53 protein-coding genes and 1 riboswitch (1 of these 54 cut by a window edge) are annotated in these 55,702 nt (G+C 72.4%); of the genes, 31 read left to right on the top strand and 22 right to left on the bottom strand.

Annotated elements, in window-relative coordinates; translation table 11 throughout:
* Window positions 1-89: 89 nt before the first annotated feature.
* The gene (locus ABZ192_RS35345; RefSeq protein ID WP_356928570.1) at window positions 90-563 is read right to left on the bottom strand and encodes a hypothetical protein; all 474 of its coding nucleotides are present in this window, start codon (window positions 561-563) and stop codon (window positions 90-92) included.
* A 312-nt stretch (window positions 564-875) separates the two neighbouring features.
* Between ABZ192_RS35345 and ABZ192_RS35350 the strand changes: the two genes are divergently transcribed.
* Complete coding sequence (locus tag ABZ192_RS35350) at window positions 876-2,072, top strand: MFS transporter (RefSeq protein ID WP_356928571.1); 1,197 nt, start codon at window positions 876-878, stop codon at window positions 2,070-2,072.
* Here ABZ192_RS35350 and ABZ192_RS35355 read toward each other — a convergent pair.
* Complete coding sequence (locus ABZ192_RS35355) at window positions 2,041-2,619, bottom strand: Repetin (RefSeq protein WP_356928572.1); 579 nt, start codon at window positions 2,617-2,619, stop codon at window positions 2,041-2,043. The genes ABZ192_RS35350 and ABZ192_RS35355 overlap by 32 nt on opposite strands.
* A gap of 298 nt (window positions 2,620-2,917) precedes the next feature.
* Here ABZ192_RS35355 and ABZ192_RS35360 point away from each other — a divergent pair, with 298 nt between their 5' ends.
* Together ABZ192_RS35360 and ABZ192_RS35365 are read left to right on the top strand one after the other, a co-directional pair.
* Window positions 2,918-3,706, top strand: a complete 789-nt coding sequence (locus tag ABZ192_RS35360; RefSeq protein ID WP_356928573.1) for a carbon-nitrogen hydrolase family protein — start codon at window positions 2,918-2,920, stop codon at window positions 3,704-3,706.
* 46 nt (window positions 3,707-3,752) lie between these two features.
* Complete coding sequence (locus ABZ192_RS35365; protein WP_356928574.1) at window positions 3,753-5,450, top strand: NAD(P)/FAD-dependent oxidoreductase; 1,698 nt, start codon at window positions 3,753-3,755, stop codon at window positions 5,448-5,450.
* Here the strand turns inward: ABZ192_RS35365 and ABZ192_RS35370 are convergent.
* Window positions 5,447-6,172 (bottom strand): DUF5995 family protein, encoded by a 726-nt coding sequence (locus tag ABZ192_RS35370; RefSeq protein WP_356928575.1) that lies wholly within the window; start codon window positions 6,170-6,172, stop codon window positions 5,447-5,449. The two genes, ABZ192_RS35365 and ABZ192_RS35370, sit on opposite strands and share 4 nt — an antisense overlap.
* 175 nt (window positions 6,173-6,347) lie before the next feature.
* Between ABZ192_RS35370 and ABZ192_RS35375 the strand changes: the two genes are divergently transcribed.
* Window positions 6,348-7,481: a glycoside hydrolase family 6 protein gene (locus tag ABZ192_RS35375; protein ID WP_356928627.1), complete on the top strand. Its 1,134-nt coding sequence runs from the start codon at window positions 6,348-6,350 to the stop codon at window positions 7,479-7,481.
* Here ABZ192_RS35375 and ABZ192_RS35380 read toward each other — a convergent pair.
* Together ABZ192_RS35380 and ABZ192_RS35385 are read right to left on the bottom strand one after the other, a co-directional pair.
* Window positions 7,460-8,842: a solute carrier family 23 protein gene (locus ABZ192_RS35380; RefSeq protein WP_356928576.1), complete on the bottom strand. Its 1,383-nt coding sequence runs from the start codon at window positions 8,840-8,842 to the stop codon at window positions 7,460-7,462. The two genes, ABZ192_RS35375 and ABZ192_RS35380, sit on opposite strands and share 22 nt — an antisense overlap.
* Before the next feature lie 93 nt (window positions 8,843-8,935).
* A complete protein-coding gene (locus ABZ192_RS35385; RefSeq protein WP_356928577.1) occupies window positions 8,936-10,141 on the bottom strand; it encodes an MFS transporter in 1,206 nt (401 codons plus the stop codon).
* A 159-nt stretch (window positions 10,142-10,300) separates the two neighbouring features.
* Between ABZ192_RS35385 and ABZ192_RS35390 the strand changes: the two genes are divergently transcribed.
* Complete coding sequence (locus tag ABZ192_RS35390; protein WP_356928578.1) at window positions 10,301-11,563, top strand: ROK family transcriptional regulator; 1,263 nt, start codon at window positions 10,301-10,303, stop codon at window positions 11,561-11,563.
* 14 nt (window positions 11,564-11,577) lie between these two features.
* On the opposite strand, the gene ABZ192_RS35395 is transcribed toward ABZ192_RS35390, so the two are convergent.
* Window positions 11,578-12,354: an NAD(P)H-binding protein gene (locus ABZ192_RS35395; protein ID WP_356928579.1), complete on the bottom strand. Its 777-nt coding sequence runs from the start codon at window positions 12,352-12,354 to the stop codon at window positions 11,578-11,580.
* Window positions 12,355-12,885: 531 nt separating this feature from the next.
* Complete coding sequence (locus ABZ192_RS35400) at window positions 12,886-13,773, bottom strand: RNA polymerase sigma-70 factor (protein ID WP_356928580.1); 888 nt, start codon at window positions 13,771-13,773, stop codon at window positions 12,886-12,888.
* A 299-nt stretch (window positions 13,774-14,072) separates the two neighbouring features.
* Window positions 14,073-14,203, top strand: a riboswitch (FMN riboswitch).
* 144 nt (window positions 14,204-14,347) lie between these two features.
* Here ABZ192_RS35400 and ABZ192_RS35405 point away from each other — a divergent pair.
* The 9 genes from ABZ192_RS35405 (at window position 14,348) to ABZ192_RS35445 (ending at window position 21,702) form a co-directional block, all read left to right on the top strand.
* Entirely contained in the window at window positions 14,348-14,956 is a 609-nt protein-coding gene (locus tag ABZ192_RS35405; protein ID WP_356928581.1) for a riboflavin synthase, read from the top strand.
* On the top strand, window positions 14,953-15,597 hold the full coding sequence (locus ABZ192_RS35410; RefSeq protein WP_356928582.1) for a nicotinamide mononucleotide transporter family protein: 645 nt from the start codon (window positions 14,953-14,955) through the stop codon (window positions 15,595-15,597). Before ABZ192_RS35405 ends, ABZ192_RS35410 begins: the two co-directional genes overlap by 4 nt.
* Window positions 15,594-16,883 carry a bifunctional 3,4-dihydroxy-2-butanone-4-phosphate synthase/GTP cyclohydrolase II gene (locus tag ABZ192_RS35415; RefSeq protein ID WP_356928583.1) on the top strand — a complete coding sequence of 430 codons (1,290 nt, stop codon included), beginning with the start codon at window positions 15,594-15,596 and terminating at the stop codon, window positions 16,881-16,883. Before ABZ192_RS35410 ends, ABZ192_RS35415 begins: the two co-directional genes overlap by 4 nt.
* A 20-nt stretch (window positions 16,884-16,903) precedes the next feature.
* Window positions 16,904-17,389 (top strand): 6,7-dimethyl-8-ribityllumazine synthase, encoded by a 486-nt coding sequence (gene ribH, locus ABZ192_RS35420; protein WP_356928584.1) that lies wholly within the window; start codon window positions 16,904-16,906, stop codon window positions 17,387-17,389.
* A gap of 34 nt (window positions 17,390-17,423) precedes the next feature.
* Window positions 17,424-17,696 carry a phosphoribosyl-ATP diphosphatase gene (locus ABZ192_RS35425; protein ID WP_003988914.1) on the top strand — a complete coding sequence of 91 codons (273 nt, stop codon included), beginning with the start codon at window positions 17,424-17,426 and terminating at the stop codon, window positions 17,694-17,696.
* A gap of 45 nt (window positions 17,697-17,741) precedes the next feature.
* A complete protein-coding gene (gene hisG, locus ABZ192_RS35430) occupies window positions 17,742-18,590 on the top strand; it encodes an ATP phosphoribosyltransferase (RefSeq protein WP_020273518.1) in 849 nt (282 codons plus the stop codon).
* A 13-nt stretch (window positions 18,591-18,603) separates the two neighbouring features.
* Window positions 18,604-19,059 carry a PH domain-containing protein gene (locus ABZ192_RS35435; protein WP_356928585.1) on the top strand — a complete coding sequence of 152 codons (456 nt, stop codon included), beginning with the start codon at window positions 18,604-18,606 and terminating at the stop codon, window positions 19,057-19,059.
* Window positions 19,060-19,297: 238 nt separating this feature from the next.
* Window positions 19,298-20,629, top strand: coding sequence for a hemolysin family protein (locus tag ABZ192_RS35440; RefSeq protein ID WP_356928586.1), 1,332 nt, complete (start codon window positions 19,298-19,300; stop codon window positions 20,627-20,629).
* Window positions 20,626-21,702: a hemolysin family protein gene (locus tag ABZ192_RS35445; RefSeq protein ID WP_356928587.1), complete on the top strand. Its 1,077-nt coding sequence runs from the start codon at window positions 20,626-20,628 to the stop codon at window positions 21,700-21,702. The genes ABZ192_RS35440 and ABZ192_RS35445 overlap by 4 nt, the downstream gene beginning before the upstream one ends.
* 106 nt (window positions 21,703-21,808) lie before the next feature.
* On the opposite strand, the gene ABZ192_RS35450 is transcribed toward ABZ192_RS35445, so the two are convergent.
* Complete coding sequence (locus ABZ192_RS35450) at window positions 21,809-23,671, bottom strand: AAA family ATPase (protein WP_356928628.1); 1,863 nt, start codon at window positions 23,669-23,671, stop codon at window positions 21,809-21,811.
* Window positions 23,672-24,104: 433 nt separating this feature from the next.
* Window positions 24,105-24,761: a hypothetical protein gene (locus ABZ192_RS35455; protein ID WP_356928629.1), complete on the bottom strand. Its 657-nt coding sequence runs from the start codon at window positions 24,759-24,761 to the stop codon at window positions 24,105-24,107.
* Window positions 24,762-24,985: 224 nt separating this feature from the next.
* Between ABZ192_RS35455 and ABZ192_RS35460 the strand changes: the two genes are divergently transcribed.
* The 3 genes from ABZ192_RS35460 (at window position 24,986) to ABZ192_RS35470 (ending at window position 27,387) form a co-directional block, all read left to right on the top strand.
* Window positions 24,986-26,365 (top strand): peptidase C39 family protein, encoded by a 1,380-nt coding sequence (locus tag ABZ192_RS35460; protein ID WP_356928588.1) that lies wholly within the window; start codon window positions 24,986-24,988, stop codon window positions 26,363-26,365.
* Between the two features lie 108 nt (window positions 26,366-26,473).
* Entirely contained in the window at window positions 26,474-26,614 is a 141-nt protein-coding gene (locus ABZ192_RS35465) for an SCO1431 family membrane protein (RefSeq protein WP_356928589.1), read from the top strand.
* 116 nt (window positions 26,615-26,730) lie between these two features.
* Complete coding sequence (locus ABZ192_RS35470; RefSeq protein WP_356928590.1) at window positions 26,731-27,387, top strand: TetR/AcrR family transcriptional regulator; 657 nt, start codon at window positions 26,731-26,733, stop codon at window positions 27,385-27,387.
* Window positions 27,388-27,433: 46 nt separating this feature from the next.
* On the opposite strand, the gene ABZ192_RS35475 is transcribed toward ABZ192_RS35470, so the two are convergent.
* On the bottom strand, window positions 27,434-28,699 hold the full coding sequence (locus ABZ192_RS35475) for a glycoside hydrolase family 18 protein (RefSeq protein WP_356928591.1): 1,266 nt from the start codon (window positions 28,697-28,699) through the stop codon (window positions 27,434-27,436).
* Between the two features lie 331 nt (window positions 28,700-29,030).
* Between ABZ192_RS35475 and ABZ192_RS35480 the strand changes: the two genes are divergently transcribed.
* On the top strand, window positions 29,031-30,203 hold the full coding sequence (locus ABZ192_RS35480; protein ID WP_356928592.1) for an acyl-CoA dehydrogenase family protein: 1,173 nt from the start codon (window positions 29,031-29,033) through the stop codon (window positions 30,201-30,203).
* 380 nt (window positions 30,204-30,583) lie between these two features.
* Here the strand turns inward: ABZ192_RS35480 and ABZ192_RS35485 are convergent, their stop codons facing one another.
* Entirely contained in the window at window positions 30,584-31,018 is a 435-nt protein-coding gene (locus ABZ192_RS35485; RefSeq protein ID WP_356928593.1) for a hypothetical protein, read from the bottom strand.
* Window positions 31,019-31,286: 268 nt separating this feature from the next.
* Here ABZ192_RS35485 and ABZ192_RS35490 point away from each other — a divergent pair, with 268 nt between their 5' ends.
* From ABZ192_RS35490 to fxsA, 4 genes are all read left to right on the top strand, one after another.
* Window positions 31,287-31,727, top strand: a complete 441-nt coding sequence (locus ABZ192_RS35490; RefSeq protein WP_010046337.1) for an Lrp/AsnC family transcriptional regulator — start codon at window positions 31,287-31,289, stop codon at window positions 31,725-31,727.
* A gap of 149 nt (window positions 31,728-31,876) precedes the next feature.
* Window positions 31,877-33,478: an amidohydrolase gene (locus ABZ192_RS35495; protein ID WP_356928594.1), complete on the top strand. Its 1,602-nt coding sequence runs from the start codon at window positions 31,877-31,879 to the stop codon at window positions 33,476-33,478.
* Between the two features lie 535 nt (window positions 33,479-34,013).
* Window positions 34,014-34,817 (top strand): polyprenol monophosphomannose synthase, encoded by an 804-nt coding sequence (locus ABZ192_RS35500; protein WP_356928595.1) that lies wholly within the window; start codon window positions 34,014-34,016, stop codon window positions 34,815-34,817.
* 94 nt (window positions 34,818-34,911) lie between these two features.
* On the top strand, window positions 34,912-35,490 hold the full coding sequence (fxsA, locus tag ABZ192_RS35505) for an FxsA family membrane protein (protein ID WP_356928596.1): 579 nt from the start codon (window positions 34,912-34,914) through the stop codon (window positions 35,488-35,490).
* A 182-nt stretch (window positions 35,491-35,672) separates the two neighbouring features.
* Here the strand turns inward: fxsA and ABZ192_RS35510 are convergent, their stop codons facing one another.
* From ABZ192_RS35510 to ABZ192_RS35525, 4 genes are all read right to left on the bottom strand, one after another.
* Window positions 35,673-36,047 carry an RNA polymerase-binding protein RbpA gene (locus tag ABZ192_RS35510; RefSeq protein WP_003977404.1) on the bottom strand — a complete coding sequence of 125 codons (375 nt, stop codon included), beginning with the start codon at window positions 36,045-36,047 and terminating at the stop codon, window positions 35,673-35,675.
* Between the two features lie 266 nt (window positions 36,048-36,313).
* Window positions 36,314-37,660 carry an MFS transporter gene (locus ABZ192_RS35515; protein ID WP_356928597.1) on the bottom strand — a complete coding sequence of 449 codons (1,347 nt, stop codon included), beginning with the start codon at window positions 37,658-37,660 and terminating at the stop codon, window positions 36,314-36,316.
* A 50-nt stretch (window positions 37,661-37,710) separates the two neighbouring features.
* Window positions 37,711-38,478 carry a glycerophosphodiester phosphodiesterase gene (locus ABZ192_RS35520; protein WP_356928598.1) on the bottom strand — a complete coding sequence of 256 codons (768 nt, stop codon included), beginning with the start codon at window positions 38,476-38,478 and terminating at the stop codon, window positions 37,711-37,713.
* Entirely contained in the window at window positions 38,475-39,128 is a 654-nt protein-coding gene (locus ABZ192_RS35525; RefSeq protein WP_356928599.1) for a hypothetical protein, read from the bottom strand. The genes ABZ192_RS35520 and ABZ192_RS35525 overlap by 4 nt, the downstream gene beginning before the upstream one ends.
* A gap of 98 nt (window positions 39,129-39,226) precedes the next feature.
* On the opposite strand from ABZ192_RS35525, the gene ABZ192_RS35530 reads away from it, so the two are divergent.
* A complete protein-coding gene (locus ABZ192_RS35530) occupies window positions 39,227-40,726 on the top strand; it encodes a PLP-dependent aminotransferase family protein (RefSeq protein WP_356928600.1) in 1,500 nt (499 codons plus the stop codon).
* A gap of 42 nt (window positions 40,727-40,768) precedes the next feature.
* Here ABZ192_RS35530 and ABZ192_RS35535 read toward each other — a convergent pair whose 3' ends face one another.
* On the bottom strand, window positions 40,769-42,499 hold the full coding sequence (locus ABZ192_RS35535) for a hypothetical protein (RefSeq protein ID WP_356928601.1): 1,731 nt from the start codon (window positions 42,497-42,499) through the stop codon (window positions 40,769-40,771).
* A 49-nt stretch (window positions 42,500-42,548) separates the two neighbouring features.
* Window positions 42,549-42,743, bottom strand: coding sequence for a hypothetical protein (locus tag ABZ192_RS35540; protein WP_030843336.1), 195 nt, complete (start codon window positions 42,741-42,743; stop codon window positions 42,549-42,551).
* Between the two features lie 298 nt (window positions 42,744-43,041).
* On the opposite strand from ABZ192_RS35540, the gene ABZ192_RS35545 reads away from it, so the two are divergent.
* From ABZ192_RS35545 to ABZ192_RS35565, 5 genes are all read left to right on the top strand, one after another.
* The gene (locus ABZ192_RS35545) at window positions 43,042-43,434 is read left to right on the top strand and encodes an ankyrin repeat domain-containing protein (RefSeq protein ID WP_356928602.1); all 393 of its coding nucleotides are present in this window, start codon (window positions 43,042-43,044) and stop codon (window positions 43,432-43,434) included.
* Window positions 43,435-43,734: 300 nt separating this feature from the next.
* Window positions 43,735-45,153: a HEAT repeat domain-containing protein gene (locus ABZ192_RS35550; RefSeq protein WP_356928603.1), complete on the top strand. Its 1,419-nt coding sequence runs from the start codon at window positions 43,735-43,737 to the stop codon at window positions 45,151-45,153.
* A 208-nt stretch (window positions 45,154-45,361) separates the two neighbouring features.
* Window positions 45,362-46,489, top strand: coding sequence for a glycosyltransferase family 1 protein (locus tag ABZ192_RS35555; RefSeq protein ID WP_356928604.1), 1,128 nt, complete (start codon window positions 45,362-45,364; stop codon window positions 46,487-46,489).
* Window positions 46,486-47,682 (top strand): glycosyltransferase, encoded by a 1,197-nt coding sequence (locus ABZ192_RS35560; protein ID WP_356928605.1) that lies wholly within the window; start codon window positions 46,486-46,488, stop codon window positions 47,680-47,682. Before ABZ192_RS35555 ends, ABZ192_RS35560 begins: the two co-directional genes overlap by 4 nt.
* On the top strand, window positions 47,679-48,611 hold the full coding sequence (locus ABZ192_RS35565; RefSeq protein ID WP_356928606.1) for an SGNH/GDSL hydrolase family protein: 933 nt from the start codon (window positions 47,679-47,681) through the stop codon (window positions 48,609-48,611). The genes ABZ192_RS35560 and ABZ192_RS35565 overlap by 4 nt, the downstream gene beginning before the upstream one ends.
* A 61-nt stretch (window positions 48,612-48,672) precedes the next feature.
* Here ABZ192_RS35565 and ABZ192_RS35570 read toward each other — a convergent pair whose 3' ends face one another.
* From ABZ192_RS35570 to ABZ192_RS35590, 5 genes are read right to left on the bottom strand one after another with little or no spacing between them, the layout of a single operon-like run.
* Window positions 48,673-49,542: a biotin-dependent carboxyltransferase family protein gene (locus tag ABZ192_RS35570; RefSeq protein ID WP_356928607.1), complete on the bottom strand. Its 870-nt coding sequence runs from the start codon at window positions 49,540-49,542 to the stop codon at window positions 48,673-48,675.
* Window positions 49,539-50,165: an allophanate hydrolase subunit 1 gene (locus ABZ192_RS35575; protein WP_356928608.1), complete on the bottom strand. Its 627-nt coding sequence runs from the start codon at window positions 50,163-50,165 to the stop codon at window positions 49,539-49,541. The genes ABZ192_RS35570 and ABZ192_RS35575 overlap by 4 nt, the downstream gene beginning before the upstream one ends.
* Entirely contained in the window at window positions 50,162-50,920 is a 759-nt protein-coding gene (locus ABZ192_RS35580) for a 5-oxoprolinase subunit PxpA (RefSeq protein WP_356928609.1), read from the bottom strand. Before ABZ192_RS35580 ends, ABZ192_RS35575 begins: the two co-directional genes overlap by 4 nt.
* 33 nt (window positions 50,921-50,953) lie before the next feature.
* Window positions 50,954-51,787, bottom strand: a complete 834-nt coding sequence (locus tag ABZ192_RS35585) for a putative hydro-lyase (protein ID WP_356928610.1) — start codon at window positions 51,785-51,787, stop codon at window positions 50,954-50,956.
* Window positions 51,784-53,085, bottom strand: coding sequence for an MFS transporter (locus ABZ192_RS35590; RefSeq protein WP_356928611.1), 1,302 nt, complete (start codon window positions 53,083-53,085; stop codon window positions 51,784-51,786). Before ABZ192_RS35590 ends, ABZ192_RS35585 begins: the two co-directional genes overlap by 4 nt.
* Window positions 53,086-53,256: 171 nt before the next feature.
* Here ABZ192_RS35590 and ABZ192_RS35595 point away from each other — a divergent pair, with 171 nt between their 5' ends.
* The 3 genes in view from ABZ192_RS35595 to ABZ192_RS35605 are tightly spaced (at most 57 nt apart) and all read left to right on the top strand, a layout consistent with a single transcriptional unit that may run on beyond the window.
* A complete protein-coding gene (locus ABZ192_RS35595; RefSeq protein ID WP_356928612.1) occupies window positions 53,257-53,952 on the top strand; it encodes a GntR family transcriptional regulator in 696 nt (231 codons plus the stop codon).
* 57 nt (window positions 53,953-54,009) lie between these two features.
* Window positions 54,010-55,536 (top strand): hypothetical protein, encoded by a 1,527-nt coding sequence (locus ABZ192_RS35600; RefSeq protein ID WP_356928613.1) that lies wholly within the window; start codon window positions 54,010-54,012, stop codon window positions 55,534-55,536.
* A 31-nt stretch (window positions 55,537-55,567) separates the two neighbouring features.
* On the top strand, window positions 55,568-55,702 hold the 5' end (the start) of the coding sequence (locus tag ABZ192_RS35605; RefSeq protein WP_356928614.1) for a hypothetical protein. 747 nt of this gene lie beyond the right edge of the window; 135 of the gene's 882 nt are visible here — the first part of the coding sequence; its start codon is at window positions 55,568-55,570; its stop codon lies off the right edge, out of view.

The following is a 55,702-nucleotide window of genomic DNA, read 5'->3' on the forward strand; positions in this document are numbered from 1 at the left end:
GCGTCGATGCGGAGCATCGGCAACCGACGACAACGCCGCAGATGCGCGTGCCAGACCCCGCGTCTGCGGCGTGATCCAAACGACAGGCCCTAGGGGGTGCCGGCGGTGCCGCCGGCCCTGCGCACCGCCGTCAGCAGGCGCCGAACGCCGAGTGCGTGTGCGCCCGTGGTCATGAGGAGACGACCGTAGAGGGCGCCGGCCGGGCCGGGGAACCTCGCCCGGGTCTCGGCACGCAGCCGGGTGCGTCCCGGGCCGGCCTCGTCCAGGTGGAAGAGCAGGGCGTACGTCGAGAAGTGATGACGTCCGATCAGGACCAGCTCCGCCCTCGGAACCGCGGAGGCCACCCGGAAACCGGGAATGGTCGAGCCCTCCCCCAGGGGACGGGGCCCGGAGGCCGTGCGGTCGGCGCAACCGACCAGGCGTGCGTACGCGACCGCTCGGCCACCCCCGAAAGAGCGGTCCAGAACCTCACCGAGCGCGCCCCACACGACCTCGGCGTCCGCCGCGACGACCGTCGTGTGCTCGTCGACGTACGGCAGACAGAGCAGTGCGGCGGCGTCCATGGAGACCCCCTTCGCCGGCCGGTCGGATTCGGCCTGCCCGGCCAGTCTCGCGCGGCCGTCCGTGCGGGGGCCTCCTCCGGCGGGCGGACATCCGTCGCCGTGCGGGGGAGACGGGCCGCGCCCGCCCTCCTTCCGGCGGAGGACGCCCCTGCCTCCCGGCGGACTCCCCTGGGAATTCTCACTGTGCTCCGGACCCCGACCCGCCTACCATCGGTGTCATGACCTGGCGACATTGATCCACCAGCCGCGCCTCCCGAGGACCGCCTCGGCCGCCGTACTCCGGCGTCCGTTCGGTCCTTACGGGAAGGCCTCATGACACTTTCACCCGCACGCGTGCCCGCCACCGGCGTCCGGCGGCTGACGACCACGCTGTACGGCTACGCGTTCCTCGACGACTTCGTCCTGCTCTACCCGGTGTACGCGCTGTTGTTCGCCGACACCGGCATGTCGCTCTGGCAGATCTCCTCCCTGTTCGCCCTGTGGTCGATCACCTCGGTGGTGCTGGAAGTGCCCTCCGGCGCCTGGGCCGACGCCGTGTCCCGCCGGAGGCTGCTGTGGATCGGCCCGCTGCTCACCGCCGCCGGCTTCGCGCTGTGGGTGGTCGTCCCGTCGTACTGGGCCTTCGCGGTCGGCTTCGTCCTGTGGGGCGCGGGCGGGGCGCTCGGCTCCGGCGCCTTGGAGGCGCTGGTGTACGACGAGCTGGACCACCTCGGCGCCGCCGGCCGGTACGCGCGGGTCATGGGCCGGGCCCGGGCCGCGCGACTGGTGGGCACCGTGGCCTCCCTAGGCCTCGCGGGGCCCGTCTTCGCCCAGGGCGGCTACGCGGCGGTCGGTGCCGCGAGCTTCCTGGCCTGTGTGCTGACCGCCCTGACTGCGACCCGGTTCACCGAGCACCGGGTGCGGCCGGACGACGCCGCCGACAGCTGGGCGACGACCCTGCGGACCGGGCTCGCCGAGGTCCGCCGGGACCGTTCCGTGCGCGGCGCCCTGCTGCTGGTCCCGGCCGTTGCCGCGGTGTGGGGCGCGCTCGACGAGTACACCCCGCTGCTGGTCCGGGACATCGGCGTCGCCGAAGCGACCGTGCCCTACCTGATCATGCTGATCTGGGCGGGCGTCACCGTCGGCAGCCTCCTGGCCGGACCGGCCGAGCGCCTCGGCCCGGCCGGTCTCGCCATGCTGCTCGCCGGCGCCGCACTCGCCCTGGCCGTGGGCGCCGGATCCCGCTCACTGGCTGGTATCGCCCTCGTGAGCCTCGCCTTCGCCGGGTTCCAGCTGGCGGAGGTGCTGGCCGACGTCCGCCTCCAGCACCGTATCGACGAGTCACGCCGGGCCACGCTCACCTCCGTGGCGAGCCTGGGCACCGAGCTGGCGACGGTCGTCACGTTCGGCGTGTACGCGCTGCTCGGTACGGACATGGCGCACAGCAGCGTCTTCGCGGTGCTGGCGATCCCTTATGTGGTGACGGCGCTGGCGCTGGCTAGAGCGCGGGCCGCCACGGTACGACCGTGAAGTCGCCCGTCCCCTTCCTGACCTTCTCGAAGGGGGCGGATCCCACGCACTTGGGCAGCTCCTTCGTCTCGACGGGGCTGCCCGTGGACGCCCAGCTGTAGCCGAGCCGGTCGTGCCGGCCGGCGTCGTGGACGGTGATGCCGACCCGCTTGCCCTCGGCCCCCGGCAGGTCGGAGTCGGTGATCACACCGGAGACGACGGCCACCTTCCCGCCGGTCACAAGGCAGTCGACCTTCGCCTTGGCCCAGGCCCCCTCGCCGTTCTGGTAGTGGCTCCACTCGAACGTGCCGGTGGCCCTCATCGGGTCGGCCGTGTCCTTCGCGGCCAGGTGCGCGTCGAAGGAGAAGGTGATGTCGTCCCCGGCCGACCGGTACAGCTTGGCCTTGCCGGTGAGCGCGGCGGCCTCACGCCCGCTCTCGTCGGGGGCGGAGGCTGCAGTGCTCTCGCGCTTCCCGTCGGGGGCGGCGGCTCCGGCCGAGCCGGCCGCGGCGGCGACGGTGAGCAGCAGGGCGGAGCCGAGTAAGACGGTCCTCGTACGGCGGTTCATGGCGGTCCTTTCCGCAGGTGACGCACGTCGACTGGACGCTCACCACTGTCCCGGCGCGGCGCCCTCGCCACATCGCACCCGGGACGGGACCCGGCCTCCGCCGCCCGGCGGAGAAGTGCCGTTCGGGCATGCACCCGGGGAAGGACCGTCAGGGCCCGCAACGAATCGCCGCCGACCCGCCGGCGAACGCAATGATCCGCTCACGGACGCGCAACGGCTGCTCCTTGTCCGGCCGGAGCCGCCGACCGTACCGTCTATCAGGCCCCCCGAAACCCCCGCGTACCGGTGAGGAACACGCATGCGCACCGCCCTGCTCCAGAGCTCCGGCCGACCCGGCTCCACCGTCGAGAACCTCAAGGTCCTCGACGAGGCCGCGGGCCGGGCCGCCGCCGCGGGCGCCGGGCTGCTGGTCGCACCGGAGATGTTCCTGACCGGGTACGCGATCGGCGACGACATCGCCCGGCTCGCCGAGCCCGCCGACGGCGACTGCGCCGACGCCGTCGCCGAATCCGCGACCAGGCACGGACTGGCGATCGCCTACGGCTACCCCGAGCGGGCCGGCGAGACCGTGTTCAACTCCGCCCAGCTGATCTCCGCGGACGGCACCCGTCTCGCCAACTACCGCAAGACCCACCTCTTCGGCTGCTTCGAGCGGGACCACTTCACGCCCGGGGACCAGCCGGTCGTCCAGGCGGAGCTCGACGGTCTGCGCGTCGGGATCCTGATCTGCTACGACGTCGAGTTCCCGGAGAACGTCCGTGCCCACGCCCTCGCCGGCACCGACCTGCTGATCGTCCCGACGGCGCAGATGCACCCGTTCCAGTTCGTCGCCGAGTCGATGATCCCGGTGCGCGCCTTCGAGAACCAGATGTACGTCGCGTACGTCAACCGGGCCGGACGAGAGGGCGAGTTCGAGTTCGTGGGGCTGTCCACGCTCGCCGGGCCCGACGGGGTCGCCCGGACCCGGGCCGGGCGCGCCGAGGAACTCGTCCTCGCCGACGTCGACCCCGTCCTCCTCGCCGCCTCGCGCGAGGCCAACCCGTATCTGCGGGACCGGCGCCCCGGCCTGTACGGGCCGCTCGTCTGACCTCCCCCTGCACCTGCCTGTTTCTTCCGCAAGGAGTCCGTACCCCATGACGTCCACCGTGCCCAACGCCGTCGAGCACGCAGACGCGCAGCAGCCGCCGATCACCATGTTCGGCCCGGACTTCCCGTACGCCTACGACGACTTCCTGGCCCACCCGGCGGGTCTCGGGCAGATACCCGCGACCGAGCACGGCACGGAGGTCGCGGTCATCGGCGGCGGCCTGTCCGGCATCGTCGCCGCGTACGAGCTGATGAAGATGGGCCTCAAGCCGGTCGTGTACGAGGCCGACCAGATCGGCGGGCGGCTGCGGACGGTGGGCTTCGACGGGTGCGACGACTCCCTCACCGCCGAGATGGGCGCGATGCGCTTCCCGCCGTCCTCCACCGCCCTCCAGCACTACATCGACCTCGTCGGCCTCCAGACGCGGCCCTTCCCCAACCCCCTGGCGGAGACGACCCCGTCGACCGTCGTCGACCTCAAGGGCGAGTCGCACTACGCCGAGACGATCGCCGACCTGCCCCAGGTGTACCGGGACGTCGCCGAGGCCTGGAACCGGTGCCTGGAGGAGGGCGCCGACTTCTCCGACATGAACCGGGCCCTGCGCGAGCGGGATGTCCCGCGCATCCGCGAGATCTGGTCCCGGCTCGTCGAGAAGCTCGACAACCAGACCTTCTACGGCTTCCTCTGCGACTCCGAGGCGTTCAAGTCCTTCCGGCACCGCGAGATCTTCGGCCAGGTCGGTTTCGGCACGGGCGGCTGGGACACCGACTTCCCCAACTCCATCCTGGAGATCCTGCGCGTCGTCTACACCGAGGCCGACGACCACCACCGCGGCATCGTCGGCGGCTCCCAGCAACTGCCGCTGCGCCTGTGGGAACGCGAGCCGGAGAAGATCGTCCACTGGGCCTACGGGACCTCGCTCGCGAGCCTCCACGACAACCGTGAGCCCCGCCCGGCCGTCACCCGCCTGCACCGCACCGCCGGCAACCGCATCACGGTGACCGACGCGCGCGGCGACATCCGGACCTACCCGGCGGCGATCTTCACCGCACAGTCCTGGATGCTGCTGTCGAAGATCGACTGCGACGACTCGCTCTTCCCGATCGACCACTGGACGGCCATCGAGCGCACGCACTACATGGAGAGCTCCAAGCTCTTCGTGCCGGTCGACCGGCCGTTCTGGCTCGACAAGGACGAGGAGACCGGGAGGGACGTCATGTCGATGACGCTCACCGACCGGATGACGCGCGGGACCTACCTCCTCGACAACGGGCCCGACCAGCCCGCCGTCATCTGCCTCTCCTACACCTGGTGCGACGACAGCCTCAAGTGGCTGCCGCTGTCCGCGAACGAGCGGATGGAGGTCATGCTCAAGTCGCTCGGCGAGATCTATCCGAAGGTCGACATCCGCAAGCACATCATCGGCAACCCCGTGACCGTGTCCTGGGAGAACGAGCCGTACTTCATGGGCGCGTTCAAGGCCAACCTGCCCGGCCACTACCGCTACCAGCGGCGCCTGTTCACGCACTTCATGCAGGACCGGCTGCCCGAGGACAAGCGCGGCATCTTCCTCGCCGGCGACGACATCTCCTGGACGGCCGGTTGGGCCGAGGGCGCCGTCCAGACCGCCCTCAACGCGGTCTGGGGCGTCATGCACCACTTCGGCGGCACGACCGACCCGGCCAACCCGGGCCCCGGCGACGTGTACGACGAGATCGCGCCGGTCGAGCTTCCGGAGGACTAGGAGGACCAGGGGGACGGGAGCCGCGGTTCGGGCAGGGGCGTGAGCAGCATGCGCCCCGCGAAACCCACCGCCGTGTCCAGGCGCTCGGTGAACTCCTCGGCGACGTCGGGGAGTCCGCGCAGCGCCCACAGCGCCCGGGCCGCCGTCCACGCGGCGTCGCGGGCGCGCTCCAGGCTCCATGAGCCGAGCAGATGGGTCAGCGGGTCCGCGATCTGGAGGAGGTCGGGTCCCGGCATCAGCTCTTCGCGGATGCGCTCCTCCAGCGAGACGAGGAGATCGCCCACCGCGTCGAACTCGTCCTCCAGCTCGACGGGTGCGCGGCCGAGCGTACGGCAGGTGTCCACGACGGCCAGCGCGAGATCGTGCCCGATGTGCGCGTTGATGCCCGCGAGCGCGAACTGCAGCGGACGTACTCCGGGGTGGCGCCGGAACTGGAACAGGGGCCGCCAACAGGCCGGCGGGCGCCGCTCGCCGGCCACCGCCTCGACGGCCTCCAGGTACCGCTGCGCGAACCGAACGTCCAGCGTGATCGCGGCGTACGGGTCCACGAACCGCCCGGTGTCGACGTACCGGTCCACCGCTTCTGTCACGGCGAGGTAGACGCGGTTGAAGACGGCCACCCCGTCCCGGGGGTGCAGGGTCGCGTCGAGGGCGCGCATACGGGAGATGACTCCGTCGACCGGAGTGTCCAGGGCTGGGGGGACTTGTTCGCATCGCGGCATGCGGGCAGAGTCCCAGCTCTAGGCTGGCGGGAGTACCGGCAGGCCCGGCGCTTCCCCGGAACGGGGGAACGCCGCCCGCCGCAGGGGGAGGGGGACCGGCACCGTGTCAGGCTCGCGTGCCCAGCGCCTGGCTGCCCGCAGGGCCGAGCGCAGGCGTGCCGTACGGCGTGGCGCGATGGTCGCGGCGGCCTCCGTCGTGGTCGCGGCCGGCTCGGTCGCCGGGGTGCTGTCCGCGTTCGACGACCGGCGCGGCCCGGACCGGGCCCAGCGCCCCGTGGTGTCCGCGTCGCCCCGGCTGGCGCCCTTGCCCGCGGCGCCGTCGGTGTCCCCGTCGGTCACCGGGTCGGCTTCCCCCACGCCCGCCACCTCCGCGCCGGTGGCGCCGAGCCCTACCCCGTCGCCGTCGCGACCCCGGAAGAAGCAGGAGCGGACCAGCCGCGTGAGCGCCCGGCTCTACCGCCACCCCGACTCCCAGGTGCTCGACTGGGTCCGGGACAACTCCGGCGATCCTCGCCACGCGGTCATCGCCTCTCGCATCGCCGACCAGCCGGCCGCCGTCTGGTTCGCCGACTACTCCCCGGACACGCTCACCGCGCGGGTCGCCGCCGTGACGTCGGGCGGTGCCGCCCTGGGCCGGGTGCCCGTCCTCGTGCCGTACGCGATCCCCGGCCGGGACTGCGGCGGGTACTCCCAGGGCGGGGCGCCCGACCTCGACGCCTACGACGCGTGGATCGACCGGTTCGCCGACGGGCTGGGCTCCGGCGAGGTCATCGTCGTCCTGGAGCCGGACTCGGTCGCCCAGGCCGCGTGCCTGTCCGCCGGTGAGCGCGCGGACCGCTTCGCCTCGCTGGCCCGGGCCGGACGCGTGCTGAAGGCCGCCAACCCCCGGGCCCGCGTGTACTTCGACGCGGGGCACTCGGGCTGGAACGCGCCCGGCCAGCAGGCCGCGTGGCTGCGGCAGGCCGGTGCCGCCTCGCCCGCCTCCTCCGACGGGATCTTCAGCAACGTCTCCAACTTCCACACCACGGCCGACGAGGTGGCCTACGACCGGCGGGTCCTGGACGCGCTCGGCGGCCCGGCGGGCCTGGGCGCCGTCATCGACACCAGCCGCAACGGCAACGGCGCCCCGCCCGGCGGCACCTGGTGCGACCCGGCGGGCCGCAAGCTCGGCCGGACACCGACCCTCAGCACAGGCGAGGACCGGATCGACGCCTATCTCTGGGTCAAGCTGCCGGGGGAGTCGGACGGCTGCAAGGGCAAGCCGGGGACGTTCACGGCGTCGTACGCCTACGACTTGGCCTCGTCGTAGGAGCTGGTGCCCTCGTCCAGCAGTGGCTGCTGCGTCTTCAGGTGCGGCGGGGCGAAGGCCCGCAGCGCGTGGTAGCCGGTGATGACGACGAGCGTGCCGAGCGCGATGCCGCTCAGCGAGAAGGTGTCCGTGATCTTCATGGAGACGTTGCCGACGCCGATGATGATGCCGGCCGCCGCCGGGACCAGATTCAGCGGATTGCGCAGGTCCACCCCGGCGTTGAGCCAGATCTGGGCGCCGAGCAGGCCGATCATGCCGTACAGGATCACGGTGATGCCGCCGAGGACACCGCCCGGGATCGCGGCGACGACCGCGCCGAACTTCGGGCAGACGCCGAAGAGCAGGGCGAAGCCGGCGGCGGCCCAGTAGGCGGCCGTGGAGTAGACGCGGGTCGCGGCCATCACGCCGATGTTCTCGGAGTACGTGGTGTTGGGCGGGCCGCCGACCGCGGTGGACAGCATCGAGCCGACGCCGTCGGCCGCGATCGCCGTGCCGAGCTTGTCGTCCAGCGGGTCGCCGGTCATCTCGCCGACCGCCTTGACGTGCCCGGCGTTCTCCGCGACCAGCGCGATGACGACCGGCAGGGCGACCAGGATCGCCGACCACTCGAACGACGGGGCGTGCAGGGTCGGCAGCCCGATCCAGTCGGCCTGACCCACGCCGGAGAGGTCCAGCCGCCAGTGGTCGGTGAGCTTGCCGCTCGCGTCCACCGAGTGGATCCTGCCGAAGACCAGGTCGAAGACCCAGGAGATGCCGTACCCGAAGACCAGCCCGAGGAAGATCGCGATCCGGGACCAGAAACCGCGCAGACAGACGACCGCCAGCCCGGTGAACAGCATCACCAGCAGCGCCGTCCACTGATCCTGCGGCCAGTACGTCGAGGCCGTCACCGGCGCCAGGTTGAAGCCGATCAGCATCACCACCGCGCCGGTCACGACCGGGGGCATCGCGGCGTGGATGATCCGCGCACCGAACCGCCGCACGGCGAGCCCCACGAGGAACAGCGCGACGCCGACGACGAACACCGCGCCGGTGACGGTGGCACTGCTGCCGCCCTGCGCCCGGATGACCGCCGCCACGCCGACGAAGGACAGCGAGCAGCCCAGATAGCTGGGCACGCGGCCGCGGGTGGCGAGCAGGAACACGACGGTCGCGACGCCCGACATCATGATCGCGAGGTTGGGGTCCAGGCCCATCAAGACCGGGGCCACGAAGGACGCGCCGAACATGGCGACCACGTGCTGGGCACCGAGCCCGGCGGTGCGGGGCCAGGAGAGCCGCTCGTCGGGGCGGACCACCGCGCCGGGCGCCGGGGTGCGTCCGTCGCCGCCGTGCAGTTTCCAGCGGACGCCGAGATCCATGGTGCGGTTTCGCTTTCGTCGTGCGTGCGAGTGTCCGGACCATTGTCGGGGTGCGTCAGCGGTGGTGATGACCCAGGGCGATCGGAGGCTCGTTCAGGGCCGCGGGTCGGGGACCGACGCGTCCGGCCGGCTGATCGTCGCCCGGTCGCCGGGGCGCAGCACGCGCGCGAACGCCACCAGTCCGCAGGACAGCAGCGTCACCAGGGCGAACGACACCATCAGGCTGGTCGCCTGCGCCAGCAGGCCGATCGCGCTCGGCGCGACCAGGCCCGAGGTGTACGTGATGGTCGCGACGCCCGCGATGGCCAGGCTCGGGTTGGCCCCGCTGCGGCCCGCCGCCGCGAAGCACAGCGGTACCACGACGGCGATGCCCAGCCCCATCAGCGCGAACCCGGTCATCGCCACCGCCGGGTGCTCGGCGACCACGATCAGCAGCCCGCCGAAGACGGCGAACACGCCGCTCGCCCGCACGGTCCGCACGGCACCGAAGCGGTCCACGACCTTGTCACCGGCGATCCGGGCGATGGCCATGGTGAGCGTGAAGCCCGTCGTGCACGCCGCGGCGAGACCGGCCGAGGTCTCCAACTGCTCGCGCAGATAGACCGCCGACCAGTCCAGGCTCGCGCCCTCGGCGAACACCGCGCAGAACCCGATCGCACCGATGAGCAGCGCCGACCGGGGCGGCAGCGCGAAGCGCGGCGGCGGCTCCTCGTCCTCGGCGGGCTGGAGGTCGAGCACCCACTGACAGGACAGCACGCCGACGACGGTGAGGACCGCGGCGGCCAGGACGTGGTGCAGCCGGGCGTCCGATCCGAGGTGCGCGGCGAGCGTGCCGGCCGCCGAGCCGACCAGGGCGCCCGCGCTCCACATGCCGTGCAGACCGGACATGATCGACCGGCCGAGGCGGTTCTCGACCTCGACGCCCAGCGCGTTCATCGCCACGTCCGCCATGCCCGCCGTGGCGCCGTAGGTGAACAGGGCCAGGCAGAGCGTGAGCAGGTTCGGGGCGAGGGACGGCAGGATCAGCGACAGCGTCCACAGGGCGATCAGTCCGCGCAGCGCGTTGCGGGCACCGAAGCGGTGGCTGACGCTGCCGGCGAGCGGCATCGCGACGGACGCGCCGAGCGCGGGGAAGGCGAGCGCGATCCCCAACTGGCCGGCGCTGACGCCCGCGTGGTCCTGGATCCACGGCACGCGGGTGGCGAACGAGCCGGTCACGGCGCCGTGCACGGCGAAGACGGCGGCCACGGCGTACCGCGACCGCTTCACCTCGCGCTCGTCATGGACCACGTTGCTCATTCTCCGGCCCCCGTCCTCTCCTGGTCTTCCCCGCGTGGGCGCCCGTTGGCGCGCGGTGGCGGGCGTAAACTATCAGGAACCCTGCCTGATAGATAAGGGGATGACCGGTCGGCCGGAACACCCGGCCGTTTGGCCCCACAGATCTGGAAGGATCCCGGCATGCCCGCATCCCCGAGCACCGCCCGGGCCATCAACGACCGGCTCGCCCTGCGCCTGCTCCAGCAGGAGGGCCCGCTGACGGCAGGGCAGTTGAAGCACCTGACCGGTCTGTCCCGGCCCACCGTCGCCGACCTCGTCGAACGCCTCAACGCCGCAGGGCTCATCGAGGTGGTCGGAGAGGCGGGGGAGCAGCGCCGCGGGCCCAACGCCAAGGTGTACGGCATCGTCGCCGACCGGGCGCACCTCGCCGCGCTGGACGTACGCACGGAGGGTGTCGCCGTGGCCGTCGCGGACCTGGTGGGACGGGTGCTGGCCGAGGAGTCGGTGCCCATCGGCGGCGACATGGGGACGGGCCCCGCCGTCGAGCAGGCGGTGGCGCTGGTCGAGCGCGTGGTGAAGGAGGCCGGCGCGGACCGTCTGCACACCGTCGGGATCGGGGCGCCCGGCCTGATCGACCCGGCCAGCGGCGAACTCCGCGATTCCTCCGGGCTGCCGGAGTGGCACCGCCGGCTCGTCGCCGCCCTCCAGGAGCGGCTGCCCGAGGCCCGGGTGAGCGTGGAGAACGAGACCAACCTCGCGGCGCTGGCGGAGCAGCGTGACGGGGCGGCCCGGGACCGGGACACCTTCGTCCTGCTGTGGCTCGGCCACGGAACGGGCGCGGCGGTGGTCCTCGACGGCGCACTACGGCGCGGTGCCTCCGGCGGCACCGGCGAGATCGGCTTCCTCCCGGTCCCGGGCCCGGCCGCGCTGCCGTCCTCGAAGGACTGCGAGGGCGGGTTCCACTCCCTGGCGGCGTCGGCCGCGGTCGTGGACCTCGCGGCACGGTACGGGGTTTCACCGGAGCCGGGGCAGGAGCCGGCGGTGGTGGGGGTCGTGCGGGCGGCGGTCGGTGTGGTGCGGTCGGCTGTGCGCGACGTGCGGGCGGCGGAGACGGGGGCCGGGGTGTCCGAGTCCCCCGCGGCCGTCCCCGCCGCCCGTTTCCTCGACGCCCTCGCCGATCGTCTCGCCGTCGGTGTCGCCGCGGTCGTCGCGATCCTGGACCCCGGTTGCGTGGTGCTCGGCGGCGAGGTCGGCCGAGCGGGCGGCGACGGACTCGCCGCCCGCGTGCAGGACCGCATCGGCCGGATGACCCCGCTGCCCACGGAGGTACGGACAACCGCACTCGGCGGCAGCGCGGTCCTGCGCGGCGCCCTCCTCACGGCCCGCGACCGCGCCCAGGAGGAACTCTTCGCTCCGGGGGAACGGCCCGTACGGCGGTGGTAGTCCGGCCCCGGGTGTCACGCCCGGGACTGCCCGCTGCCCGTCCGTGCCTGCTCGCCCCCGTACCGCCGCGCCAGGTACTCCTCGAACGTGCCCGTGCCGGTCGCCTGCTGCGGCGTCAGGTGACCACCGCTGCGGAAGCCCCGGAACGCCGCGCCCCGCGGCGGTACGTTCACCACCGCCCGACGCCGCCCGGTCGCCTTCAGATACGCGCGGGCCAGGGACTCGATCGTCCGCACCTGCGGCCCGCCCATGTCCTCGACCCGCCCCGCCGGTGCCCCCGCCGCCAGTCCGGCCAGCCGGTCGGCGACCTCGGCCACCTCGACCGGCTGGTCCCGGACACCCGCCGGCAGGAACAGGACCGGCAGCTTCGCCAGCCCCTGGAACAACATGACGAGCAGGTCGTGGAACTGCGTCGCCCGCAGCACGGTCCAGTCGAGCCCCGACTGCTCGATCAGCTTCTCCACCGCGAGCTTGCTCTTGTAGTAGCGGAACGGCACCCGGTCGACGCCCACGATGGAGATGTAGACGAGGTGCCGCACACCGGCCCCGCGCGCCGCCCTGATGAGGTTCGCCGCCGCCCGCTCGTCGCCCTTGGGTGATGACGCGCAGTGCACGATCGTGTCCACACCGGCAACGGCCGCGTCCAGCGCGGTACCGCCCTCCCGCAGGTCGACCGCGTACGGCTGGGTGTGCCGGCTGAGCACCCGCACGTCGTGCCCGTCCGCGCGCAGCCGCTCGGCGACGAGCCGGCCGAGCGTTCCGGTGCCGCCGGTCACCAGGATCGTGGTCATGCTGTTCAGTCCCTTCACAACGCCGACGCTCCCGGCCGGAGCGCCCTCTGCAACTGAGACCGGACAGCCCCTGCCGGATGTGACACCCCGCGCGGCGATCCGGGACCGCGTCCGCCATCGCGCGCTGCGCGCCCGGCACGACTGGCGTCCCGCGCCGGTGATCCGCTTCCCGCGCTGGCGATCCGTGTCCCGCGCCGGTGCTCCGCGTCCAGCCTGACGTTCCGCGTCCCGCGCGACGATCTGCGAGCCGCGTGGCGTTCCGCGACCGCGCCCGGCGTTCGCGTCTCGTGCCCGGCGCGACTGGCGTCCCGCGCCGACGATCCGCGACCCGCGCGACGCCCCGCGACGACCCGCGCGACGATCCTCGACCCCGCCTTTCGATCCGCGTCCGGTGCCCGGTATGACCTGCGTCCCGTGCCGCCCTACGACCCGCGATCACGACCCACGACCCACGACCCACGACCTGCGCCCGACGACCCGCGACAGGCGTCCCGCTCCCGTCGGCGACCCCGCGTCCCCGCCCCGCCGGCCCTACGGCCGACTGAGCTGGCGCCGTGCGAATGCCAGTTTCTCCGGGTTGACCACGGCCCGCACGCCCACGACCAGCCCGTCGCGCACCTCCAAGGCCGCCAGGCCGACGAGGGTGTCGCCCGCCCAGCTGGCAAGCCCCGTCGCGCCGTTGACCTCGGTGACGGTGAACTCCAGGCCCACCGAGAACTTCGGGCCCCCGCCCGCCAGGAACTGGGCGATCCTCGGCCCGCCCTCGATCGGCCACCGGGCCGCGGTGACCTTGCCGCCCCCGTCGCTCCACCAGGTCGCGTCGGCCGCGAGCAGCTTCTCCAGCCCGGCCAGGTCGCCCTCGCGCGCCGCCGTGATGAACGACGTGACGAGTTCCTCCTGCCGCTCGGACGCGGCCTCGAACCGGGCCTGCGGCTCGCCCACCCGCCGCACGGCCCGCCGGTACAGCTGGCGGCAGTTGGCCTCACTCAGATCCAGCACACCGGCGATCTCCCGGTGCCCGTAGCCGAACGCCTCCCGCAGCACGTACACCGCCCGCTCGGCCGGGGTGAGCCGCTCCAGGAGCACCAGCATCGCCATCGACACGGCGTCCCGCTGCTCGGCCGACTCCAGCGGCCCGAGCGCGCCGTCCGCGGTCACCACCGGCTCGGGCAGCCAGGTGCCGACGTACTGCTCGCGCCGGGCCCGGGCGGAGGTCAGCCGGTTCAGACACAAGTTGGTGACGACCTTGGCGAGCCAGGCCGCCGGATGCTCGATCTCCGCGCGGTCCGCGCCGCTGAAGCGCAGATACGCGTCCTGGACCGCGTCCTGCGCCTCCTGCGCGGAGCCCAGCAGCCGGTAGGCGAGCGAGAACAGCCGGGGCCGGTGGGTCTCGAACTCCTCGGCGAGCGTGGTGGTCATACGCCTCACCCTGCCAGAACACCGTCCGTGCGGCGTGGGAAGGCCCGACGGCGGGCAAGGGCCGTCGTCACCGCCGCCGGGCCGGTCCGGGCGAGATGCGCACGACCCTAGAAAGGACTAGACCACATCGTCAATAGGTGTGTACCAACGCGAGGGGTGTCCAACGAGGGTGGGAGCGCACGGGAGTTGCATCACCCTGTCGCGCACGGGAAGGGTGGCGACACGTTCTGTGAGGCACCCCACACCGCTCGCCCGTCTGGACATCGATCAGGCGTGGCACACTGGCCTTGTATCAGTAGCAGCGCACTCCGGGGTCGGTGAAAGTCCGAACCGGCGGTTACAGTCCGCGACCCGGTCGCCTCCAGCGGCCGGTTGACCAGGTGAAATTCCTGGACCGACGGTTAAAGTCCGGATGGGAGGCAGTGCGCGGCGAGCGGGCATACGTGCGCGCCGCCCATGAAGTCCGTCCTCCGGGCGGACTCCGTCCGGCGTCGTTCCCGGTGTCCTCGCTCGTAGATCTGTCGTCATCGACAGCCCCGGAGTCCGTGCCCAAAGAGGCAGGAGGACCCGGGAAGTGTTCACCGGAATCGTCGAAGAGCTGGGCGAGGTCACCGCCGTCGAGACCCTCGACGACGCCTGTCGCTTCCGCCTGCGAGGCCCCGTCGTCACCCAGGGCGCGAAACACGGCGACTCCATCGCCGTCAACGGCGTCTGCCTCACGGTCGTCGACCACGAGGGCGACGAGTTCACCGCCGACGTGATGGCCGAGACCCTCAACCGCTCCAGCCTCGGCGCGCTCAAGGCGGGCTCCCGTGTCAACCTCGAACGCCCCATGGCCGTCGGCGAACGCCTCGGCGGGCACATCGTGCAGGGCCATGTGGACGGCACCGGCGAGATCCTGGAGCGCAAGCCGTCCGACAACTGGGAGATCGTGAAGATCTCCCTCCCCGCGGACCTCACCCGGTACGTCGTCGAGAAGGGCTCCATCACCGTCGACGGCATCAGCCTCACCGTCGTCGACGCCGGCCCCGACTACTTCACCGTCAGCCTCATCCCCACCACCCTCGACCTGACCACGCTCGGCCACAAGCAGCCCGGCGACCCGGTCAACCTCGAGGTGGACGTCATCGCCAAGTACGTCGAGCGGATGCTGGGCGACCGTGCGCGGGGGGCGGCCAAGTGAACTGGCTCAACTCCGAGGCCTTCACGCTCTTCGGCCAGCACATCAAGTGGTCCGACATGATCGGCAACGTGATCGGCCTGGCCGCCCTCGCCCTCGGCTGGCGCCGCTCCATATGGACCTGGCCCGCCCAGTTCGTCTCCGGCCTGATCCTCTTCACGGCCTTCGCCACCGCCCACCTCTCCGGCAGCGCCGGCAAGCAGATCGTCGTGATGCTCGTCGCCACGTACGGCTTCTGGCAGTGGAACCGCGGCCGGCGGCAGGCCCAGGACGGCTCCATCGCCGTACGCTTCGCGACCTGGCGCGAGCGCGGGATCCTGACCGGCGCCGCCGCCCTCGGCACCCTCGCGGTCGGCGGCCTGTTCACAGCCTTCCCGACCCTGTCCTGGGACCCCTGGCCGGACGCGTACATCTTCGTCGGCACCATCGTCGCGATGTACGCCCAGGCCCGCGGCATGGTCGAGTTCTGGTTCGCCTGGCTGCTGGTCGACCTGGTCGGCGTCCCGCTGAACTTCGCCAACGGCTTCGCCTTCTCCGGCTTCGTCTACGTCATCTACGGCGCGCTCGTCCTGTGGGGCCTGCGCGACTGGTGGCTGCGCTCCCGCACGGCAGCGCAGCCCGCCCTGGAAGGAGCGCCGGCATGAGCACGGCACCGATCCTGTACGGCACCGACGGCTTCGAGGACCTCACGCTCGACCCGGTCGAGCAGGCCATCGCCGACATCGCGGCCGGCCGCCCGGTCGTGGTCGTCGACGACGAGGACCGGGAGAACGAGGGTGACCTCGTGATCGCCGCCGAGAAGGCGACCCCCGAGATCGTCGCCTTCATGATGAGCGAGTGCCGCGGCCTGATCTGCGCGCCCATGGAGGGCGACGAACTCGACCGGCTGCGCCTGCCGCAGATGGTCGAGGACAACACCGAGTCGATGAAGACGGCGTTCACGGTCTCCGTCGACGCCTCCGCCGCGCACGGCGTGGGCACCGGCATCTCGGCCGCCGACCGCGCCACCACCCTCCAACTGCTCGCCGACGGCGCCGCCCAGCCCGACGACTTCGTCCGCCCCGGCCATGTCTTCCCGCTGCGCGCCCGGCCCGGCGGGGTCCTCACGCGCAACGGCCACACCGAGGCCGCCGTCGACCTCGCCCGCCTCGCGGGCCTGCGCCCGGCCGGCGCGATCGTCGAGATCGCCGGTGAGGACGGCACGATGCTGCGCCTGCCCGAGCTGGTCCCCTTCGCCCGCAAGCACGGCCTGACGATCATCTCCATCGAGGACCTGATCGCCTACCGCCGCAGCAGCGAGCCCACCGTCCGCCGCGAGGCCAGGACCCAACTGCCCACCGCCCACGGCACCTTCACCGCCTACGGCTACCGCTCCACCGTCGACGGCGTCGAGCACGTGGCCCTGGTGCACGGCGAGATCGGCGACGGCCAGGACGTCCTCGTCCGCGTCCACTCCGAATGCCTCACCGGCGACGTCTTCGGCTCCGCCCGCTGTGACTGCGGCCCCCAGCTGGACGCCTCGCTGGCGCGTATCCAGGCCGAGGGCCGCGGAGTCGTGGTCTACCTGCGCGGTCATGAGGGCCGCGGCATCGGCCTGATGTCCAAGCTGCGCGCCTACGAACTCCAGGAGCGCGGCCGCGACACCCTCGACGCCAACCTCGAACTCGGCCTGCCCGCCGACGCCCGCGACTACGCCGCCGGAGCCCAGATCCTCGCCGACCTCGGCGTGCGCGGCGTCCGCCTGCTGACCAACAACCCCGACAAGACCGACGCGCTCACCCGCCACGGCATCGTGGTGAAGGCGCGCGTGCCGATGCCCGTGAGCGCCGGCGAGCACAACCTCCGCTACCTGCGCACCAAGCGGGACCGGATGGGCCACGACCTGCCCTGGCTGGACACGACCACCGTGCCGGCCTGCGGCAACCAGTAAGAGAGCACAGAGGGAGAGACGTGAGCGGCAAGGGTGCACCGGAGCTGTCCGTACGCAATGTGGGTGACCTCAGGGTCGCCGTCATCGCGGCACAGTGGCACGAGAAGGTGATGGACGGTCTGGTCGACGGTGCCCTGCGCGCCCTGCACGACCTGGGCATCGACGAGCCGACCCTCCTCAGGGTCCCCGGCAGCTGGGAACTCCCCGTCGTCGCCAAGGTCCTCGCGGGCCGCGGCTACGACGCGATCGTCGCCCTCGGCGTGGTCATCCGCGGCGGCACGCCCCACTTCGAGTACGTGTGCCAGGGCGTGACCCAGGGCCTCACCCAGGTCTCGGTCGACACCGGCGTCCCCGTCGGCTTCGGCGTGCTGACCTGCGACACGGAGGAGCAGGCCCTGGACCGCGCCGGCCTGGAGGGCTCCCACGAGGACAAGGGACACGAGGCGGTGACGGCGGCGGTGGCGACCGCGGCCACCCTCCGCTCAGTATCCGAACCCTGGCGCTGACGAAGGGCACCTGTGGCATAGGCTGAGCGTCACCATGTCCAAGAAGACGTTCGAGGAGCTCTTCACCGAGCTCCAGCACAAGGCCGCCCAGGGCGACCCCGCCACTTCCCGCACCGCAGAACTGGTCGAGAAGGGCGTCCACGCCATCGGCAAGAAGGTCGTCGAAGAGGCCGCCGAGGTCTGGATGGCCGCCGAGTACGAGGGCAAGGAAGCGGCCGCCGAGGAGATCTCGCAGCTGCTGTACCACGTCCAGGTGATGATGGTCGCCCGCGGCATCTCCCTCGACGACGTCTACGCCCACCTGTAAGCCGCCCCGTTCCCGCAAGACACCCACGCAAAGGAAGCCGACCTCATGCTGCGCATCGCCGTCCCCAACAAGGGTTCCCTGTCAGGCCCTGCGGCGGAGATGCTGCATGAGGCCGGCTACCAGCAGCGCCGGGAGTCCAAGGAACTGCGGATCGTCGACCCGACGAACGAGGTCGAGTTCTTCTACCTCCGGCCCCGCGACATCGCCATCTACGTCGCCTCCGGCCAGCTGGACATCGGCCTCACCGGCCGGGACCTGCTGATCGACTCCGGCGCCGACGCGGAGGAGATCCTCGCCCTCGGCTTCGCCCGCTCCACGTTCCGCTACGCCGGCAAGCCCGGCACCATCAGCGGCCTGGCGGACCTGGCGGGCAAGACCGTCGCCACCTCCTACGAGGGCATCGTCGCGGCCCACCTCGCCGAGCACGGCATCGACGCCTCCGTCGTCCACCTCGACGGCGCCGTCGAGACCGCCATCCAGCTCGGCGTCGCCCAGGTCATCGCGGACGTCGTCGAGACCGGCACCTCGCTGCGCAACGCGGGCCTGGAGGTCGTCGGCGAGCCGATCATGCAGTCCGAGGCCGTCGTGATCCGCCGCACCGGCGCGGACGGCGACGACCCCAAGGTGCAGCAGTTCCTGCGCCGCCTCCAGGGCGTCCTGGTCGCCCGGACGTACGTGATGATGGACTACGACTGCCGCGTCGAGCAGCTGGAGAAGGCCGTCGCCCTCACCCCCGGCCTGGAGTCGCCGACCGTGTCCCCGCTGCACAACGAGGGCTGGGTCGCCGTCCGCGCGATGGTCCCGGCCAAGGAAGCGCAGCGGATCATGGACGACCTGTACGACATCGGCGCCCGGGCCATCCTGACCACGGCCATCCACGCCTGCCGTCTGTGAGGGGCGCGCACTGATGTCCGATCTGCCCACCCTGCCCGTCACCTTCCGGCCGGGCAGCACCCGTGCGGTGCTGCTCAGCGCCGCCGTCGCGATCCTCGTGGTGATCACGGCCGTCGCCATGCTGCTGAAGCAGCTCAGCCCCGCCGAACGCCTCAGCTTCATCGTGACGGCGCTGCTGCTGGACTCGGTGCTGCTTCTGCTGGCGCGGCCCAAGGTCGTCGCCGACGAGTCCGGCGTCACTGTGGTCAACCTCACGAACAAGCGCCGGCTGGAATGGGCCGAGATCCTTCAGGTGACCCTCCGGCCGGGCGACCCCTGGGTGTTCCTCAACCTCAGCGACGGCACCAGCCTGCCCGCGCTGGGCATCCAGCCGGGCATCGCCCGGCAGCGCGCGATCGCCGACGCCCGTGCCCTGCGGGCGCTCGCCGAGGCGCGTTCCGTCGCGGACCCCGAGCGGCCTCGGGGCTGACTCGGGGAATCCTCCGGGCGGCCACCACTGCCGCACCGGGCCGTGTCTTGATTAATCTGTTGGCGGAGGCGCGAACGGATGCGCCTTTGCCCCTGTTGCCCCGCCCGGTGCGCCAGGGGCTCCTGCTAACCGAGGAGTGACCCCCTCCGGCGATGGACGGATCGTCCTGCAGTACCTGCGCCGCCCCCTGCCGACATAGCGCGGACCGTGTCCGCGACCGTGCGGAGGCGGCGGCATCATGACCATCCCCCTGCTGCTTCTGGCAGCCGCGTTCCTGCTGATTCTGGCCAACGGATTCTTCGTGGCGGCCGAGTTCGGACTCGTGACGGTCGAGCGGCCGGAGGCCGAGAAGGCCGCCGCCGAGGGCGACCGGCGCGCCCACCGTGTCGTCGAGTCGCTCAAGGAGCTGTCCTTCCAGCTCTCCGGCACCCAGCTGGGCATCACCATCACCTCCCTCGTCGTCGGCATGCTCGCCGAACCGGCGCTCGCCGAGCTGCTGCACGGCCCTTTCACCTCGATCGGCGTCCCCGAGGGAGCCGTCTCCGGTGTCACGGTCGTCGTCGGCATGCTGCTGGCCTCCGCCGTGCAGATGGTGATCGGCGAGCTGCTGCCCAAGAACTGGGCGGTGTCCCGGCCGCTCCAGGTCGCGCGTTTCGTCGCGGGCCCGCAGCACGTCTTCGCACGGCTGTTCCGGCCGGTCATCGCCGGCCTCAACGCCGTCGCGAACCGGCTCGTGCGCGCCCTCGGCATCGAGCCCGCCGAGGAGCTGGCCTCCGCCCGCACCCCCGGCGAGCTGGTCTCCCTCGCCCGCCACTCGGCCCGGGCCGGCGCCCTGGAACAGGACACGGCCGACCTCTTCGTGAGGACCCTGTCACTGGGCGAACTGACCGCGCAGCACGTGATGACGCCGCGCGTGAAGGTCAGCGCCCTGCAGTCCTCGGCCACCGCCGAGGACGTGGTCAACCTGACCCGCGCCACCGGCTTGTCCCGCTTCCCCGTCTACCGGGAGAGGATCGACGAGGTCGTCGGCATGGTCCACCTCAAGGACGCCCTGGCCGTGCCCGTGCGGGACCGGCTGCGGACCCCCGTCGGCCGCATCGCCCGCCCGGCGCTGCTCGTCCCCGAGACCCTCCCCGTACGGCCGCTGCTCACCCGCCTGCGCAGCGAGCAGCCGATCGCGGTCGTCGTCGACGAGTACGGCGGCACGGCCGGTGTCGTCACGCTGGAGGACATCGTCGAGGAGATCGTCGGCGAGGTGCGCGACGAGCACGACGGGCATGACCTGCCCGAGCTGGCCTCCGCGCCGCCGGAGGACGGCAGGCCCGCCTGGGACGTCGACGGCAGCTGCCGGGTCGACATCCTCCAGCGCATAGGCCTCGACGTACCCGAAGGCCCGTACGAGACCGTCGCAGGCCTGATCGCCGACCTGCTGGGCCGTATCCCGGCCGTCGGCGACAAGGCGGAGCTGCCCGGCTGGCGGCTGTCGGTACGCCAGGTGGGCCACTACCGCGCCGAGCGGGTCCGCCTGGTCAGAACGGCCCCGGTCGTCGTGATGGAGGCCGCCCGATGAGCGTGCTCCAACTGACCTTCGCCGCCCTCCTGGTGCTGCTCAACGGCTTCTTCGTCGGCGCCGAGTTCGCGCTCGTCTCCGTACGCCGCAGCCAGATCGAACCCCTCGGCACCGCCCGTTCCCGGCAGGTCCTCTACGGCCTGGAACGGCTGCCGCAGATGATGGCGGCGGCCCAGTTCGGCATCACGATCTGCTCCCTCACCCTCGGTGCGGTCGCCGAGCCGACCGTCGCGCACCTGCTGGAGCCGGTCTTCGAGTGGGTCCACCTGCCGCAGGGCATGATCCACCCGCTCACCTACGTCATCGCCCTCGCCGCCGTGGTCTTCTTCCACCTCGTCATCGGCGAGATGGTCCCGAAGAACCTGGCGATGGCGGCTCCCGAGAAGGCCGCGCTGTGGCTCAGCCCGGGCCTGGTCTGGTTCGCCCGCTTCTGCAAGCCGATCACCGCCGCCCTCGGCGCCGTCTCCCAGGGCATCCTGCGGCTCTTCCACGTCGAGCCCAGGGACGAGGTCGAGGCCGTCTTCACCAGTGAGCAGCTCAACCGGCTCGTGGAGGACGCCGGCCAGGCGGGCCTGCTCGACCCCGACGAGGCCGAGAGCCTGGAGGACGCCCTGGAGCTGGGCTCCCGGCCGGTCACGGACGTCCTGCTGAAGCGCGAGTCACTGGTGACGGTCAGCCCGTCGGTCACCCCCGGCCGCATCGTCGAGCTCACCGCCCGCACGGGGTACTCCCGGTTCCCCGTCGTCGCGGACAACGGTGTGTTCATGGGCTACCTGCACGTCAAGGACGTCCTCGACGTGGAGCACTCGGACCGTGCCGTGCCGCAGCATGTGTGGCGCTCCATGACGACGCTGCGGTCCGAGCTGCCGTTGGACGACGCGCTGACGGTGATGCGGCGGGCGGCGACGCATCTGGCCCAGGTGGCCGACGCGTCCGGGAAGGTGCTCGGGCTGGTGGCGCTGGAGGATGTGCTGGAGCTGCTGGTGGGGGAGGTGCGGGATCCTGCGCACCGGGAGGTGCGAGAGGTGAGGCTGACCGAGCCGAGGTCCGGCGAGGAGGTACTGGCTACGTAGGCCCAGCTGCGGGCAATCGTGCCGCTAAGGGCGGCACGGGTGGGCGCAGCGGCACCCCGCTCCGCCGGGCTGCGGACCCACCCGGCCCCAGCCCCTGCGCCAGTTCCTACAGTCCGGGCGGATCCTGCGGCCCCCGCCCGGACAGCACCTCTCCATACGCCTGCATCAGATCCGGCAACCGCAACGTCGCCAGGTCCTCCCTGCCCAGCACCCCGGGACAGACGGACAACCGAAGATCCCGGTACGCGCAGCTCTTCTCGTACAGCGTCCGCAGGAACCGCCCGTTGCCCAGCTCGTCGATCCACCCCTGGTCCACCACGTGCCCGGCGATCGACCGCAGCTCGTCGAGGGCCTCCTCGTCCCACAGGTCGCCGTTCTCCGCGGCGAGCACCTTGCCGATCTCGGTGAGTTCGAGCGGCCGGTAGGAGGGGAAGTCGACGCGGGTGGTGAAGCGCGAGGACAGCCCGGGGTTGGCGGCGAGGAGGCGGTCCATGCCCTCGGGGTAGCCGGCCAGGATCACCACGAGGTGGTCGCGGTTGTCCTCCGCCCGCTTCAGCAGCACCTGGAGCGCCTCGTCGCCGTACGCGTCGCCCTTGCCGTAGCCCGAGTTGGACAGCGAGTACGCCTCGTCGACGAAGAGCACGCCCCCGAGCGCCGAGTCGATCAGTTCGTTCGCCTTCACGGCGGTCTGCCCGAGGTACTCGCCGACGAGGTCGGCCCGCTGGGCCTCCACGAGATGGTCGCCGCCGAGCAGGCCGAGCGCGTAGAAGACGCGGCCGAGGATGCGGGCGACGGTCGTCTTGCCGGTGCCGGAGGGGCCGGAGAAGACGAAGTGGCGTTTCGGCGGCTGGACCGGCAGGCCCTGCCCGGCCCGCAGCCGGGCTATGTTCAGCTGCGCCGACAGCGCCTTGACCTGGCGTTTCACCGGCTCCAGACCCACCATGCGCTCAAGTTCGGCGAGTGCTTCCTCGAGTAACACCGGGTCGGTGGGCCCCGCGGGCAGCGACGGCGCCGGGCCGGTCCGCGAGCGCACCGAGGGGTCGGTCACCGGCGGCAGGGGAGCGGCGGCGGGCGGTTCCGGATCGGGCAGTCTCAGATCACGGCCCTCGGTGCCGAAGAGCGGGTCGAAACCGTCCGGTCCGTCCACGGCGTCCTGGCCGGCGCCGGTGAGGGTGATCGCCGCGAGGTCGGTGGCCTCGTCGTAGCCGTCGCCCTCGGCGATCGCGGCGAGACGGGCCGCGGTGTCCATGAAGGCCGGGTCGACACGGTGCACCGCCCGGTACAGGGGGAGCGCGGCGGCGCTGCGGCCGGTGCCCTCGTGCGCGCGGGCCAGCCAGTAACGCAGTTCCTTGCGCTGCGGCTGCTCGCTGCGGCAGCGCATCAGCGCGGCGGACAGCAGTGGTTCGGCCTGTCCGTACATCTCCAGGCGGACTCTGGCCATGCCGCCGAACAGGCCCGCCTCGATGCCGAGCATCGGGTCGTCGAGCAGCGGGTCGGTGTGGCGGACCAGCTGCTCCCAGTCCTTGACCAGATAGGCGCGGCAGGCATGCAGGAAGCGCACCTGGGCGTCGGTGTCCACCGGCGGCAGCCCGGCGAGGGCGCGGTCCAGCTCGGGGACGTGGCGGCCGTCCAGCCAGTGGGAGGCGTGCGCGAGCAGCAGGTCCCGGGGGCTCTCCAGCACGGGCTGCACCCACCAGCCCAGCCAGTACCAGGAGTTGAGGGCGCGGCGGTAGCGGGTGCGCTGCTCGCCGAAGCGGTCCCGGTGGCGGAACATCCTGAGCAGTGCGGTCGTCGTGTCGACGCGCAGCGCGTGCAGCCCGAGCCAGGCGTCGGCCATCCCGGAGTCCATGCGCACGGCGGCGCGGAACTCCTCCTCCGCCTGCGGATAGGCGCCCATGGTGTAGGCGTCCACGCCTCGCAGCCAGGCGAGGTCGGCCGGGGCCTGTGGGCCCTGCGTGCCGAAGTCCATCACGTCCCCCACGAACCGTGCCCCCGTCGGTATGCCAACGAGCCGCCCCCCGGCCGGCTGCCCTGCTCGAACCGCTGTACCACGGACCGGAGTTGCAAGGTGTGCGAAGCAACCGTCCGTAGGTCGCAACGAGGGCATCGTACCTGCGCGGGCGGCGCCCCCGTAGGGTGCCGCACGGGGCGTTCGGCGAGGTGGGAGGGGATGCGGCACCCTCCCGCACGGTGACCGAGGGTGAGCACGCGGCGCCGCGCGGCGCCCGGAAAAACCGGAAGAAGACAGAACGAAGCCCCCGATCACGGGGGAACAACCGGGGGCTTCGCGTCTGTGGGCGGCTCCGAATGGCCGCACATTGAGAACGTAAGTCCTGTACGGGCCCCCGGTCAAGCCGAGTTGAAGCACTCCGGCAAGTTGTCCCGCAAGGCCCTTCACGAGTTCAGCACACTGCGGGCGGCTCGTCACCGTGTGTGAGGGGCTGGTCCGGTCCAACCGTCCCAGCAGGTCCCGGGATCACCTCAAATCCCTTCTCTCGCTGGCGTACCAGGAGGTCGGCGTACGGCCGCGAGGGATCGTCGGCGAAATGCCGGCGCTCCGCCGGTACCCATCCGTCCCAGAACTCCCTCTGTTCCTCCCCGTCCCGCGACCGTCCCCGCGCCCAGGCCTCCTCGCGGGGCAGCTCCATCCACAGCAGCAGGGCCAAGTGAGGCCGCAGCGCCCGGCGCCCCGCGCCGACGCCCTCCACGACAACCACCGGGGCGGGCGGCAGGGGGCGCGGCGCACCGAAGCGGCGGGCTCGCCAGTCGTAGGGGGCGTAGTGCGCGCTCCGGCCCTGGGCCAGAGGCTCGATCACCTGGTCCAGCAGGCGTCCGGTCCAGTCGAACAGTTCGTCGTGGGTGGCGATGTCGTCGAGGCGCAGCACCGGCGCGCCGCCCAGCGCCACGGCCAACTGCCCGGCGAAGGTGGTCTTTCCGGAACCGGCGTGCCCGTCGACGCCGACGAGGCGGACCGGGCCGCAGGAGGGCGGAAGGCGGCGGATCCGGGAGGACAGGTCGCGGACGGCGGGGCCCGGTACGGGGCGGAAGGGCGGATTCATCTCGCTCAGCACTCTAACGACGGTGTCCACGGCGCCCGCCAGTGGTCGACGCCAATATTGGTGGGCGTGGCGCGGGCCGAAGTGCTGGCGGGACTCGGCGGGCTGTGCTCCTATGTGGCGCATACATGCGTGCTGCTGCCCCTATGTGGTGCCTACACGTGTGCGACCGACCGTGCAATGGACCTGCCCGCCCCTGACCGACTCCGACTTCCGGGGGTCTCGCCATGCGCAGAGCCGAACAGCCCTCCCGCAGAACCGTCCTGGCCGCCGCGGTCGCCGCCGTCGTCACGGCAGGCGCGGGCCCGGCGTCCGCCGACACCGAGGAGCCCATGCCGACCGACACCGCAGAGCCCGCCCGCGTGGTCCCGGCCCGGACCGTGGACAACCGGGCCTGGGTCTCGTACGACGACTGGTACGGCGGCTCCGCCCGGGGCACCCGGGCCGTCGCGGGCGCCCGCCCGGGCGTGGTGATCGCGAAGCCCGCCGGAACCACCGGTTACACGGACCCGCACACCGGCACCACCGCCCGCTGGGAGTACGGCACCTGGACGTCCCCGGCCCACCGGCTCGCCGTCCCCGCGACGGAGGCGATCGTCTCCTGGAACGCGCACACCCCGTCCGGCACCTGGCTCCAGGCGGAGATCAAGGCGATCTACACCGACGGCACCAGCACTCCCTGGTACGTGATGGGCCGCTGGGCGTCCGGCGACCAGGACATCCGGCGCACCTCCGTCGACGACCAGAGCGACGGCAAGAGCACCGTCTGGACCGACACCCTGGCGATCGACGACCCGTCGACGGGCCTGCGCCTCGCCTCGTACCGGCTGCGCCTCACCCTCTACCGCAAGCCCGGCACCAAGGCCACGCCCACCGTGTGGCGGCTCGGCGCGATGGGCTCCGACGTTCCCGACCGGTTCACCGTCCCGGCGTCCGTGCCCGGCCTCGCCGGCGAGCTGGCCGTCCCGCGGTACTCGCAGGAGATCCACAAGGGCCAGTACCCCGAGTACGACAACGGCGGCGAGGCCTGGTGCAGCCCGACGTCCTCCCAGATGATCATCGAGTACTGGGGTGGCCGGCTCACCCCGGAGCAACTGGCCTGGGTGGATCCGTCGTACGCCGATCCCCAGGTGTGCCACGCGGCCCGTTTCACCTACGACTACCAGTACGCCGGATGCGGCAACTGGCCCTTCAACGCCGCCTACGCGGCCACGTTCAAGGACCTCCAGGCCGTGGTCACCCGGCTCGGCTCGCTCACCGACCTGGAGACGCTGATCGCGGCCGGCATCCCGGCCATCACGTCCCAGTCCTTCCTGAAGGAGGAGCTGACCGGCGCCGGGTACGGCACCGCCGGGCACCTGATGACGGTCATCGGCTTCACCGCCGACGGCGATGTGATCGCCAACGATCCCTTCTCGGAGACCAACGAGGCTGTGCGACGCGTCTACCGGCGGCGGGAGTGGGAGAACATCTGGCTGCGGACCAAGCGGTACAACGCCTCCGGGAAGGTCGTCTCCGGTACCGGCGGCGTCTGCTACCTGTACTTCCCGGCCCGGCCGACCGCGGCCCAGCGCAAGGCGCTGACAGCCGTGGGCGTGCGCGTGTGACCAACCTCTCGGCCACGAAAGCCGCTCCAGATGGCAAAGTGGACTGACTTTCACCGTGGACCGCCCCTTCGAGGGGAAGTCCGTCCGCATCACGAATCAGTGAGAATGATGACCGCGCACTCAGCCACCGCAGCCCGCGTCCGCACCGGCGGTCCCCAGGACGACGGCCCGAAGATCGTCGAGCATGTCGCGGGCTGGACCCTCGTCGTGGTCGTCGCGATGCTCGTGACGCAGCTCGGGCTGCTGTGACCCACCTCGGGCCGCTGTAACCCGACGCGTGGTGCTGTGACCTGACCCACGACCCTGCCCTGCGGCCTGCCATACTGCGGATGTCCCGCCGCCGCCCGTTGGAACCAGGGTCGAAATTGAATATCAGTCCACAGCCTGCCGCGCGTCCCAGAGCCCGCGGCACCGAGCGCTCGCTGGCGCGCCGTGCCGAACTCATCGCGATCGGGCGGAGGTTGTTCGCCGACACGTCCTACGACGCCCTGTCGATGGACGACATCGCCCGGCAGGCGCACGTCGCCAAGGGGCTGATCTACTACTACTTCCAGTCCAAGCGCGGCTACTACCTGGCCATCATCCAGGACTCGGTCGCCGACCTGGTCACCCTGGCGGCGAGCGGACACGAACTGCCACCGGTCGACCGCGTCCAGCGCACCATCGACCGCTATCTGCGCTACGCCGAGCACAACCAGGCCGCGTACCGCACCATCGTCAGCGGCGGCGTCGGCTTCGACACCGAAGTGCACGCCATCCGTGACGGCGTCCGCGAGGCCATCGTCGCCACCATCGCCGAGGGGGCGTACGGCCGCGCCGACATCACCCCGCTGGCGCGCATGGGCCTGCTCGCCTGGGTGTGCGGCGTCGAGGGCACCACCCTGGAATGGATCGACCGCCCCGAACTGCCCCGCGAGACCATGTGCGACCTGCTGGTGAAGGGGCTCGGCGGCGCCCTGCGCGCGATCGAGGACCTCGACCCCGCCTATCCGGCTCCGCAGGCCGCCCGCCAGGGCGCATGAGCGGGGGGCGGAGGGATCCGTCCCCTCCGCCCCCGGTCGGCCAGGCCTACTTGATGGCCTTGATCAGCTCACCTTTCGATGTGTCGCCACTCAGCTCCCAGAAGAACGTGCCGCCCAGCCCCTGCTGGTTCTTGTAGTTCATCTTGGTCGCGATGGTCGCCGGCGTGTCGTAACTCCACCAGTCGCTGCCGCACTTGGCGTACGCCGTGCCGGCCACCGTCCCCGTCGCCGGGCACTTGGTCTTGAGGACCTTGTAGTCCTCGATGCCCTGCTCGTACGTGCCCGCCGCCGGGCCGGTAGCGGTGCCGCCGGGCGCCGACTGGGTGACGCCGGTCCAGCCGCGGCCGTAGAAGCCGATCCCGAGCAGCAGCTTGGAGGCGGGGATGCCGAGGCCCTTGAGCTTCGCGATGGTCGCCGAGCTGTGGTTGTCCGCCTTCGGTATGCCGGAGTACGAGGTCAGCGGGGAGTGCGGGGCCGTCGGGCCGGTCGCGTCCCAGGCGCCGAAGAAGTCGTACGTCATCGGGTTGTACCAGTCGACGTAGGGGGCGGCGCCCGCGTAGTCCGCCGCGTCGATCTTGCCGCCCGGGGTGGCGTCGGCGGTGATCGCCGCGGTGACCAGGTTCTTCGGGCCGAACTTGGCGCGCAGCGCCTGCATCAGGTTCTTGAACGCCGCCTTGCCGCTGGTGTCGCAGGTGGCGCCGCAGGCGTTGGGGTACTCCCAGTCGATGTCGATGCCGTCGAAGACGTCGGCCCACTTGGAGTTCTCGACCAGGTCGTAGCAGGACTGGGCGAAGGCGGCCGGGTTCCTGGCGGCCTCACCGAAGCCGGCCGACCAGGTCCAGCCGCCGAAGGACCACAGCACCTTGAGGTTCGGGTGCTTGCGCTTCAGCTCGCGCAGCTGGTTGAAGGTGCCGCGCAACGGCTGGTCCCAGGCGTCGGCCTTGCCGTCGACGGACTCGGCGGCCGTGTAGGTCCGGTCGGTGGCGGCGTAGGCGTCGCCCATCGCGCACTTGCCGCCGGTGACGTTGCCGAAGGCGTAGTTGATGTGCGTGAGCCTGGCCGCCGAGCCGGACGTCTCGATGTTCTTGACGTAGTACTTGCGGTCGTAGGTGCCCCATTCGGTGAAGTACCCGATGACCTTGGAGCCGGCGGCCTTGGCGCCGGGAGCGGGCTTCGTACCGGCGGCGGCCTCCTGAGCCGAGGTCGCCGCGGAGGCGGAGGCACCCGCGCCGGCCAGCAGACCGGCGCCGAGGACGGCGCAGCAGGCCGCGGACACGATGGCCCGGAAGCGGGAACGGTGGAGGGTGTGCATCCGGTGTCTCCTCGTGGGGAGAGGGAGCGCGTGCCGATTGGCATGAACGCGGTGAATCGATGGTGCGAAACAGTAGGAGGACTAGACCAGTCCGGTCAATGGTTCGGACCAATTTCGCTCGTCGAGGCGCACTCGGGTATTTCTTGAAGTAAGCGGTCGTTAACTGGTGACGGGATGCCTCCGATCGGGCATACTCACAGCGCAGAGCCGCTGGTCAGCAGCTTCCGAGACCCGGGACTGCAAGCATCGGCCAGGCACCAGAACGACCCGGCGGCGCCGCCCCCACCCACGGGCCCGTCCGCCAGTGCCCGACAGGGAGGAGAGCGTCGCCATGCCCGACCGCGCCCCGCAGCCGGTGGACCGGCAACTGCCCACGGAGGAGGCCCGGGACCTGATCTCGCTCGTCCGCGACATCGCGCAGCAGGAGATCGTCCCGAAGGCGGCCGAGGAGGAGGACGCCGGCCGCTTCCCGCGCGAGCTGCTCACCCTGCTGTCGCGCTCCGGCCTGCTCGGCCTGCCGTACGACTCCGAGTACGGCGGCGGCGACCAGCCCTACGAGGTCTACCTCCAGGTCCTGGAAGAGCTCGCCGCGGCCCGCCTCACGGTCGGCCTCGGCGTCAGCGTGCACTCCCTCGCCTCCTACGCGCTCGCCGCCTACGGCACGAAGGAGCAGCAGGTCGAGCACCTGCCCGCGATGCTCGGCGGCGGCATGCTCGGTGCCTACTGCCTCTCCGAGCCGCACTCCGGCTCGGACGCGGCCGCCCTGCGCACCAGGGCGGTGCGCGACAGTGACGCCTGGGTGATCACCGGCACCAAGGCCTGGATCACGCACGGAGGGATCGCCGACTTCTACACGGTCATGGCGCGCACCGGCGAGGAGGGCCCGCGCGGGATCACCGCGTTCCTGGTGCCCGGCGATGCGCCGGGTCTGAGCGCCGCCCCGCCCGAGAAGAAGATGGGCATGAAGGGCTCACCCACCGCCCAGGTCCACTTCGACGGCGTACGCGTCGGTGACGACCGGCGCATCGGCGAGGAGGGGCAGGGTCTTGCGATCGCCCTGTCCGCGCTCGACTCGGGGCGGCTCGGCATCGCGGCGTGCGCGATCGGCGTGGCGCAGGCGGCGCTCGACGAGGCGCTGGCGTACGCGACCGAGAGGCGCCAGTTCGGCAAGCCGATCGCCGACTTCCAGGGGCTGCGCTTCATGCTCGCCGACATGGCGACGCAGATCGAGGCGGGCCGGGCGCTCTACTTGGCGGCGGCGCGCCTGCGGGACGCGGGCCGGCCGTTCGCCCAGCAGGCGGCCATGGCCAAGCTGCACTGCACCGACACGGCGATGCGGGTCACCACCGACGCCGTGCAGATCCTCGGCGGCTACGGCTACACCGCGGACTTCCCGGCGGAGCGTTACATGCGCGAGGCGAAGGTGCTGCAGATCGTCGAGGGCACCAACCAGATCCAGCGGATGGTCATCGCCCGCCATCTCGTGGGTCCAGGGGGACGCTGAACTGGTCGAGGCCCCGCCAGGGCGCCGCGAGCCGCATCCACTCCGGGTCGTGCCGGCCCGGAAGCGTGCGGCCGCGCTCGGCCCAGGCCCGCATCAGGTCACAGTAGATCGGCGGGTCCTGATAGCGCGGCGCGGCGGGCCGAACCGATTCTGCGGGCGGCGGGACGAACAGGAGGCGTTGACGCCCGGTCGCTGAGGAAATGGGGGTCATACCCGGGCAACGCGGAAGAGGCCGGACAGGTCACCCCAGGGTGGAATCGGGCGTGCGTTCAGGGGATTTCAACAAATCCGGACGCACTGATCCCGCACCACGGCGGACTGCGAGCCGTGGTGCGGGGGCAGTCACTGGGACGGGGCGAGCGGGCGAAGAGGACCCGCGCTCAGGCCGCTTGGCGGCGCATGACGGGGACCCTGATGGGGCGTGAGCCCGGGCCGCCGACGTGAGAGAAGGGCTGGGTCCGCCAGTCGAGGCCCTGAGGGAGCGTCAACAGCAGGGCGGTGTCCTGCTCCTGAGGTTCGACGGACTCGTCAGCGGGGCGGGCGTCCGTGGCCGCGCGGCCGGTTCCGGCACAGACCGTGAGTCCGAACGGATTCCACGGCGAGGCGCACAGCGCGTGCTCCGGCAGGACCTCCTCGTCCGCCAGGAGGGCGATGGGCTGAGCGCAGTCCGGGCAGATGACCCGGTACATCTCGAACGTGTCGTAGGCGTCGAGTTCGTCGTCGAAGGTGTCGGATTCGACGCCCTCCGGCTCGGGCTCGACGACGAGCTGCTGCCGCTTGGGTGCGGTGCGACCTGGGCGCTTAAGACTCTGCATTGGGTTCTCCCCCTCGGGCTGGGCCGTATCAGGCACTGCGGCCTCGACCACAGCAAGCACTTCCCGTCCCCCCTGGGCGGTAATCACGAGAACATTACGGAGACTGTTCGAGCCCTGTGGCGTTCGTCACATGCCGCGCGCAGGTGCCCACTGCGGCCGGTTTGTCCCCCGGCCGGCCGGCAGCCGCCGTCGGCCGGATCACGAACCGGGCATGGCCCGGGCCGCTCAGGTATCGGAGGAGATCAACCGCACTGTAGGTTCTTGCGCCATGGAGGAGCTGGACCGACAGATCGTGCAGCTGCTCGTCAAGGACGGGCGGATGAGCTACACCGACCTGGGCAAGGCCACGGGCCTGTCCACGTCGGCCGTGCACCAGCGGGTGCGCCGGCTGGAGCAGCGTGGCGTCATCCGCGGCTATGCCGCGGTCGTCGACCCGGAGGCCGTCGGTCTGCCCATGACCGCGTTCATCTCGGTCAAGCCCTTCGACCCCAGCGCACCCGACGACATAGCGGACCGTCTCGCGGACGTGCCCGAGATCGAGGCGTGCCACAGTGTCGCGGGCGACGAGAACTACATCCTCAAGGTGCGGGTCGCCACGCCGCACGAACTGGAGGAACTGCTCGCGCGGGTACGGTCGCTGGCGGGCGTGTCCACACGGACGACGGTGGTGCTGTCCACGCCCTACGAGGCACGGCCGCCGCGGATCTGATCGACGCGGAGCCCATCGCCGTTGCGGTGTCGGTAGCCTGCCGGCTGCGGCGCGTTTGTGGCTGGTCGCGCAGTTCCCCGCGCCCCTTTGGGGCGCGTTGAGGTGCCCCCTGTCCATCGGCGGCCGGGCGGGGCGCGAGACTGTCCTCCATGAGTGAGTCCAGTGCCCCGCCGAAGACCGTCCTGCTCCGTCGCGGAGAGGTTCACAGCCCCGCCGATCCGTTCGCGACCGCGATGGTCGTGGAGCGGGGGCAGGTCGCCTGGGTGGGTTCGGAAGGAGCCGCCGACGCCTTCGCCGACGGGGTCGACGAGGTGATCGACCTGGACGGGGCGCTGGTCACCCCGGCGTTCACGGACGCCCATGTGCACACCACCGCCACCGGCCTCGCGCTCACCGGCCTCGACCTGTCCGCCGCCCCCTCCCTCGATGCCGCCCTGGCCCTCGTACGGGACTTCGCCGCCGCCCGGCCGCACGACCGTGTGCTGCTCGGGCACGGCTGGGACACCGCCCGCTGGCCCGGCGGCCGTCCCCCGACGCGTGCCGAACTCGACGAGGCCACCGGACACCGGCCCCTCTACCTCAGCCGGATCGACGTCCACTCGGCGGTCGTCACCACGGCCCTGCTCGACCTGGTCCCGGGCGTCCCCCGCGCGGACGGACCCCTCACCGCCGATGCCCACCACGCCGTCCGTGCCGCCGCGTTCGCGGCCGTGACGCCTCGCCAGCGCACCGACGCCCAGCGCGCCGCCCTCGCACACGCCGCCTCGCTCGGCATCGGCACGATCCACGAGTGCGGCGGCCCGGAGATCTCCTCCGAGGACGACTTCACCGGCCTGCTGCGCCTCGCCGCCGAGGAGCCCGGTCCGCGCGTCGTCGGCTACTGGGCCGAGGAGGACGTCACCAAGGCCCGGGAACTGGGCGCGGCCGGCGCCGCGGGCGACCTGTTCGCCGACGGCTCCATCGGCTCGCACACGGCCTGCGTGCACCAGCCGTACGCCGACGCCGGCCACACCGGCCGGGCCTATCTGGACGCCGCCGCCGTCGCCGCCCACGTCGTGGCCTGTACCGAGGCGGGCCTCCAGGCCGGCTTCCACGCCATCGGCGACGCCGCGGTGGACTCCGTGGCCGAGGGTGTGCGGGCCGCCGCCGAGAAGCTCGGTCTCGCCCGCGTCCGGGCCGCCCGCCACCGGATCGAGCACGCCGAGATGCTCACGCCCGAGACCGTCGCGGCTTTCGCCGAGCTCGGTCTCACCGCCTCCGTCCAGCCCGCCTTCGACGCCCTGTGGGGCGGCGAGGACGGCATGTACGCGCAGCGGCTGGGGGTGGAGCGGGCCCGCACGCTGAACCCCTACGCGGCGCTGCTGCGCGCCGGTGTGCCGCTCGCCTTCGGCTCCGACAGCCCGGTCACGCCCCTCGACCCCTGGGGCACGGTGCGCGCCGCCGCCTTCCACCGCTCGCCGGAGCACCGCATCTCCGTGCGCGCCGCGTTCACGGCGCACACGCGCGGCGGCTGGCGGGCCGTCGGACGGGACGACGCGGGAGTGCTGGTGCCGGGCGCGCCCGCCGACTACGCGGTGTGGCGCACCGGCGAACTCGTGGTCCAGGCCCCGGACGACCGGGTCGCGCGCTGGTCGACCGATCCCCGCTCCGGCACCCCGGGACTGCCCGATCTGACCCCGGGCCGCGACCTGCCCGTCTGCCTGCGGACCGTGGTGGGCGGACACACGGTGTTCGTACGGCCGGGCGAGTGATCTACGGGGGTGGCGCGCAAGCGATCGTGCGCCGCGCCCCCCGGGTGCGACCTGCGCATCCTCCGCGCTGACCAGGGCTTTACCGGACGATGCGCAGGTCAAACGGCTGTTGACAGGCGGCCGCAGGGGCCCGGTAGGTTCGGCCGGGTCCACCACCGGACGCCCGACCGGGGAACGTCCGCCCACTCGCCGCAGCGCCGCCGGGTCAGGGACGGTGTGCCGCACCGGGGCACCGCCACTGGGAGCCAGGCTCAGGCCGGCGCAGCGCCGAGGGAGCGTTCCGGCCGGTCGGGGAGGTGTGACCCCGGGTGGGGCCCGGGCGCTCAGTAGACAACGGCTTCAGGTCGATCCGCAGCCGGCGGATCCCAGGTCGGCCCGAAGGGCGCCGGGCCCCCATCCGCCGTACGCGCGCGCCCGGAGGCGCACTCTTACCCGCGTCTTGCGGATTCGACACCACCATTCGAACGTCCTGTCACGTCATCGCAGGCCGGGCCCACTATGGTGGACCCCTGCGTACGGACATGAAGGGGCATCAGTGAACGACGGCGACGGAACCCTCGCGGCAGGAGCCCAGGGGAGGAAGTTCGGCCCGCTCGGCACGGCCTTGGTGATCATCCCGACCTACAACGAGGCGGAGAACATCAAGAGCATCGTCGGCCGGGTGCGCGAGGCCGTCCCCGAGGCGCACGTCCTCGTGGCCGACGACAACAGCCCGGACGGCACGGGCAAGCTGGCCGACGAGCTGACCGTCGACGACGACCACGTCCACGTGCTGCACCGCAAGGGCAAGGAGGGGCTGGGCGCCGCCTACCTCGCGGGCTTCCGCTGGGGCCTGGAGCGCGACTACGGCGTGCTGGTCGAGATGGACGCCGACGGCTCCCACCAGCCCGAGGAACTGCCCCGTCTGCTCACCGCCCTGAAGAGCGCCGACCTGGTACTCGGCTCGCGCTGGGTGCCCGGCGGCCGGGTGGTGAACTGGCCGAAGTCCCGCGAGGTGATCTCCCGGGGCGGCAGCCTCTACTCCCGGCTGGCGCTCGACCTGCCGCTGCGCGACATCACCGGCGGCTACCGCGCCTTCCGCCGGGAGACCCTGGAGGGCCTCGGGCTCGACCAGGTCGCCTCCCAGGGCTACTGCTTCCAGGTCGACCTCGCCCGCCGCGCGGTCAGGGCCGGCTACCACGTGGTGGAGGTGCCCATCACCTTCGTCGAGCGTGAACACGGCGACTCCAAGATGAGCCGCGACATCCTCGTCGAGGCGCTGTGGCGGGTCACGGCGTGGGGCGTGGGGGAGCGGGTCGGCAAGGTCACCGGCCGCGGCGGCAGGCCGTCGAAGCCGTAGCGGACTCTCCGCGCCCTCTCCTCGTCCGCCGTTCACAGAAACCCCTGATCGGGGCCTTATCCCGCACTGAGCCGGGCCCAGGCACACTGGAGACATGACGACTGGCGCTCAGACCCCCGGTAATCCCGCTCGGCCCCGGCGCTCCCGGCTGCGTACGTTCCTGCCGTTGGGGCTCGCCGCGTGGCTCGTCCTGGAGATCTGGCTGCTCATGGTGGTCGCGGGGGCGTCGAGCGGGCTGGTGGTGTTCCTCGTCCTGGTGGCGGGATTCGTCCTCGGCTCGGTCGTCATCAAGCGGGCCGGCCGGAGGGCCTTCCGCAACCTCTCGGAGACGCTGCAACAGCAGCAGAGCGGCGTGATGCCCGCGGCGGCCCGGCCGAACAGCGAGGGCAACGGCCTGATGATGCTGGGCGGACTGCTGCTGATGATCCCCGGCCTGGTGTCGGACGCGATGGGCCTGCTCCTGCTGCTGCCCCCGGTCCAGAAGGCCGTGAGCCGCACCGCGGAGCGCACCTTCGAGCGCAAGCTCCGCGAGGCCGACCCGGGCGGTCTGGGCGGCGTCTTCCAGCAGGCCCGTATGCACCGCCCCGACGGCAAGGTCGTCCAGGGCGAGGTCATCAGGGACGACGACCGGGGCGACGCACCGCGGGAACCACGCCCGCCGCTGACGCACTGACCCGCGAGAACGCGGGGGCATCGATCCGCGAGGCAGCGTGCCCCACTGATCCGCAGTGACCCACTGATCGCAGTGATCCGCTGATCCGCAAAACCGCATGACAAAAACCGCGGGCGCCGTACTTCACGTACGGCGTCCGCGGTCCTTGACGCGCTGTAACTTTCGGCCAGGCCCCGGAGGGACTACGCCGACTTGCGGCTGTCTCGGGGATGAACCGCGATGTTCATCGCCCCGGAGCGCAGAACCGCCAGGCGCTCCTCGAGGACCTCTTCGAGTTCCTCACGGGTGCGCCGCTCCATCAGCATGTCCCAATGCGTACGCGCGGGCTTGGCCTTCTTCTCTTCAGGGCCATCGCCGTCCACGAGGAGTGCCTGGGCCCCGCAGACCTTGCACTCCCACTCCGGCGGGATCTCCGCCTCGACCGAGAAGGGCATCTCAAACCGGTGCCCCTTCTCGCATGCGTACTCCACGGCCTGGCGCGGGGCCAGGTCGATGCCGCGGTCCGTCTCGTAGCTGGTCACCACGAGGCGCGTGCCGCGAAGAGCTCGCTCACTCATGAATCGTGCCTCCCGGGCTTGTCGCCCACAGGACAGGTGTCGCTGTCGTCGTCATCCGGTCAACGTCCGGTCGGCGGTAAAGATTCCCGTTCCGAGTCCCGTTCCGGGTCATGCGTCGCCGTCGTAGCCGCCCTTGTTGTACCCACCAGCGCCCGGTTTGTCACATCTGCTAGCAGATGTAACCCAGCGTTTCGGCATCTTTGACGCGCAGTAACGGTACGCCTGGCAGGCCAAACGCGTACACTACAGCCCTTTCGCGCTGAGTGCTAAATCCTGTCAGGAACCGGATTCCCCGCTTCTTCGATCGCACGCCGCACTGGAACCCGCGCGAGCAGGGCGAACCCGATGACGAAGAAGCCCACCAGCGAGATGATCGCGTCCCGGTAACTCCCGGTCAGCTGATAAGTGAGCCCGAACAGCAGCGGCCCGAGCCAGCTCATCCCGCGGTCGCTCACCTCGTACGCGGAGAAGTATTCGGCCTCCTTGCCGGGCGGGACGAGATGCGAGAACAGGGACCGGGACAGTGCCTGACTGCCGCCGAGGACCAGACCGATGCCGGCGGCCAGGACGAAGAACCACGCCGGTGCCCCCGCCGGCAGGAAGAACCCGGCCGCCAGCGTCACCGTCCACGCCACCAGCGAGCCGAGAATCGTGCGCTTGGCCCCGTACGTCCGGGCCAGCCGGCCCATCGTCAGCGCGCCCACCACCGCCAGCACCTGCACCAGCAGGACGGCTCCGATCAGGGTGGACTGCCCGAGGTCGAGTTCCTCGGAGCCGTAGACCGAGGCCTGGGAGATCACCGTCTGGATGCCGTCGTTGTAGACGAGGTACGCGAGCAGGAACGCGAGGGTCAGCGGGTGCCGGCGCATGTCGCGGACGGTCGCCGCGAGCTGCCGGAACCCGGGAAGGGCCGCCTCCCGCGCGGCGGACCTGCGATCGCGCAGCCGGGTCAGCGGGATGAGGGAGAACGCGCCCCACCACAGACCGGCCGACGCCAGGCAGATGCGCACGGCAGTGCTCTCGGAGACGCCGAAGCTGTCGTGCCCGGTGTACAGGACCAGGTTGACGACGAGGACCAGCGAGCCCGCCGCGTAACCGAAGGCCCAGCCGCGGGAGGAGACCGCGTCCCGCTGCTCGGGCGGGGCGATCTGCGGCAAGTAGGAGTTGTAGAGCATCATCGCCACAGACTGCGAGGCGTTGGCGACGACCAGGAGTGCCCCGCCCAGCAGGTAGCGGTCGCCGTCCAGGAAGAACATGGCCGTTGTGGCCGTGGCCCCCAGGTAGGCGGCGGTCGCGAGCAGGGGCTTTTTGCGGCCGGTGCGGTCGGCCGCGGCGCCCACCAGGGGCATCACCAGCACGGCCACGATCACCGACAGGGACACCGAGTACGCGAAGAAGGATCCGGCGCGCACCGGGATCCCGAGAGGGTGGACGTACCCGTCGGCGTCGGCCGCCGACTCGGCGACCGACGTCAGGTAGGGGCCCAGGAACACGGTGAGCACGCTCGTCGAGTAGACGGAGCAGGCCCAGTCGTAGAAGTACCAGCCGCGCTGCTCGCGCCTGAGTGCCGCGGCCCCGTCGGCCGCCTCCGGACGCGCGGTGTCGGTGCCCACCCCGTACCCTCGCCTCCCCGTGAACGCGCAGGGGCGACCGGCCGGGGGTCTCAGACCCAGACGCCGCGGTCCTCCATGACCTTGCGCAACGTATCGATGTGATCGGTCATGATGCCATCCACGCCGAGATCCAGAAGCCGGTGCATGCTCTCCGGGTCGTTGACGGTCCACACGTGCACCTGGAGCCCGCGCGCGTGGGCGGCGTGGAGGAAACGGTGGTCCACGACCTGGATGCCGGACTGGATCTCGGGCACCTGCGCCGCGACCGCCGAGCGGCGCACCGCCGCCGGCAGCCCCCAGGAGCGCAGCCGCAGATTGAGCACCCCCCGGGTGCCGTACGAGGTGGCCAGGCGCGGGCCGGCCAGCCGCTGGGCGCGCACCACACGGGCCTCGGAGAACGAGCCGAGGCAGATCCGGTCCCAGGCGTTCGTCCGGCCGACCAGGTCCAGGAAGGGCAGCACGGCGGCCTCCGACTTGACGTCGACGTTCCAGCGCACGTCCGGGAAGGTCTCCAGGAGCTCCCCGAAGAGCGGCACCGGTTCCTCGCCCGCCACGCGTGCGTGGCGCACCTCCTGCCAGGGCAGGTCGGCGATCCGGCCCGCGCCGTCCGTCACCCGGTCCAGGGTCGCGTCGTGGAAGGCGACGAGTTCGCCGTCCCGGGTGGCGTGGACATCGGTCTCGATGTAGCGGTAGCCCGCCTCGACGGCGCACCGGAACTGCCGCACGGTGTTCTCCAGGCCGTCCGCGGCCCCGCCCCGGTGGGCGAAGGCGATCGGGCCGGGATGGTCGAGGTAGGGATGGCGGATCCGCGGGGTCACGGACGCAGTATCGCTCCTCGGGGTTGACCGGTGGCAACGACCGTGCTGCCGCCGGATGCCGACGGGACGGCGAACACGCGCAGGAACAGCTGGGCGAGCGGGCCGATCGCCACCGCGTACAGGAGGGTGCCGACCCCGACGGTGCCGCCCAGTGCGAAACCGGTCGCCACGACAGTGAGCTCGATACCCGTGCGCACCAGGCGGATCGAGACGCCCGTGAGCTGGTGCAGCCCCGTCATCAGGCCGTCGCGCGGGCCCGGGCCGAAGCGTGCCGCGATGTACAGGCCGGTCGCCGCGCCGTTCAGAACGATCCCCGCCACCAGCAGGCTCACGCGGAGCACCCAGCCGTGCGCGTCGGGCAGCAGGGCCAGCGTCGCGTCCATCGCCATGCCGATGACCAGCACGTTGGAGATCGTGCCCAGGCCCGGCCGCTGGCGCAGGGGGATCCACGCGAGCAGCACCGCGGCGCCCAGGACGGTCAGCACGACGCCGATGGACAGACCGGTCCGCTCGGCGAGGCCCTGGTGCAGTACGTTCCACGGCTCCAGTCCGAGGCCCGACCGGACGAGCAGCGCCGAACTCGCGCCGTACAGAGCGAGACCGACGTAGAGCTGCGCCAGTCGCCGGGCGAGCCGCCGCTGCGTGGACATGATGTGCCCCCCTGGTGGTAGTGGACTGATGCATGACACCCTGTGGCTTGGATGGAGAGGTCATCCATGGCCAATCCGGGGAAGGTGGACTGATTATCATGGCGCAGTGGACCTCGGCTGTGGGTGCGGCGCAGCTCGCGCGGCTGCTCAACTCCCAGCAGGACCGCCCGGCGGGGCCCGGCACGCGCCGGCCGCCCGCCTATCGCGCGCTCGCCGACGGCATCCGGCTGCTGGTGCTCGAAGGACGGGTCCCGGTGGCCGCCCGGTTGCCCGCCGAGCGGGAACTCGCCCTCTCCCTGTCCGTCAGCCGTACGACGGTCGCCGCCGCCTACGAGGCGCTGCGCAGCGAGGGGTTCCTGGAGTCCCGGCGCGGGGCGGGCAGCTGGACCGCCGTACCCGCCGGGAACCCGCTGCCCGCGCGCGGGCTGGAGCCCCTGCCGCCGGAGGCCCTCGGCTCGATGATCGACCTGGGCTGTGCTGCGCTTCCGGCCCCCGAGCCGTGGCTCACGCGGGCCGTGCAGGGCGCGCTGGAGGAACTGCCGCCCTACGCGCACACGCACGGCGACTATCCCGCCGGGCTGCCCGCGCTGCGGTCGATGATCGCCGAGCGCTACACGGCGCGGGGGATCCCGACCATGCCCGAGCAGATCATGGTGACGACCGGGGCGATGGGCGCGATCGACGCGATCTGCCATCTGTTCGCCGGGCGGGGCGAGCGCGTCGCCGTGGAGTCGCCCTCGTACGCCAACATCCTTCAGCTGATGCGGGAGGCCGGGGCCCGGCTCGTCCCCGTCGCGATGGCCGAGGGGCTCGCGGGCTGGGACATGGACCGCTGGCGGCAGGTCCTGCGGGACGCCGCGCCCCGGATCGCGTACGTCGTCGCCGACTTCCACAACCCGACCGGCGCGCTCGCCGACGAGGACCAGCGGCGGCAGCTGGTGGACGCGGCCAGGTCCGCGGGGACCGTGCTGATCGCCGACGAGACCATGAGCGAGCTGTGGCTCGACCCGGACGTACAGATGCCGCGGGCGGTGTGTGCCTTCGATCCGGCCGGGTCGACGGTGATCACCGTGGGATCGGCGAGCAAGGCCTTCTGGGCCGGGATGCGCATCGGGTGGGTGCGGGCCGCGCCGGACGTGATCCGCAGCCTGGTCGCGGCGCGGGCGTATGCGGATCTCGGCACGCCGGTCCTGGAGCAACTGGCCGTGAACTGGCTCTTCGGCACGGGCGGTTGGGAGAAGGCCGTGGAGATGCGGCGGGAGCAGGCGCGGGAGAACCGGGACGAGATCGTGGCGGCGGTGCGGCGGGAGCTGCCCAGGTGGGAGTTCGAGGTGCCCCGGGGCGGGCTGACGCTGTGGGTGCGCACGGGCGGCCTGTCCGGCTCGCGGCTCGCGGAGGCGGGCGAGCGGGTGGGCCTGCGGGTGCCGTCCGGACCGCGGTTCGGAGTCGACGGGGCGTTCGAGGGATATGTGCGGTTGCCGTTCACCGTGGGGGGTGCGGTGGCCGAGGAGGCGGCCGCGCGGTTGGCCGCGGCGGCGCGGATCGTGGAGGACGGGGGCGCGGGGGCCGGCGAGTCGCCGCGGACGTTCGTGGCGTAGGGCCGATCCCCGCAGCGCGGAGATCGGCCTGACTGACCGCGGCTACGACGACTTCGTGGGCTTCGTCAGTACGGGGACCGGCTTTCGTTCTGCCGGTTCCGTCAGTACGGGTACTGGCCCTGGCTTGGACGCCTCCGGCTCCGGTACCGCCTCCGGCTCCGACGGCTCCGGTTTGGCCTGCCCCGCTTGGACCAGCTCCGGTCCGACCAGTTCCGGTTCCCCCTGCGACGAATCCGGGTCGGGCACGGTCTCCCCGTCCGCCGGTGTCGTGCGGGGCGGCAGGAGGTCCAGCACCGCCTGGCGGTGGGCGTCGGACGTCGCGTCGTCGTAGGGGTTGGGCGTGGCCGGGACCTGGAGGCGGTGGACCGGGCCCGTGCCCAGGCGGGCGTAGCCGCGGCCGGGCGGGACCTGGTCGACGGGGGTGGTGTGCGGGGGCGCGCCCAGGACGGACTCGATCTGGTCGGCCGTCGCCGGGCCGAGGACCACGCGCGCGCGGGTGTGCTGCCGCACGGCGTCGGTGAGGGTGTCGAGGCTGTCGAGCTGGTCGGCCACCACCACCGTCACATTCGCCGGGCGGCCGTGCCGCAGGGGGACCTGCAGGAGGGACTGGGGATCCTTGCGGTCGTCGGTGGCGGCCAGGTGGGTGAACGCCGTGGGGCGGTCCAGGAGGATCCACAGGGGACGCTTGGTGTCGTCGGGCGGCGGGTGGCCCGCCTGGTGGGCGCGGTTGGCGGCGATGAGGCGGCGCTCGGTCTCGGTCGCGGCCCACTCCAGGCTGGCCAGCGCCCCGGTGAGCCCGCACTCGACGGCCAGGACGCCGTCCCGGCCGGTCAGGCAGGCGTACTCGCCGGTGCCGCCGCCGTCGACGATCACCACCTCGCCGTGCTGGAGGGCCTGGAGGGCGATGGACCGCAGCAGGGTCGAGGTGCCGCTGCCGGGCTGGCCGAGGGCGAGCAGGTGGGGCTCGGTCGAACGCAGGCCCGTGCGCCAGACGACCGGGGGCACGTCCCGCTGCTGTTCGCCGTAGGTGAGGGGGAGCGTGCGCCGGACCTCCGTGGGGTCGGTGAAGCCGAGGACCGTCTCGCCGGGGGTGGTGACGAAACGCTGGGCCGCGATGTCGACGGGCAGCGGCAGGAGCACGCTGACCGTCAACTGGTTGCCCTCCTCGTCCCACGTGAAGTGGTATTCGCGGCCCCGGCCCGACTTGGCCGCGAGCAGGTGCTCGATCCGGGCCCGGGCCTCGGCCTCGCCGTCGGTGAAGTACGCCGGGTAGCGGACCACCAGGTGCGAGATCCGGCCGCCGCCGTCGAACGCGTAGGTGGGGAAGGCCTTGTCCCACGCTCCGCCGTGGGCGTACAGCGGCTCGGGGTCCTCGGCGGTGGAGAAGTACGGCACGAGGGCCTCGTAGAGCGCCTTGAGGCGTTCTGTCTGTGACTCGTCGGGCCCGTCGGACGCGGCCGGGGAGCGGTCCCGGCCCTTCCAGGCCGCGGCCGCCATCAGGGTGACGGCGGCGCACAGCGGTCCGTACGGCAGCAGCGCCACGACCAGGAGCACGGAGGCGACGAGGAACAGCAGCGCCCCCCGTTTCTCCTTGGGGGTCTCGGTCCATCTGCGCCGCCCGGCCGCTGCCAGCCGGCGCAGACCGCGCGTGATCGTGATCAGCGGGTGGAGGACGTCGGTGGCGCTGTCGGCGGCCGTCCGGGCCAGCTCCCGGCTCCGGGCGAGCTGTGCGCTGCCGTTGCTCAGAATGCGGGGGAGGGGGCGCCGGGCCACTGCTGCCTCCAGAGAGTGCGTACGGGCGGGATGCGCACGGGGAGCGAGGTCAGAACTTGATTCCGCCGAGGAGGCTCGCCAGGCTCTCGCCGCCCGCCTTGATGCTCGGGGCGATGGCCGTGCTCGCCAGGTAGAAGCCGAACAGCATCGCGACCACCGCGTGCGATGCCTTCAGCCCGTCCTTGCGGAAGAAGATGAAGACGACGATGCCGAGCAGGACCACGCCTGAGATGGAGAGGATCATTTGAGTTCTCCTGGTTCGCGGGGACAGTCACCATGAGTACTTCCAGGCTCACAGGATGTATCCATACGATAAAAGGTGCAACTGGGTGAAATTCGGACTATTTCCCCCGGTTGGCGGAGCGGTCCCGACCAGCTCGCGCTGGGGTGTTGCGCTCGGCGAGGTCTGTGGTGATCTTTACCTCGGGCACATCGGGTCATGTGCCGCGCCAACCAGTACCCTGGCGATTCACTCGTACGGCTGCACCGCTCGCAGACGTACGCACCCGACGAGACGTGTGAAGTGAGAGGCGGTCCGGCCGATGACCGAAGTCCCCGACCCCGAGGTCGTGGAGCTGGCGACCAAGATCTTCGATCTGGCCCGGCGGGGACAGACGGAGGCGCTCGTGGCGTATGTCGATGCCGGGGTTCCGGCCAACCTCACCAACGACCGCGGTGACTCGCTCGTGATGCTCGCCGCCTACCACGGCCACTCCGAGGCGGTGCGCGCGCTGCTCGCCCGCGGTGCCGAGGCCGACCGGGTGAACGACCGAGGCCAGACCCCGCTCGCGGGAGCGGCCTTCAAGGGCGAGACGGACGTCATCAAGGCCCTCCTGGAGGGCGGCGCCGACCCGTCCGCCGGCACCCCCTCGGCGGTCGACACCGCCCGGATGTTCGGCCGGACGGAATTGCTCGAACTGTTCGGCGAGCACTGAGCCGACCAGTCTGACCTGGTACGACAACGAAAACGGGGGAGGCGGTACAGGGCCGCCGAAATTTCGGTCGCGGCAGATGGAACTGCCGAGTCATCATGACGACGTGGTTCACGGACGTGATGGCTGGGCAGATTTTGCCGCACCGCGCGGACCGTGACCCGGTCCGCAAGGGCCACCGACGAGAGGCAGAGGAAGATGGTCTACAGCAAGCAGGAAACGGCGGGCACTCCGACGTGTTGTCGCGCGGCCAGGTAGTACACGTCCCCGGTTGCGTCGACGCTTGATGTGAGGCTGTTTCCCATGTTCGATCCGGTCATAGCGCCCAGCGGTACGCTGCTCGGCCTGCTCCAGCGGGGCCGCGGCGACGGCACACTGCACGCGCTCACCGCCCCGCGCCCCGAGGCGCTCGCGGCGCTGAACCACTGCGTGCTGCGCGATCCCCGCCACGACTGGCAGGTGGAGAACCGCTCCCTCTACTACGCCCGGCTCTTCCTCGACCTGAACGGCGAGCTGGACGAGATCGAGGCCCACCTCTTCGGTGCCGAGGACGTCCTCGACACCGAAGAGTCACGCACCGGGCTCGCCCTCGCCGTCCTCGGGCACCTCGCCTCCTACGGCAGGCGGGACGCGCTCGAACTGCTGCGCAGGTACGCCGCCCACGGCTCCAACTGGGCCTGGGCCCTCGACGAACTGGCCCTCAGGGACGACGACGCGGGCCTGCGCGCCCTCGCCGCACCCGTCCTCGCGCGGTTCCCGGCCGATCCGGAGGGCGACGCCGAGCTCGCCGCCACCGTCCGGGACGCCTTCGAACCGCGGCCGTGGCGGCTGTGGGCCGAGGATCCGCGCGAATCCATCGCCACACGCGTGCGTGCCGCCCACGAGACGGGCTGTTTCGACCGCTGGCAGCGACAGATGCGGCCGGCCGGCCCCCGCCCCGGGTGGAGTGTGCAGGCCGTCTTCGACTGGGCCCAGCAAGGCCTCGAACGGGGCGCGGCACTCCATGTCCCGGCCGCCCGCTGTCTCACCGCCGTGGCGGGACCCGAGGACCGGGCCGAGATCATCCAGGCCGCGAAGGACGGCGGCGACGGAGCCCGGTGCACGGCCCTGCGCTACCTCGCCGACGGCAACGATCCCGACGCCCTCGGGCTGATCGAGGACGCCGTGGCCACCGGCTCGACGGTCGTCGTGGACGCCGCCGTCGAGGCCTTCGAACGCATGCGCTCGCTCGCCGCCGTGAACCATGCGCGCGGCTGGGCGCGGCGGCCGGACGCGCTGGGCGCCGCCGCCGGACGCGTCCTCGCCTGCCGGGGCGGGGCGCAGGACCGCGACCTGGTCCTCGCGGCACTCCGCGAAGCCGTACGGGGCGACGGCCCCGACGCACCGACCCTGTGGACCCTGGTCGACGGCACCGGACGGCTCGGCATCGCCTGCGCCGCACCCGTGCTCCGCCACATCTACCGCGAGACGGCCTCCTCCCATCTGCGCGGCCGGGCCGCCCGGGCCCTCGCCGCCACCGACCCCTCGTTCGCCACCGGCTTCGCCGTCGAGTGCCTGTGGGACTGCGAGGAGACCACCCGCGAGATCGCCGCCCGGCACGCCGAGACCGGAGACACCCGTGTCGTCGAGCGACTGCGCCGGCTCGCCGCCGACCCGGCCGAGGAGGCCGAGGTCCAGACGGCCGTCCGCAGCCGGATCGGTCCCGAGGAGACCGCTGTGTGACGCCCCTCCGCGTGAGCGGGTGACTCTCTTTGCGCAAGGGTGCCAGGGCGGAATCAGGCCGCCCGGGTGAACACGGGATGACTCGCGGGTCAGGAGCGCATGGACGCGGCCTGACCTGCGCGGTGCGGTTCAGAACGCTCATGGGACGTTCCTCGTCCCGAAAGATCCACGTTGACGCGGCCACGTCCGGCACAGCGACAACACCGGTATGCGTGTCGTCATCGTGACCGAATCCTTTCCCCCCGATGTGAACGGCGTGGCCCACTGCGCGCTCCAGACCGCCCGGCACCTCGTCGATCGCGGTCACACTCCCGTCGTCGTCGCCCCGGCCTCCGCGCCCGGGAACAAGCCCGACGCCGATGTCCCGTGCCCCGTCGTCCACGTCCCCTCCCTCCCGCTCCCCGGCTATCCCCAGGTCCGCGTCGCCCTCCCCAGCCGCCGCCTGGCCGCCACCCTCGTCGAGCACCGCGCCGATGTCGTCCACCTCGCCAGCCCCTTCGTCCTCGGCGTGCGCGGCATGGCCGCCGCCGCCCGCCTCGGCATTCCCTCCGTCGCCGTCTACCAGACCGACCTGGCCGGATACGCCCGCACCTACATGGGCGCCGGAGAGGCCGCAGCCTGGCGGCGGATCCGCTCCGTGCACGGCGCCGCCGACCTCACCCTCGCCCCGTCCAGCGCGGCCCTGCGCGACCTGGAGACCCACGGTGTGCCCCGCGTCGAGCTGTGGCCGCGCGGGGTCGACACCGAACGTTTTCGGCCCGACCGCCGCGACGAGTCCCTGCGTCGCGAACTCGCCCCGAACGGTGAACTGATCGTCGGCTACGTCGGCCGGCTCGCCCCCGAGAAGCAGGTCGAACTCCTCGCCGGGGCCTGCGGCATCGAGGGCATCCGGGTCGTGGTCGTCGGCGACGGCCCGAGCCGGCCCGGCCTGGAGCAGGCGCTGTCCGGCGCGGTCTTCCTCGGCCGCCGCACCGGTCACGAGCTGGCCCGGATCTTCGCCTCGCTGGACGCCTTCGTGCACACGGGGCCCTTCGAGACCTTCTGCCAGACCGTGCAGGAGGCCATGGCCAGCGGCCTGCCCGTCGTGGCGCCCGCCGCGGGCGGGCCGCTGGACTTGGTCGCCCACGGGCGCACCGGTCTGCTGGTGCCGCCGCGTGACGCGAGTGCCGTACGGGACGCGGTGCGGGCTCTGGCCGCCGACGCCGGGCTGCGGGCCGCCTACGGCGCCGCCGGGCGGGCCACGGTCGAGGGCCGCACGTGGGCGGCCGTCGGGGACCAGTTGATCGGGCACTACGCGAACGTGCTCGCCGCGCGCAGGACGGTGGTGGCGGCATGAGCGACTCGCGTCCCGGCAAGAGCAGCGGCCAGTCGCTTCGGATCGTGCGGCTCGCCAACTTCGTCGCGCCCGCGTCCGGCGGTCTGCGCACCGCGCTGCGCGAACTGGGCAAGGGTTTCAAGACGGCCGGGCACGAGCCGGTCCTCGTGATCCCCGGCGAGCGCATGAGCGACCGGGAGACCGAGCAGGGGCGGGTGATCACCCTCCCCGGGCCGCTGCTGCCCGGCACCGGCGGCTACCGCGTGCTCGCCGACAAGCGACGGGTGGCCCGGCTCCTGGAGGAGCTCGGGCCGGACCGGCTGGAGGTGTCCGACCGTACGACCCTCAGGTGGACCGGCAAGTGGGCGCGGCGCGCCCGGATCCCGGCCGTGATGGTCTCCCACGAGACCGCCGACGGCGTGCTGCGCACCTGGGGCCTGCCCGAGGGGGCCGCCCGGCGTACCGCAGACGCCCTCAACGTGCGCACGGCCCACACGTACGCGTGCGTGGTGTGCACCACCGAGTTCGCCGAGCGGGAGTTCGTGCGGATCGGGGCGCGCAACGTCGTCCGCGCCCCACTGGGCGTCGACCTTGTGCAGCGCCACCCCGCGCTGCGCGACCCGCAGCTGCGGGCGCGCCACGCGCGCGTGGACGAGACGCTGCTGGTGATGTGCTCGCGGCTGTCCGTGGAGAAGCGGCCCGGCACGGCGCTGGACGCCCTGGAGGCGCTGCGGCGGCGCGGGCGCCGGGCGGTGCTGGTGGTGGCCGGGGACGGGCCGCTGCGCGCCCGGCTCGAACAGCGGGCGCGCGAGAGCGGCCTGCCGGTCACCTTTCTCGGGCACGTCTCCGACCGCGGACTGCTCGGCGCGCTCCAGGCGTCCGCCGACGTGGCGCTGGCACCCGGGCCCGCCGAGACGTTCGGGCTCGCCGCGCTGGAGGCCATGGCGTGCGGCACGCCCGTGGTGGCGAGCGCGTCGTCCGCGCTGTCGGAGGTGATCGGCTCCGCCGGGGCCGTCGCGGGGGACCACGGGGAGGCCTTCGCGGACGCCGTGGACCTGCTGCTGGAACGCCTGGAGGCGGACCGGCGCGAGGAGGCACGCGCGCGTGCGGAGTGCTTCGGGTGGGACGCGGCGGTCGACGCGTTTCTCGCCGCGCACGACGCGGCTGTTCCTGTGCGTCCGGTTCCGCCCTTCGTGCCCGGGGGCGTGGCATGAGACGCCCGCGGTGGGAGGGAGCCCCGAGGTTCGTGGCCCTCGGTGACTCGCTGACCGAGGGCGTGGGTGATCCCGTCGGCGACGGGGCGTGGCGCGGCTGGGCCGCGCTGCTCGCCGCCGGGCTGGGCGAGGGGCCCGCCGGGCTCACCGAGGGACCCTCCGGGCTCACCGAGGGATCCGCGGGGTTCCCGGAGGGCACCGTCCGGTTCACCAACCTCGCGGTGAGCGGGTCGCAGACCCGGGATGTGGTGGAGCGTCAGCTGCCTGCCGCGCTGGAGCTGCGGCCCGACCTCGTGTCCGTCGTCATCGGCGTCAACGACACCCTGCGCTGCACCTTCGACATCCAGGCCGTGGCGGCCCGGCTCGACCAGGTGTACGCGGCCCTCACCGAGCACGGCGCGGTCCTGCTCACCGCCTGTCTGCCCGACCCGGGCGCGATGCTCGGGCTGCCGGGGCCACTGGCCCACCCGCTGGCGCGGCGGCAGCGGGCCGTGAACGCGGTCGTCCATGCCCTGTCCGATCGGTACGGGGCTGTGCACCTGCACGCCTGCGAGGGCGACTGGATCACGGACCGCGCCCTGTGGAGCGCGGACCGGCTGCACCCCGGAGAGCGCGGGCACCGGCAGCTGGCCCTGCGCTTCCACGCGCTGCTCGCGGAACACGGCCTCGCGAGGGGGCCCGCGCCCTCGCCCGAGCCCGAGTTCCCCGTCCCCACCAGGTCGGCGAGCCTGTGGTGGCTGGCCACGGCCGGTACCGGCTGGGTGGCCCGCCGGTGCACCGACCTGCTGCCCCAGCTCCTGACCCTCGCCGCCGACGAGCTCCGGCACCGGGCCCGCGGCACGAGCGCCCGGCTCGATCTGCGGACCTCCGCGGCCGTGTCCGCCGCGCTGGCCGCCCTGTCGGTGGCGGAGCAGCCGGACGCGGCCTGACGGGGTGGCGGCGACCGACGTGGGCTCGTCAGGGCGGCGGCGACCGACGTGGCCAGCCGGTTCAGCGGCGCCGTACGGCCACGAAGCGGACCGGCGTGCCCGGCACCGCCTGGGCGGCGGCCGGGAGATCGGCGGCGCGGACCACCGCGATCACCGGGTAGCCCCCGGTGGTCGGGTGGTCGGCGAGGAACACCACCGGCCTGCCGTCGGGCGGGACCTGGACGGCGCCGAGCACCATGCCCTCGCTGGCAAGTTCCCCGGGCCGGGCCCGCTCCAGGGCGGTTCCCTCCGTGCGCAGCCCGATGCGGTTGCTCGCGGGGGACACCCGGTAGGGACGGGAGACGAAGGTCCGTACGGCCTCCGGCGTGAACCAGCCGTCGCGCGGTCCGAGTGTCACCCGCAGGACCAGCTCGGCCGGTGGCGCCGGCTGCGGGGCGACGTCCACGCGCGCGTGCGCGCCCGTCGGCCGGCCCAGGGGCAGCACCGTGCCGTCGGTGAGAGGGGGCGGGCCGAGCCCCGACAGCAGGTCCGTCGAGCGGCTGCCGAGCACCGGCTCGACGGCGATGCCCCCGCAGACGCCCACGTAGCTGCGCAGGCCCGACACGGCAGGCCCGACCTCCAGCAGCGCCCCGGCGGGCACGCGCACCGGCGCGCCCCAGGCGACGGGCCGTCCGTCCACCGCGACCCGGCAGGGCGCGCCCGCCACGGCCACGGTGACGGTGCAACGGGGGCGTACCGCACAGCCGTTGACGGTCGTCTCCAGCACGGCCGCCGCGGGCGGGTTGCCCGTCAGCCGGTTGACGAGGTCCGCCGCCGGCCGGTCCAGTGCCCCGGAGCGCGGCACACCGAGGTGGGCGTGCCCGGGGCGCCCCAGGTCCTGCACGGTGGTCAGGGCCCCGGCCCGGACGACGGCGAGCGCGCGGTCGGTCATGGGTTCCCCACCGGCTCGACGGGGACGAACCGCACACGCGTGCCCGGCGACAGCAGCGCGGCCGGCACGCGCGTGTGGTCCCACAGAACGACGTCCGTCGTGCCGATCAGCTGCCAGCCGCCCGGCGACGAGCGTGGGTACACGCCCGTGTACGGGCCCGCCAGCGCCACGGAACCCGCCGGGACGGCCGTGCGCGGGGTGGCCCGGCGCGGCACGTCGTAGCGCGGCGGCAGGCCGGTGAGGTAGGCGAAGCCCGGGGCGAAGCCGCAGAAGGCGACCCGGAACTCCGTGCGCGCGTGAATGCGGGCGACCTCCGGCTCGGGCACGCCCCAGTGCGCGGCGACGTCGGCCAGGTCCGGGCCGTCGTAGCGCACCGGGAGCTCGACCGCCTCACGCGCGCGTGGGGGAGCGGGCGGCAGGTCGGCGGCGGCCAGTTCGGCGGCCACCCGGGCGGGGGCGTCGAGGCCGTCGAGCAGGACCGTGCGGGCCGCGGGCACGATCTCGCGGGCGGACAGTGAGCCCTCGGCGCGGCGGCGCAGCAGCTCGGCGTGCAGGGCCTGGGCCTCGTCGCCCGAGGAGACCTCGACGAGCAGGGCGTCTTCGCCGACCGGCAGAACCCTCATGCGAAGGCCTCCACCCGGACGCCCGACGCCTCCAGCCGCTCCCGGACGCGGCGTGCCAGCTCCACCGCCCCGGGTGTGTCGCCGTGCAGGCACAGGGAACGCGCGCGTACCTCGATCCGTGTCCCCGAGCGGGAGACGACCTCACCGGAGCGGGCCAGGCCCAGCGACCGCTCCACGACGGTGTCGGGGTCGGTGACCACGGCGCCCTCCAGGGAGCGCGGCACGAGCGTGCCCGCGTCGGTGTACGCGCGGTCGGCGAACGCCTCCGTGACGACCGGCAGCCCGGCCTTCCCGGCCAGCTCCAGCAGGCGCGAGCCGGGCAGGCCCAGCACCGGCAGCGAGGCGTCCGCGAGGAGCACGCCGTCGACGACCGCGGCGGCCTGCTCCTCGTCGTGCACGACGCGGTTGTAGAGCGCGCCGTGCGGCTTCACATAGGCCACGCCGGCGCCCGCCGCGCGGGCGAAGACCTCCAGGGCGCCGATCTGGTAGGCCACTTCGGCCGCCAGCTCGGCGGACGGTACGTCCATCGCGCGCCGCCCGAATCCGGCCAGGTCCCGGTAGGACACCTGCGCGCCGATCCGGACGCCGCGCTCGGCCGCCAGCTCGCACACCCGGCGCATGGTGGGCGGGTCCCCGGCGTGGAAGCCGCACGCCACGTTGGCGCTGGTGACGACGGAGAGCAGCTGTTCGTCGTCGGTGAGCCGCCAGCGGCCGAAGCCCTCGCCGAGGTCGGCGTTCAGGTCGATGCAGGCCATGTATCCAGTGTCTCCTGTCAGGCCACGCGGTGGTCAGGCCACGCGGTACTGCTCGTCGCGGGCGTCGGTGAGGAACATCTGCCCCGGGGCGTGCGTGAGGGCGAACGGCGGGCGCGAGGCCATCACGGCCGCCTGCGGGGTCACCCCACAGGCCCAGAACACGGGGATGTCGTCCGGCTCGGGGGCCACCGGGTCGCCGAAGTCGGGGCGGCCGAGGTCGTCGATGCCGAGCCCCGCGGGATCGCCGCAGTGCACGGGGCTGCCGTGCACCGCCGGCAGCAGACTGCTCTCCCGGATCGCCGCCGCCAGATGCGGGGGCGGCACCGGTCGCATGGACACCACCAGTGGCCCGTGCAGCCGCCCCGCCGGACGGCACTGCCGGCTGGTGACGTACATCGGGACGTTGCGGCCCTGCTCGACGTGGCGGATCGGCACGCCCGCCTCGCTCAGCGCCCACTCGAAGGTGAAGCTGCACCCGATCAGGAACGACACCAGGTCGTCCCGCCAGTACGCGCGCACATCCGTCGGTTCGTCCACCAGCTCGCCGTCCCGCCACACCCGGTAGCGCGGCAGGTCGGTGCGCAGGTCCGCACCCTCCGCGAGCACGGTGGTCCAGGACCCGGCGTCGGTGACGTCGAGGACGGGACACGGCTTGGGGTTGCGCTGGCAGAACAGCAGCATGTCGTAGGCCCAGTCGGCGGGCACCGAGATCAGGTTGACCTGCGTGTGGCCCGCCGCGACCCCGGCGGTGGGGCCCGTCAGGCCCTCCCGGAAGCGGGCGCGGGCCGTTTGCGGGCTCCACGCGCGCGCGTGCTCGTCGACGAGGACGACGGGACGGTCCCCCGTCTCGGTGCTGGTGCGGTTCATGTGAGCTCCTTCCCGCGCGTCTCCGGCAGCCCGAGCAGCGCCAGGGCCGCGATGCCGTACCCGATCGCCCCGAAGACCAGCGCGCCGCCCACGCCCCAGCTGTCGGCCAGGAACCCGACCGTGGTCGGGAAGACGGCACCCACGGCGCGCCCGGTGTTGTACGTGAATCCCTGCCCCGTGCCGCGCACCGCCGTCGGGTACAGCTCGCTCAGGTACGAGCCGAAGCCGCTGAAGATGGCCGACATGCAGAACCCGAGCGGGAAACCGAGCACCAGGATGAGGGTGTTGGCGCCGCTCGGGATGTTCGCGTACGCCAGGATGCAGATCGCCGACAGCAGGGCGAAGAGCCAGATGTTGCGCCGCCGGCCCAGTTTGTCGGTGAGGTAACCGCCCGTCAGGTAGCCGATGAAGGCACCCGATATCAGGAACGTCAGATAGCCGCCGGTGCCGACGACCGACAGGTCGCGCTCGGACTTGAGGTAGGTGGGGACCCAGGTGGCCAGCGTGTAGTAGCCGCCCTGGACGCCGGTCGAGAGCAGCCCCGCGAAGACGGTCGTCCGCAGCAGGCCGGGCTTGAAGATCGCCGTGAAGGAGCCCTTCTCCGCGCTCTGCTCACGAGCGGCGGTCGCCTCGGGCGCGTCGTGCACACTGCGCCGCACCCAGATGACGAGCAGCGCGGGCAGCGCCCCGGTCCAGAACATGATGCGCCAGGCCAGATCGTCGCCGGCCACCGAGAAGATGAGGGTGTAGGCGATCACTGCCATGCCCCAGCCCACGGCCCAGGAGCTCTGGATGGCGCCGAGCGTGCGCCCCCGGTGCTTGGCGCTCGCGTACTCGGCGACGAGGATCGCGCCGACGGCCCACTCGCCGCCGAAACCGAGGCCCTGGAGGGCCCGGAAGACCAGCAGCGTCTCGTAGTTGGGCGCGAAGCCGCAGGCGACGGTGAAGACCGCGTAGGTGATCACCGTGAGCATCAGCGCCTTCACTCGGCCGATGCGGTCCGCGAGGACGCCCGCGAGGGCGCCGCCGATCGCGGAGACCACCAGGGTGACCGTCGTGAAGAGGCCGGTCTGGCCGCTGCTCAGCCCGAAGTAGGCGGAGAGCGCGACCATGCTCAGCGGCAGCGTGAAGTAGTCGTACGAGTCCAGGGCATATCCGCCGAAGGCCCCGGCGAACGCGCGCCGACCGCGCGGGCCCAGGGCGCGCAGCCAGCCGAACGGGCCGTCGCCGGCGGGGTGTTCGGCCGCCACGGTGCCTGCGTCGTCGGTCAGGGCCTGCGGTGGAGGAGTCGAGCTCATGGGCACCTCGAAGAGGGGGACGGAGGGTGCTTCGGACTGAGCAGTGGGGGTGCTCGGGGAGTGAGCTCGGTCGCTTCGGGAGCGAGCCGTGTCTAGCACCGTAGAGGATTGTTCAACGATCCCTCAATACCCATGTTGGTTCGTTCTTGTGATCTGCGATTGAATTCCGGCATGGCAGAGCAGCTGAAGGACCTCTCCGACGACCGGGTTCTCCTGGGGCGCACCAGCACCGCCGAACGCGTCTCGGACATCCTCAGGAGCCGGATCGCCGAGGGCTACTTCCCGCCCGGGACCCGGCTGTCGGAGGACAGCATCGGCGGCGCGCTCGGCGTCTCCCGCAACACCCTGCGCGAGGCGTTCCGGCTGCTCACACACGAACGCCTGCTCGTCCACGAGCTGAACCGGGGCGTCTTCGTCCGGGTCCTGACCGTCGAGGACGTGGAGGACATCTACCGCACCCGCAGACTCGTCGAGTGCGCGGTCGTGCGAGGTCTCGGCGAGCCGCCCTACGGCCTCGACGGGCTGGCCGGCGCCGTGGAGGAGGGGCGGCGCGCGGCGCGGGAAGGTGACTGGAAGGGCGTGGGCACGGCCAACATCCACTTCCACCGGGAGCTGGTCGCCCTCGCGGCGAGCGAGCGCACCGCCGAGCTGATGCGGAGCGTCTTCGCCGAACTGCGCCTCGCCTTCCATGTGGTGGACGAACCGCAGCGGTTGCACGAGCCGTACATCGCACGAAATGTCATGATCCTGGAGGCCCTTGAGGCGGGAGACCGGGACAAGGCCGAGCGTCTGCTCGCCGGTTACCTCGACGACTCGCTGGAACGGGTCGTCGAGGTGTACCGGAGGCGGGTCGGCGAGGACGGCTGACCAGGCCCACCCGCGTCGTTTGGGCTGTTGTCAGACCCAGGACCTAGTCTGTGCACCGTGACTTCGCCTGTATCGACGGACAGCGTTCCGCCCCAGCTCAGCGCGGGGCCGCGCCCCGCCCCGGGGCCGGCCGCCGACGAGGGCCTGGCGCGGCGCCTGCGCGCGCTGGCCTGCACCGCGCCGCTGCACGACCTCGACGCGCGCAAGGCCAACCTCGCCGGCGAGTACTCGGTCTACGGCATGGCGGAGGTCGCCCTCGCGGCCATCGACCTCGTCACCCTGAACATGGACTTCGACACGGGCGCGGACCACGACCAGATCGTCGCCCGCCTCGTCCCGCGCATCGCCGCCCAGGCACCGCAGCGGCCCGCCGCCGAGCACGAGCGGGTGGCCCGCTGGGTCCTGGAGAACCTGATCAACGTCGGCAGCGTCGACCGCGGCTTCCGCGCGGTGTACGGCACGTTCGGGGCGGACGGCACGTACGTGCGCCGTGACTACGACTTCAAGCTGATCGAAGAGGTCCCGGGCCCGGGCGGCACGGTCTACCTGCGCACGACGGACGAGGCGGTCAACGTCCTCGTCGGCGCCCTCGACACGGACGTCACCAGCGCGCAGATCGCCGCCGAGGTCAAGCTGGAGGTGCTGATCAGCCGCGGCCGGCTCGCCGACGCCCAGCTCGCGGCCGAACAGGCCCGCTACCGCACCGTGCAGTACTCGGAGACCCTGCGCCGCGCCCTGGACGCCACCCGGCGCAACGTGCGCGCGGTGGACTGGCTCACGGCTGTGCCCGACATGATCGCCGAGGCCCTGGAGCACGTGGCCGACCGCTACCGCCACGAGAACGCGATCCTCACCAACATCCGCAAGGCCCGCGACGAGTCCGAGGACCCCGAGCACAAGCGCCGCGCCGCCGAGCTCGTCGACATCGTCAAGGACTGCATCCGGCGGCACACGCAGTTGCAGTCCCGGCTGCTCGAGGCCGGGCCGCTGTTCCGCGCCGAGCAGGACCGGCAGGCGTTCGCGACGCCGGCGACCACCTCGGGGATAGACCTCTACGGACACCTCGTCTCGCCCGTCCTGCCGCTGCCGCTGGAGCAGGCCGTGCGGGTCACGGACGCCTTTTTCGGGCGTGGCACCGGGCTGCGTACGCCGGTGTCCGTCCGGGTCGGGGACCTGGTCGACATACTGCTGACGCCGCCGGTGGAGCGGGAGCACCTGGGTGCGGAGATGCCCGAGCCGGACCTCATCGCCACGCCCGACGACAGCCGGTTCAGCGAGGAGCAGATGGCGGCGGCGCAGGAGCTGCTCGACCTGCCGGCGGACGCACCCCGCCGGTTGTCCGGGCTGCTGGCCGAGGCCCGGCGGCAGGATCCCGAGCTGCCGTATCTGGTGGCGCTGCTGGCGGTGCACGCGGCCAGTCCGCCGGTCGGTACCGCCTATCGCCAGGGCGAGCAGAAGCTGCTGTTCGCCGTGGACGACGGGACCGAGCTCGATGATCCGGAGTTCGGCGGGGCGGATCTGATCGTCGGCACCGCGCTGCTGGACGCGGCGGGGATGGCGGCGGACCGGACGGAAGCAGCATGAGTCAGTACGAGTGGCACAAGGAGTCCCGACCGTGAGCGAGCATGTCGAGTGGAGTGAACCGGAAGGCCCGGCCCCGACGGCCTCGGCCGCCGTCACCCCCGCCGACGCCGCCGACGCGGCGCGGCTCGTGTCCTTCGGGCTGCAGCCCAAGCTCCAGCCCGCGCGC

The sequence above is a fragment of the Streptomyces sp. NPDC006235 genome, assembly GCF_040613735.1.
Classification (GTDB): Bacteria; Actinomycetota; Actinomycetes; order Streptomycetales; family Streptomycetaceae; genus Streptomyces.

Coding starts and splice junctions, on each gene's coding strand:
- ABZ192_RS35595 (WP_356928612.1), top strand. CDS start 53,257: ATGGCAGAGCAGCTGAAGGACCTCTCCGACGACCGGGTTCTCCTGGGG.
- ABZ192_RS35385 (WP_356928577.1), bottom strand. CDS start 10,141: ATGAGCAACGTGGTCCATGACGAGCGCGAGGTGAAGCGGTCGCGGTAC.
- ABZ192_RS35415 (WP_356928583.1), top strand. CDS start 15,594: ATGAGCACGGCACCGATCCTGTACGGCACCGACGGCTTCGAGGACCTC.
- ABZ192_RS35400 (WP_356928580.1), bottom strand. CDS start 13,773: ATGACCACCACGCTCGCCGAGGAGTTCGAGACCCACCGGCCCCGGCTG.
- ABZ192_RS35425 (WP_003988914.1), top strand. CDS start 17,424: ATGTCCAAGAAGACGTTCGAGGAGCTCTTCACCGAGCTCCAGCACAAG.
- ABZ192_RS35375 (WP_356928627.1), top strand. CDS start 6,348: ATGGTCGCGGCGGCCTCCGTCGTGGTCGCGGCCGGCTCGGTCGCCGGG.
- ABZ192_RS35585 (WP_356928610.1), bottom strand. CDS start 51,787: ATGAACCGCACCAGCACCGAGACGGGGGACCGTCCCGTCGTCCTCGTC.
- ABZ192_RS35550 (WP_356928603.1), top strand. CDS start 43,735: ATGTTCGATCCGGTCATAGCGCCCAGCGGTACGCTGCTCGGCCTGCTC.
- ABZ192_RS35475 (WP_356928591.1), bottom strand. CDS start 28,699: ATGCACACCCTCCACCGTTCCCGCTTCCGGGCCATCGTGTCCGCGGCC.
- ABZ192_RS35545 (WP_356928602.1), top strand. CDS start 43,042: ATGACCGAAGTCCCCGACCCCGAGGTCGTGGAGCTGGCGACCAAGATC.
- ABZ192_RS35580 (WP_356928609.1), bottom strand. CDS start 50,920: ATGGCCTGCATCGACCTGAACGCCGACCTCGGCGAGGGCTTCGGCCGC.
- ABZ192_RS35435 (WP_356928585.1), top strand. CDS start 18,604: ATGTCCGATCTGCCCACCCTGCCCGTCACCTTCCGGCCGGGCAGCACC.
- ABZ192_RS35560 (WP_356928605.1), top strand. CDS start 46,486: ATGAGCGACTCGCGTCCCGGCAAGAGCAGCGGCCAGTCGCTTCGGATC.
- ABZ192_RS35370 (WP_356928575.1), bottom strand. CDS start 6,172: ATGCCGCGATGCGAACAAGTCCCCCCAGCCCTGGACACTCCGGTCGAC.
- ABZ192_RS35495 (WP_356928594.1), top strand. CDS start 31,877: ATGAGTGAGTCCAGTGCCCCGCCGAAGACCGTCCTGCTCCGTCGCGGA.
- ABZ192_RS35530 (WP_356928600.1), top strand. CDS start 39,227: ATGGCGCAGTGGACCTCGGCTGTGGGTGCGGCGCAGCTCGCGCGGCTG.
- ABZ192_RS35450 (WP_356928628.1), bottom strand. CDS start 23,671: ATGGACTTCGGCACGCAGGGCCCACAGGCCCCGGCCGACCTCGCCTGG.
- ABZ192_RS35540 (WP_030843336.1), bottom strand. CDS start 42,743: ATGATCCTCTCCATCTCAGGCGTGGTCCTGCTCGGCATCGTCGTCTTC.
- ABZ192_RS35460 (WP_356928588.1), top strand. CDS start 24,986: ATGCGCAGAGCCGAACAGCCCTCCCGCAGAACCGTCCTGGCCGCCGCG.
- ABZ192_RS35440 (WP_356928586.1), top strand. CDS start 19,298: ATGACCATCCCCCTGCTGCTTCTGGCAGCCGCGTTCCTGCTGATTCTG.
- ABZ192_RS35380 (WP_356928576.1), bottom strand. CDS start 8,842: ATGGATCTCGGCGTCCGCTGGAAACTGCACGGCGGCGACGGACGCACC.
- ABZ192_RS35395 (WP_356928579.1), bottom strand. CDS start 12,354: ATGACCACGATCCTGGTGACCGGCGGCACCGGAACGCTCGGCCGGCTC.
- ABZ192_RS35365 (WP_356928574.1), top strand. CDS start 3,753: ATGACGTCCACCGTGCCCAACGCCGTCGAGCACGCAGACGCGCAGCAG.
- ABZ192_RS35360 (WP_356928573.1), top strand. CDS start 2,918: ATGCGCACCGCCCTGCTCCAGAGCTCCGGCCGACCCGGCTCCACCGTC.
- ABZ192_RS35345 (WP_356928570.1), bottom strand. CDS start 563: ATGGACGCCGCCGCACTGCTCTGTCTGCCGTACGTCGACGAGCACACG.
- ABZ192_RS35350 (WP_356928571.1), top strand. CDS start 876: ATGACACTTTCACCCGCACGCGTGCCCGCCACCGGCGTCCGGCGGCTG.
- ABZ192_RS35465 (WP_356928589.1), top strand. CDS start 26,474: ATGACCGCGCACTCAGCCACCGCAGCCCGCGTCCGCACCGGCGGTCCC.
- ABZ192_RS35555 (WP_356928604.1), top strand. CDS start 45,362: ATGCGTGTCGTCATCGTGACCGAATCCTTTCCCCCCGATGTGAACGGC.
- ABZ192_RS35480 (WP_356928592.1), top strand. CDS start 29,031: ATGCCCGACCGCGCCCCGCAGCCGGTGGACCGGCAACTGCCCACGGAG.
- ABZ192_RS35390 (WP_356928578.1), top strand. CDS start 10,301: ATGCCCGCATCCCCGAGCACCGCCCGGGCCATCAACGACCGGCTCGCC.
- ABZ192_RS35575 (WP_356928608.1), bottom strand. CDS start 50,165: ATGAGGGTTCTGCCGGTCGGCGAAGACGCCCTGCTCGTCGAGGTCTCC.
- ABZ192_RS35510 (WP_003977404.1), bottom strand. CDS start 36,047: ATGAGTGAGCGAGCTCTTCGCGGCACGCGCCTCGTGGTGACCAGCTAC.
- ABZ192_RS35525 (WP_356928599.1), bottom strand. CDS start 39,128: ATGTCCACGCAGCGGCGGCTCGCCCGGCGACTGGCGCAGCTCTACGTC.
- ABZ192_RS35570 (WP_356928607.1), bottom strand. CDS start 49,542: ATGACCGACCGCGCGCTCGCCGTCGTCCGGGCCGGGGCCCTGACCACC.
- ABZ192_RS35455 (WP_356928629.1), bottom strand. CDS start 24,761: ATGAATCCGCCCTTCCGCCCCGTACCGGGCCCCGCCGTCCGCGACCTG.
- ABZ192_RS35445 (WP_356928587.1), top strand. CDS start 20,626: ATGAGCGTGCTCCAACTGACCTTCGCCGCCCTCCTGGTGCTGCTCAAC.
- fxsA (WP_356928596.1), top strand. CDS start 34,912: ATGACGACTGGCGCTCAGACCCCCGGTAATCCCGCTCGGCCCCGGCGC.
- ABZ192_RS35565 (WP_356928606.1), top strand. CDS start 47,679: ATGAGACGCCCGCGGTGGGAGGGAGCCCCGAGGTTCGTGGCCCTCGGT.
- hisG (WP_020273518.1), top strand. CDS start 17,742: ATGCTGCGCATCGCCGTCCCCAACAAGGGTTCCCTGTCAGGCCCTGCG.
- ABZ192_RS35355 (WP_356928572.1), bottom strand. CDS start 2,619: ATGAACCGCCGTACGAGGACCGTCTTACTCGGCTCCGCCCTGCTGCTC.
- ABZ192_RS35590 (WP_356928611.1), bottom strand. CDS start 53,085: ATGAGCTCGACTCCTCCACCGCAGGCCCTGACCGACGACGCAGGCACC.
- ABZ192_RS35490 (WP_010046337.1), top strand. CDS start 31,287: ATGGAGGAGCTGGACCGACAGATCGTGCAGCTGCTCGTCAAGGACGGG.
- ABZ192_RS35485 (WP_356928593.1), bottom strand. CDS start 31,018: ATGCAGAGTCTTAAGCGCCCAGGTCGCACCGCACCCAAGCGGCAGCAG.